Raw genomic sequence first — 56,211 nt, forward strand, 5'->3', positions numbered from 1 at the left:
GCAACAGAGAACGGACCCCAGCAATCCGCCGACCAACTGGTCGCAACTGCGGTGGCACGCGGTGCAGAAGACAACGTCACCGCCATGATCCTCGCCGCCTGACGGACACTCAGCCTCGACCGGGGCCTCCCCACTGGTGTGCAGCCTGCCCACCACCTAGGAACCTGCCCAGGTCAACAGTTTGTCCACCGGCCAGGTGTTGATGATTCGGTCGGCGGGGACGTTGTTGTCCACTGCGCGTTGGGCGCCGTAGCCGAGGAAGTCCAGTTGGCCGGGGGCGTGGGCGTCGGTGTCTATGGAGAAGTCGCAGCCGAGGTCCAGGGCCAGCTTCAATAGTCGAGTGGGTGGATCGCGGCGTTCCGGCCTGGAGTTGATTTCTACGGCGGTGCCGTAATCGCGGCACGCCGTGAACACCTGCTCCGCATCGAACTTCGACTCCGGCCGAGTCCCCCGATTCCCCTCGACCAGTCGGCCGGTGCAATGGCCAAGGATGTCGGCTTGACCACCCGAGACGGCCCGGACCATTCGGCGGGTCATTGCGGCGGGCTCCATTTTGAGCTTGGAGTGCACGCTTGCCACCACGATGTCCAGGCGCTCGAGCAGTTCGGGCTCCTGATCGAGGGAGCCATCATCGAGGATGTCGACCTCGATTCCGGTGAGAATCCGCATCGGGGCGAACTGCTCCCGAAGCTCGTCGATCACCTCGAGTTGCTCCCGCAGCCGGTCGGGCGACAGCCCATTGGCCACCGTCAACCGGGGCGAATGGTCGGTCAACGCACAGTATTCGTGCCCCAAGGCCTTCGCGGCGGCCATCATCTCCGCGATGGGCGCGGAGCCATCCGACCAGTTCGAGTGCACGTGCAGGTCACCCTTCAGGGCCGCCCGCAATTCCCCACCGCCCAAATCCTGTGCTGCGGCCCGCAATTCGACCAGCACATCGGGCTCGCGCCCAGCCCACGCCTGCGCGATCACCGCAGCGGTCTTCGGCCCGATCCCCGTCAGCGACTGCCACCCATTCGACTTCCCCAGCGCCTCCCGCTGAGCCTCATCCAGCCGCTCGATAATGTCGGCGGCATTCCGATAGGCCATCACCCGCCTGGACTCCTCACGGGCCCGGTCCTTGTAATACGCAATCTGACGCAGCGCAACCACAGGATCCATCCCTCCAGTGTCCCCTCTCTCCATGACGAAGGCCCCGAGTCGGAATCGACTCGGGGCCTTGCGCTTGGGTACGGGTTACTTCAGGCGGAGGTTGCCGAAGAGGCCGTCCTTCTCGTCTTCCGGACCGGCCGTGAAGTAGAGGGCGTCGGCGTCGCCGAGGGATTCGCCATTGCCGAACATCAGGCCCCAGAGGCCTTCGATTTCGATGGGTGCCCCGGTGGTGTTGCGCAGGTAGTCCACGAACTTGCCGGACTGGTCATCGAGGGCGAGGATGTGGCCCGCGCCGCTGAAGTTGCCGACGAGGATCTTGCCGCTCAGGGGGCCGAAGCCTTCGGGGGCGATGGTGACGCCCCAGGGGTTGTTGAAGCGGTTGTCGCCGTCGAAGGTGCGCACGAGCTTGCCGGTGGCGTCGAATTCGGCGAGTTTGCCCTTGGCGGCCTTGTTGTTGGCGGCCTTTTCGGCGTCCTTGTCGACGCCGTCCTCTTCACCGACGTCGATCTTGGTGGCGTCGACCTCGTCGGGCTTGGTGGCGGCGTAGGAGATGAAGACGCGCTTGCCGACGGTGGTCACGTTCCAGGGGGCCGGGTCGCCGGGCTTGACCTGCTTGCCCTTGGCGGCGTCGGCCGGGTCGACGGCGTCACCGGTGGCGAACGGGTTCGCGAAACCGGTGGTGGGGATCAGCTTCCAGTTCTTGTCGAAGGTGCGGATCTGTGGCTTCTCGCCGAAGTCCGCGGCCAGCAACTGATCCCCGGACGGGGCGAGCGCGAGTCCGAAGAACTGCATGCCCTGGGCCTTGCCGTCGAACATCTCATTGGCGGGGCCGTCGTGGCGGACGATTTCGCCGCCCGCGCCCTGCTCGGTCCAGGCGGCGATCTTGCCGGAGTCGGTGGCGAAGATGAATCGCGAGGAGCCGGTGAGCTTCTGTTCCTTGCCGTCGAAGGTGACCGGCTGGTCCTTCACCGCGAAGATGTCGGAGGTGATGGGGGCCGGGTTGAAGACGACGCCGGTGGTCTTACCGAGGCTCTTGTCCGAGGTGTCGGAGTCCGCGCCCGGAATGGTGACGAGCTTCAGCGGATCCTGGAAGAGCTGCTGGTACTTGGCATCCGGGGACTTGGTGACATCGCCGACGAACTGGAAGGAGAAGCCGCCGCCACCGACCCAGAAGTGGCCGCCGGCACCCTTGGGGCGATCGGCGATGCCCCAGGCATCGACCATGTCCGGGTAGGTGAACTGCGCCTTGTACTTGGCCTCATTGGCCGCCAGATTGGTCTGCGCGTACACATTGCCGTCGAGGGCCTTCACGTCGTCATCGTTCGACTTCGTGTTCGTGCAGGCCGCCGCGACCACCAGTGCCGCGCCCAGCGCCGACACGCGCAACAGAGTCTTGCGCACCGGCGGCATACCGCTCCAGCGTCCGATCATTACCAGGTCCTTCCAGCTAAACGCCCAGGCTGCGGCGTTAGGTGACGCTAACCATAGCTGGAAGGTTTTCCGGCGTCGTCAGGAGATCTGGAATTGGGCCCTGACCTGGTCTTCGGTCAGCCCGTAATCGGCCAGAGAGTACTGGTGAGTCGGTTTGCGATCACCGCTCTTGCTCTCCGCATCCAGCGCGAGCATGGCGTCCCGCGCGGGCTCGCCGAACTCCAGGCCGAACTTCGAGTAGATCTGCTCGACGGTGCCCATGGGATCGGCCCGCAGCTCCTCGAACTGGATGTCCAGGAACTGAGCCGGGTTGTATCGCACACGCGCGGAATTGAATTCGTGCAGCCCGCGTGACCACAGCTCGAGCTGCGTCTCGCCGATCCGTTCCCGCGTGAAGCTGTCCGACCAGCCGCGCGCGGCATGCTCGGACAGGCTGCACGACGAACCGACAATGGTCACCGGATCGCGATGCGTCTGAATGATCAGCGCATCCGGGTACACGCTCATGAGCGCATCCAGCGCGAACAGGTGGCTGGGGTTCTTCAGCACCCATCCACGCGTATCACCCATCCCGATGAGTTGCAGGTTCTTCTTATGCCGCGCATAGGCATCCGTCCAATCCTGCTTCCGCAGCCACTGCGAGTAGGTCGGCAGATAGGCCAGCGATTCGTACGAGATCGACTTGGCCGTCTGCCGCAGCAGCTGCCAGCACTCCTCCACGTCGGAGGCGCTCATGTAGTGCAGGCCCATGAATTCCGGGTTCTCCACCCGATGCTGCTGGAATCCGGCGTCGATGCCCTGATAGACGGGATTCTCGGCCCAGGTCTCGCGCGGCGGGCGCGGCTGCGGGAATTCCGCCAGCCACATTTCCAGGGCCTGATGTCCCGGGTCGGCGGCGAGCAATCGGTGCAGGGCGGTGGTGCCGGTGCGCGGCAGTCCGGTCACGAAAATCGGCCTGGCGACCGAGGTTTCGGCGTAGCCCGGATTCGCTTTCCAGGAGGATTCGCTCAAGGCTCGAGCCACGAGCGCGCCGCGCAGGAAGTACCGGCTCATCTTGCTGCCGAGCTCGGTGAGCCCGGCATCGCGCTGGTAGGACTCGAGCAGTACGCCGAGCCCCTCCAGATAATCGTCGGACCCGAAATCGTCGAGCCCGGTGAGTTTGGTGGCCGAGGCGTGCAGATCCTCGATGGTGCCGACATTGGTACGCCCGCTCATGTGGTGACTCCTAAACGTGGTACTCGCCGCAGTTGACGTCGATGGTCTGGCCGGTAATGGAATTGGCCCAGGGAGAGGCGAGGAAGACGACGGTCTGCGCGATCTCGTCCGGCAGCGGCAGTCGCTTGAGGTCGGACTTGGACGCGGTCTGCTGATAGACCTGTTCCTCGGTGATCCCGTACTTCTTGGCGATCTCGCCGAAGTACCACTTCAGCTGTTCGGTCCAGATATAGCCGGGTGCAACGGTATTGACGCGGATACCCTTGTCCCCCAGCTCGGTGGCCAGGGTCTGGGACATGGCCAGCAGGGCCGCCTTGGCGATCTTGTAGCTGCCGTACCGGGGCTCGGAATGCCGCAGCACCGCCGAGTTGATCATGACGACATTGCCCTGGGATTCGGTCAGCGCCTCGGTGAACGCCTGCGTCATGCGCAGCCCGCCCAGCACGGTGAGGTCGATGCTGTCCTTGATCTGCTGGAAGTCGGTGCGCGCCAAGGGCTTCATGGATGGGATCGAGAAGGCATTGTTCACCAGCACGTCGACCGTGCCGAAGGTCTCCAGGGTGCGCGCCAGTAGGTTCTGCACGGCGTCCTCGTCGGTGATGTCGCAGGACACGGAAAGCGTTGTGCCGCCCTCGGACTCGATCTCGGCGGCCACCTCCTTCAACCGCGATTCGGTGCGCGCGGCCAGCACGACCTTGGCCCCGGCCGCCGCGGCCTCCAGGCAGATGGACCGGCCCAGTCCGGGCCCGACGCCACTGACCACGACGACCTTGTCCGCCAGCAGTTCCGTCTTCAGGCGAGTCATCCGAGCATCCTCTCCGCGAAACCACGCTGACGAGCGGCGATCCGCTCACGCCAGGCGGCATCATCGATTCGATTGTGGGTGTAGTGCGGGAGCCGTTCAGCCACCTTGTCGAAGGGCACCAGTTCGATGCTCGGGCCGTCGGCCGCGGTGATCGGGCGGCCCACGCGCTGCCAGCGGAATTGGAGAATGCCCAGGGTGCGGCCGGTGGTCTCGATCCAGTTGGCAATTCCCGGATTTCGCGCCGACACCACCATGCGGATCATGCCGTCCGGATCCACCTGCGCCTGAACGTGATTCAGGCTGGTCTGATGGTTGACATAGTCGAGGGAGATGTACCAGCGACTACCTAGCTGGAATCCCTGATACGGCGCATCGGATTTGGGGACGGTGATGATGAGCGCCTGATCATCGGCCAGGTCGTAGTGACCGACCGAGGAGTACTGGGTGCTCAATCCGCCCGGCGTGAGCCGGGGTTCGGTCAGGGTGTTGACCGGCAGGTTCAGGTAGAACCACTTGGGGAAGTTGAACCAGGTGTGCACCCGGGTCAGCAGCATGCGACCGGCGGCACGGTAGCGCTTACGCAATTGCGCCACACCGGGTTCCGGGGCAGAAGTGCCGATGGTGTCCACCCGCTCAATGCGAATGCTGCCCTTGCGCTCGGCATTCCAGTCGCCGTACACCTCACGCACCGCCAGCATGGACGCGCCCTCGCCCAGCTGGAAGTAGTGGGGTTCCGGGTTCTCCTTGGGCGGGCCGAACCGCAGCTGGTAGCTGCCGTCCTCGGCGATCTCCAGGCGGCGATCGTCGAAGGCGTCCTCGCCGCCGGGCACATCGGTGGCGGTGTAATCGCCCTTGAGTACCTGGAAACTCAGGTCCACGGTGTCGCCGCGCACGCCGGTGAGCAGGTATTCCGCGCCCGGTTCGATATTCGCGTGGTAGTAGAGCGTGTCCGGGTTGTCCAGGCCCATCTTGGTGTACGGGCCGGTGGAGCTCACGAAGTACGGATGCGAGGTGCCGTGCGCCCGGGACAGTTGCAGCACCGCCGCGATGCTGCCCTGGAGGTAGTCGTACCCTTCGGCCAGATCGTGTTCGTCGCGGATGAAATCCGCTGCGGCAATGAGCTTCTCGGCCTCTGCCACCGCTGCCAGGAAGGGTTCGGTCAGCGGTAGTTCGGCCTGTTCGATATTCGGTTCGTCCATCAGTCTGCGATTCCTAGCTCTCTTCTGATGAGTCGGGCGATGTCGTGCGGGGTGCCGTCACCCGGTGTGATGGTGAGGTCGGCGTATTCGGGCCGCTCGTACGGCGAGGAGATGCCGGTGAATTCGGGCAGCTCACCCGAGCGGGCGCGCTTGTACAGACCCTTGGGATCGCGCAGTTCGCACTCCGCCAGCGGGGTGTCCACGAACACCTCACGGAAGGACAATCGCTTGTCGTCATGCAGCTTTCGCGCATCTCGGCGCTGTTCCCGGAACGGGCTGATGAGCGAAACGATGGCGACCATGCCCGCATCGGCCATCATGGCCGCCACCTCCGCGACGCGGCGAATGTTCTCCTTGCGGTCCTCGTCGGTGAAGCCGAGGTTCCGGTTCAGCCCGTGCCGCAGATTGTCGCCATCGAGCAGGTAGGCGGGTTGCCCGGAAGCGATCAACTGGCGCTCCAATTCGACTGCGATGGTGGATTTTCCGGAACCGGAGAGTCCGGTGAGCCAGACCGTTGCGCCCTGCGTCAGGCGCTGTGTGCGCTCGACGGCCGACTTGTGCCACACCACATCGGTCCGTGGTGCCAGGCCGGTGGTTCGCACGCCCTGCCCGGTGGCGAGCTCGGCCGGGCCGGCGCTGCGCGCGGTGATCATCCCCGCTGCCACAGTCTGATTCGTGGTCTCGTCGATCAGGATGAAACTGCCGGTGGAGCGATTGTCCCGGTAGGGATCGAACAGGATCGACTGCCGACCGTGCAGGGTGATGCGGCCGATGTCATTGAGCGCCAGCTCATCCGCATCCGTCTGCCGATGCAGGGTATTCACATCGAGCCGGTAATCGAGTTCGCTGACCCGCACCGTCGCCGTCTGGGTGGCGGTCCGAATGGAGTAGTCGTTCCCGGCCCGCAGCTGCGTGGTGTCGGAGAACCAGCACACCATGGCGTCCAGCTCGCGATCCAGATGCGGCTGATTCCCGGGCCGGGCGAGCATATCCCCACGGCCGATATCGATTTCGTCGTCGAGTGTGAGGGAGACCGCCATCCCGGCGAAGGCTTCCTCCACCTTGGTGCCGCCCGGACCCCAGATCTGGCTGACCTTGCTGGTGCGGCCCGAGGGCAGCACCACGACCTCATCGCCGGGCTTGAAGATGCCGCCCGCGATGGTGCCCGCATAACTGCGCTGGCTCTCGCCGTGCGGGCGGATCACGTACTGCACGGGCAGCCGGGTGTCGATGAGATTGCGGTCCGAGGCGATGTGCACCTCTTCCAGGTGCCGCAGCAGGGTGGGCCCCGGATACCAGGGCATATGCTCCGACGCGTCGACCACATTGTCGCCGAGCAGGGCGGAGACCGGGATGAAGCTGAGGTCGCCGACATCGAGCTTGGTGGCGAAATCCGCGAATTCCGAACGGATTTCCTCGAACCGCTGCTCGGACCAGTCGACCAGGTCCATCTTGTTCACGCACAGCACCAGGTGGCCGACACCCAGCAGCGAGGACAGGAAGGCGTGGCGGCGCGTCTGCTCCGAGACGCCCTTGCGCGCATCCACCAGGATCAGCGCGAGGTCGGCCGTGGACGCGCCCGTGACCATATTCCGGGTGTACTGCACGTGCCCCGGCGTATCCGCGATGATGAATTTCCTTCGCGGCGTGGTGAAGTAGCGGTAGGCGACATCGATGGTGATGCCCTGCTCGCGTTCGGCCCGCAGCCCGTCGGTGACCAGCGACAGATCCGTCTGCCCCGCACCGCGTGCGAGGCTGGCCCGCTCGATGGCGTCCAGCTGATCGGTGAACAGGCTCTTCGAATCGAACAGCAGCCGCCCGATGAGGGTCGACTTGCCGTCGTCCACGCTGCCGGCGGTGGCGAGACGTAAAAGGTTGCGGCGCATCAGAAGTAGCCCTCTCGCTTGCGATCTTCCATGCCGGATTCGGAGATTCGGTCGTCGGCGCGCGTCGCGCCGCGTTCGGTGAGGCGGGTGACGGCGGTTTCGGCGATCACCTCGGCCGGGGTGGCGGCGACGCTCTCGACGCAACCGGTGCAGTCGGCATCGCCCAGGGTGCGGAATCGCACGGTGGCCTCGAACGTCTTCTCACCGGGCTGATGCGGCAGGAATCGATTGTCCGCCAACAGCATTCCGTCGCGTTCCAGCACAGTGCGCCGGTGCGCATAGTACAGCGCGGGCAGCTCCACCTCCGCCTGCTCGATGTACTCCCAGATATCCAGTTCGGTCCAGTTGGAGAGTGGGAACACCCGGATGTGCTCGCCCTTGCGGTGCCGCCCGTTGTAGAGGTTCCACACCTCCGGCCGCTGCGACCGCGGTTCCCAGGCCCCGTAGTGGTCGCGGAAGCTGAACACCCGCTCCTTGGCGCGCGCCTTCTCCTCATCCCGCCGCGCCCCGCCGAAGACGGCGTCGAAGCGCCCTTCAGTGATGGACCGCAGCAAGGTGGTGGTCTGCAACCGATTTCGCGTCTCGCCCGCCCGCTCGATCGCGCGTCCCGCATCGATATCGTCCTGCACGCTTCCGACCAGCAAGGTCGCCCCGAGTCGCGCGACCGTCCGATCCCGGAACTCGATCACCTCGTCGAAATTTCGCCCGGTATCGATGTGCAGCAGCGAAAACGGCAGCGGGGCGGGCCAGAACGCCCGTCGCGCCAACTCCAGCATCACCGCCGAGTCCTTACCACCCGAGAACAGCAACACCGGCCGCTCGAAGGTGGCGGCAACCTCTCGAATGATGTGCACCGATTCCGCCTCCAGGGCGTTCAGGTGCGACAGCTCGTATCCCGCGCGCATCACTTCACTCACTCGCCGCGCCGCCCCGCACACCGCATCTCCCTCGAGAGTTGCACTGTCGAATATTCGACGCTATCGTTCGATAATGTGACACCGACGATAGGTCGGAAGCCGCATACCGGTCAATACCCCCGACCGAATTGCCTCCCCGCGCGCCCGCACCCGCCCAAACGGCTCCCGCCCGCACGCCGCCGAGCCCTCTCACCCACAGGGGCAACGCACGCCGCCGCCCGAGCCACCGAACCCATAACCCGCAGAGGCAACGCCGTGCTGCCGCCCGAACGCCACCGAGCCCTGCCACCCGCACGGGCAACGTATGCGGACCCCCGCCGCCCTGAGAGGTGGCGCGACCACTGACCGAATTCCCTACCGCCCGCACACCACAGCGACCCACCACCCGCGGGGCAACACATGCGGAACCACTCGCCGCCCTATGAGGTGGCGCAACCACTGACCGAACTCCCTGCCGTCCAACACATCCGAGGCCGCTTTGCCTGAATCAACGACTGCCACAGCGCCATCCGCGACCGGCTCGCACACTCTCGCCCCCGCATCCGATGCCGCGAACGCGGTCGCAGTGGAAGGCCCCACGTCGCCGCCAACGCGACGCGTGGTGCAGGCGATCGAGCTGCTCTCCCGGCATCCGGCCGAGCCGCTGTCGCTGGCGCGCATCGTGCGCGCCACCGATATGTCCCGCGCGACCGCCCACGCGGTGCTGACCCAGCTCACCGCGGATGGGTGGACGGTCCGGGACAGGGACGGCAATTACACCCTTGGCCTGGGGTTGATGACGGTCGCGCGCCGGGCGGAATCGGCCTTCCCGCTGCGCCGCCGCGCCCTGGACCCCATGCGCGCGCTGGCCGATGCGCATCATGTCCCGGTCTTCCTGGCCGAGCGCGAGCAGACCTCGATCATGATTACGGAGGTGATCGGCTCCCCCTCGGTCCCCTGGATCCGCCCCGGCCGCCACCTACCCCTGGCCCCGCCGGTCTGCCGCGAATTCATCGCCTGGGCACCGGAACCCGATCGCCAGGCCTGGCTGGCCGCCGCCGACCCGGCCCACCGCCCCCGCCTGGAAGCGGTCCTGGACGCCATCAAAACCCGCGGCTACACGGTCGAACGTCTGGCCGACGACTCCGCCCCCATGATGGAAGCCCTTGCGGCCCTCCGCCACTCCCCCGTCACCGACCCCCTCCGCCACCGCCTCAGCGCCATGATCGCCGACCTCATCACCATCGACTACCTCCCGGATGAGTTGACTGACCACAACGCCGTCGTCTCGGTCTCGGCCCCGGTCTTCGACTCCCACGGCACGGTCATCGCCTCGATCGTGGCCTGCCCCGACACCAACCTCCGAGCCCCGCAGCTCGAGGCCCTGGCCGCCGCGACCATCGCCGCCGCGGCATCCGTGGCGCACGCCCGCTGACACGTAGCCCCTATTGACGAAGCCGATCGAGGGCGAGCAAACCGAACATCACGCCGAACACGGTGATCAAGCTGAGCGCCACACTGTTCGACAGCCAGAGCACGAGGAACATCGCGGCGAAGGAGACAATCGACATGAGGTAATGCTTTGCCGGAACCATTCGAGATCCCGTCCTTCAACGCCACAGCCGGGCGTACTCCGCCGATCATAAGCCGGCGCGACCAGCATCGACCGATCGCTGAGGCAGGATCGGGGGTATGGATACCGTGTCTTCTCGCCAGATCTACTCGAATCAGTGGATTTCCGTCCGGGAGGACATTGTTCGACGGGCGGACGGCGAGGAAGCGCTGTACGCGGTGGTCGACAAGTCGGACTTCGCGATCATCATCCCGTGGGATGGGGAGCGGTTTCACCTGGTCGAACAGTTCCGGTATCCCTTGCGGCGACGGTCCTGGGAGTTTCCGGGTGGGTCGGTGCCGGGGCACGCGTTCGATCCGATCGAGGCCGCGAGCACGGAGTTGCGGGAGGAGACCGGGTTGCGGGCGGGGAGGTTCACCTATCTCGGACGGTTGGCTCCCGCACCCGCTACTTCCAGTCATTTCGGTCATGTCGTGGTGGCCACGGATTTGACCGAGGGCCCGCATGAGCGTGAACCCTCCGAGCAGGACATGGAATCGGCGTGGGTGACCCGGGCCGAATTCGAATCCATGATCGCCGACGGCCGGATCGTCGATTCGGACACCATCGCCGCGTACACCTTGCTGCTCCTGCACGAACGCAAGAGCTGATTCAGGCCGATTCACCCGCGTGCTTGATCAGGCCCGCGACGACCTCCGGGAAGTCGGCGGTGATCTGCGGGCCGATCTCCGGGCCTGCGGTATCGGCTGCGGGCCCGGTGATCTCGGTGCGGTAGACCACCCGCGTCGCACCCGAGGGGAGGGCGTCGAGGCGGTGCTCGGTGAGGATTTCGAAGCCCTCACCGGTGAAGACGTCGCTCCACAGTTCGCCGGGAATGATCTCCACGAACCGCATTTCGATGGTGTCACCCTCGGGAGAGGTCATGCGGAAGGTGGTGCCGGGCGCGAAAGGTCCATCCAGTTCGAAGGTTTCGATGCCGGGATTCCATTCGGGCCACCGGTTCGGGTCGGACCAGCTGCGCCACAACGCTTCCGGGTTCACGGTGGTCTCGGCGCTGTGTTCGTATTCCCACATGATGTGCACTCCCGGTCATGCCGATGGATACGGCGGGAGAGTAGCAGGGAGAAACGAACGCGGCCTGTGAATCACCAGGCCAGCTGACCGTATTCGTCCTCGCCCCACAGGTATCCCCACAGCTGGCCGGTCGGGCCGTCGGCGGGCAGGGTCGCGAGGTGCACGCTGGGCTCCGCGCCTTGTTCGGCGGTGCGAAAACCGCTGTTGCCGTTGAGATCCGTGGCGCAGTAGCCGGGGTTGGCGGCGTTCACCTTGATGGGGGTGTCCCAGAGTTCCTTCGCGTACATGCCGGTGACCATGTTCAGGGCGGATTTGGAGGCGGGATACGTGATGCCGGTCAACTGCCACAGCGCGTGGTCCGGGTCCATGATGTAGGTCAGGGCGCTCACTTCGCTGGAGACATTGACGATTCGGGCGGCCTCCGCGCGACGCAGCAGCGGGAGCATGGCATTGGTCACCGCCACCACGCCGAAGACATTGGTTTCGAACACCTCTCGCATCGCGGCGAGTGTGGTGGAGGAGGGTTTGCCATTACCGTCGAGTCCGCCGGTGATCGCGGCATTGTTGATGAGCACATCCAGGCTGCCGAATTCGGCGTCGATGCGGGCCACCGCCTGCGCGATGGATTCCTCGTCGGAGACGTCGATCTGGATGAAATGCGCGTCCGCGCCCTCGGTCTTCAGCTTCTCGACGGCGGCGCGGCCGAGATCGGCGTCGCGTGCGCCGACAAGAACGGTCATCCCGCGGGCGGCGAGCTGGCGGGCGGTTTCGTAGCCGATGCCCTTATTGGCTCCGGTAATGAGTGCTGTTGTCATGTGAATCAGAATCGCCCGCCACGGCCCGTCGTGGGGAGGACCAAGTTGTACCACCCAGGCGGGCCGCATCCGGCGGACACTTGACGCATGGCGGATCGGAACGAACTCGCGGCCTTCCTGCGCACCCGGCGGAATCGGCTGTGTCCCAGCGATGTCGGCCTGCCGGACGGAATCAACCGGCGCGCACCGGGATTGCGACGGCAGGAGGTGGCACAGCTGGCAGGCATCTCGGTCGACTATTACATCCGGATGGAGCAGGCGCGCGGCGCGAAACCGTCGCGGCAGGTGCTGTCCGCCCTGGCACGGGCGCTCATGCTCAGCGTGGACGAACGCGACTACCTGTTCCGCATGGGTGGCGAGAACCCGCCCATGGTGGCGGGCCCCGATCGCACTGTGCCGCAATCGATCCGAATCATGCTCGACAATCTCGCCAGCCCCGCCTACGTGGTCGACGCCACCTATGAGGTCCTGGCCTGGAACCGGGCGGCCCTCCCCTTCATCGGCGATCTCGCCACCATCCCCGACACCGAGCGCAATATGATCCGCTGGATGTTCCGCCAGCCCGCCGACCACGGGGCCTGGTCCAGGGACGACACCATCCGCTTCGCCCGCTCCACCGTCGCCGACCTGCGCGCCGCCTACGCCCGCTACCCCGGCAACCCGGCCATCGCCTCCCTGGTCACCGAACTCCTCGGCACCGCACCCCGTTTCGCCGAAATGTGGTCCTCCCACGACGTGGAAGTCCGCCGAGGCCACCGCAAAGAAATCCACCACCCAGACCTGGGCCCCCTCGAATTCGAATGCCAGGTCCTGCACATCTCCGACACCGACCAGCGCATGATCGTCTACTGCGCCACCCCCAACACTCCCACCGCCGCGGTCTTCCACTCCCTGGCGACCCAGATAGCCAGTCATTGAGGGGAGCTCAGCACTGAGGGAGCTCTCACGGCGGAAATTCGGACACTCCAGCACCACCACAGCTCCCTCACCACTTCGCCGGTACGCGTGGTCGCGCACCCGGATGATTGGGCGTTCGCTACGACGCGCCTTCTCCGCTGAGCAGAGGTCCACCCACTGCCCGGCCTGGGGCCCGAGCCGAACACGGATGGGCAGGATCGCGCCCCAGCGTGCGGCGGGATCGACTGCGGGGGAAGGGGTTCAGGCGGCGGGGGTGGAGGTCAGGTAGTGCTGGATGGTCGGGCCTACTTCGGCTATCAGCTGGGTGGGGGTGAGGGCTACGACCGGGGGGATTCGGAGTACGTAGCGGCACAGGGCTATTCCGAGCATTTGGGTGACGATGAGGGCGGCTCGACGGGGGGCGTCGGCGGGGTCGCCGATGGCGAGGACGGTGGGCATGACCTGTTCGGCGAAGACTTCCCGAACTCGTTCGGTCACGGCGTCATCGGTGACCGATGAGCGGAGCAGGGTCAGCAGGATTTCGGCGGTGGGTGGTTCCTCCCACAGCTCGAGGAAGCGCCGGACCAGCCGTTCCCCCTGCGAATCCGGTTGCCCCTCAGTAATATCCGCGAGGCCCAGACGGATATCGACGGCGGCGGCGAAGAGGCCGTCCTTGCTGCCGTAGTAGCGCATGACCATGGATGGGTCGATGCCCGCGTCGGCGGCGATGGCCCGGATGGTCGCCTTGCGGAATCCGTCCTCGGCGAAGCGGCGGCGCGCGGCCTCGAGGATGGCGGCGCGGGTGGCGTCCGATCGACGCGGTGTCGCAGTCATGCCAACAACTGTAGGCCAACAACTGTTGACATCCCAGCAAGGGGCTCTTATCTTTAAGTCAACAGCCGTTGGCCAACACGTGTTGGCAAAGCTCCAGGAGTTGCTATGAGCACCGTTCCCGCCACCGCATCGGTCGTCATCGTCGGCGCGGGGCCCGCTGGCCTCACCGCCGGAATCGCCCTCAGCGACGCAGGCGTGGACGTGGTTCTGCTCGACCGCCTGGCCGAGGGTGCGAACACCTCCCGTGCCGCCGTCGTGCACGCCCGAACCCTGGAGGTGCTCAACGACTTCGGCATCGCCGAGGAACTGCGCGACCGCGGCATCGTGGTGCCCCAGTTCGTCCTCTGGGACGGCAATCGCGCACTGGCCAACGTGTCCTTCGCCGACCTGCCCACCGAGTTCCCGTACACCTTGATGATCGGCCAGGAAACCACGGAAGCCATCCTGCTCGCCCGCCTCGAAAAGGCAGGCGGCCGAGTGCTCCGCCCTTACGAGGTCACCGGCGTAACCCAGGACGCCACCGGAGCCACCGTCGACTACACCGACGCCAACGGCAACGCAGGCTCGATTCGCGCCGACTACGTGATCGGCACCGACGGCATGCACAGCAAGGTCCGCGAAGCCGCGGGCATCGGCTTCACCGGTTCCACCTATGCCGAATCCTTCGTCCTCGCCGACGTCCACATGGCATGGCCCGACCCCCGCACCCAGGTCTCCCTCCACCTCTCCCCCGAGGGCGTCACCGTCGTAGCCCCGCTCCCCGATACCGAGGGCACCCGCTATCGCATCGTCGCCACCGTCGCCGAGGCCCCCGAACACCCGAATCAGGCTGACATCCAAGCAATCCTGGACGCCCGCCGCCCGGGCGCAGGCGCCCGCATCCAAGAAGTCCTGTGGAGCTCCCGCTTCCGCGTCCACCACCGCGTAGCCGACCACTACCGCGCCGACCGCATCTTCCTCGCAGGCGACGCCGCCCACGTCCACAGCCCGGCCGGTGGCCAAGGCATGAACACGGGCATCCAGGACGCCGCCCTACTCGGCACCCTCCTCGCCCGCGTCCTCACCGGCGACCCGGCTTCCCTCCTCGACACCTACGAAACCACCCGCCGCCCAGTAGCTCTCGGCGTCGTCTCCTTCACCGACCGCATCACCCGCATGGCCACCCTCCGCCCCCTCCCTGCCCGCATGGTCCGAAACCTGCTGATCAACACAGTGACCCGGATCCCCGCAGTCCGCCGAGGCCTCGCTTTCCGGCTCGCCGAGCTCGCGAATCGCTGAACTCTCGGACGGCTCGGCCTCCGGCCATCGCCGCTAATTACCGCACCGGTCAGAAACACGACTCGGATCGCTCGTGCCCTAAGCGCACGGCAGTACGGATATTGCGTGGTTGCGTCGCCGGACGTACCCGACGTTGGCTCCCCAGTTGAGACCCGCCCACTCTCGTCCCAGCCTGGCTGGATGGCTGTGGTCCCGTTCCGGGACCAACAACCAAAGACTAAAGACGAAAAGACAAGTGCGCCTGGACAAGAGGAGACCAAACAAGAGCAACAAGACAAGAACAACCACCAACGAGCAGCCGCGAAAGCCCACCGCTGCGCCCCTCAAGGTAGAACACGTTCAGTGGGACATAAGGCAGGGGTAAACGGACAAAACCCCGGCTCATGTCCCACTCGACGAATAGGCCAACCCGACACGCCGCGACACACCGACGCCCGCCCCGGCCCATGCGAGTTCATGCCCGATTCGCCGAATTCCGTTGCCGGGCACACCTTCGAGGGGCTTCCCCGCTGGCCTTCCCAGCGTGTCGCCAGCGGCGAGGCCCCTCCGATTGCGCATCCCGAGGGTGAAACACGTTCAGAGGGGACATCAGGCTGGTCGATCCGGACAAAACCCCGGCTCATGTCCCCTCTCGATGAACAGGCCACCCCGACATGCGCGTGGCGCGGCCCGACACGCCGGTCGGCGGAGGTGAGGGAGCTCTGGTGGTGGGAAAACGACCGAAATCCCACCACCAGAGCTCCCTCACCCACCCACCCGCCTACTCACGCAAGGCCCGGGACGCGCAGCGCAGCGAGGCACGGAAAGCGAAGTCCGGACGCGAAGCGAGGCACGGGACGCGAACCGAAGTCACGACACGAAGCGAGGCACGGCACGCGAAGCGAAGCGAGGCACGGCACGGCACGGCACGGCACGGCACGCGAAGCGAAGTCCAGGACACGAAGTGCGGCGAGCCAGGGGAGGCATCCACGGGGCGGGGCGTCTCGAGTCTTGTTCTTTGAGGTTTGTCTCTTCTTGTCCGGGCGTCTTTTGTCTTTGGGGTTTGGTCCCGGAACGGGACCACAACCTTCCAGCCAGGCTGGGACGAGAGGTGACGGCTCCGGGCTGGGGAGCCAAAGTCGGGTACGGCAGGCGAGGCGACCACGCTATATCCGTACTGCCGTGCGCTTGGGGCACGAGCGGCCGAGACGCTGGTTTTGACCGGTGCGGTTAATGAAAGCGATGGCCGAAGGCCGAGCCGTGCAAGGGGTTTGGAGGGTGTACGAATCTAGCGGGTGCTGGGGACCAGGGAGTTGCGGGCGTCCATGAGGGCGAAGCCGAGGAGGTTTTCGCCTTGCCATTGGGCGGGGTCCGAAGCTGCGGGGTTTTCCGCGCCGAGGCCGATGCCCCAGATGGTGTCTCGGGGGGCGGCTTCCACCAGGATCTTGTCTCCGGTGGAGAGGAGGAACTCTCGAAGGTCCTCGTGCTGGCCGAATTTGGCGATGCTGCCGCGCAGGACTATGTCGTAACGGTGGGCTTCCCAGGCGTCCTGGTCGAAGCCTCGGATGGCGCGGCCGATGCGTTTGGCGTCGGCTGGGGTTTCGCTGCTGAGGACTCGGGTGCGCATTTCTTCGTCGCCGAACAGCCGGGCTTTCTCGCCCATCATGAAATGTTCTGCGCTGCGGTAGGTTTGGCCGTCGACGGTGAATTCTATCGGCCACCATTGGCTGAGCACCCACTTGCCCACGGCGTGCCCCGGGGTGCGGGTGTGACCCCAGAAGTAGAGGAATTCCGGTCTAGCCCCGGCTGCCATGTCAGCTGTCAGCTGCGCCCTGTCCACGGCCCGACCCTAACCGACCTGTGTTACGGAGTCCCGCCAGTTATGCGGCACGCCGCCGCGACCCGCCGACCAGCTGAACCATGGCAGACAGACAGGCGGAATGCGGCCACCACGCCGAGTATTCGGCCACGTGACACCGGTCGGTCGAAACGCCGGAGACACGCCGTGCAGTAGCCGAGGGTTCGCCGGGCTGTCCGGCACAGTTCAGCTGATGTTGAGCTCGCTGATGAAAGGTCGGCGCATGGCCCTGCATGTCACTTCACAGCAGTCCTTTTCGCGCCGCACCCTGCTGCGCGCCTCCGCCACCGGTCTGGTCGTCGCACCCGCGCTGGTCGCCTGTTCGACCGATAAGGGTCCCGCCGTGGTGCGGGACCGGCCGAAGCTGACGCATGGTGTGGCGGTCGGTGATCCGCGCAGCGATGGCGCGCTGATCTGGGCGCGGTCGGACAAGCCCGCCAAGTTGATCGTGGAGACGGCGGCCACCGAATCGTTCAAGGACGCCAAGCGTTTCGAAGGCCCCCTGCTGACCCCCGACTCCGACGGCACCGGCCGCGTCCGCGTCAATGGCCTGCCCGCGAACAGCCAGGTCCACTACCGAGTGACCCTCGAGGGTGACGACGGCGCGACGTCCGAAGCGCTGACCGGCGTCTTCCGCACCATCCCGAACGCGCCCTCCGATATCAAGCTGCTCTGGTCCGGCGATGTCGTCGGCCAGGGCTACGGCATCAACCCCGATCTGGGCGGGATGAAGATCTTCTCCGCCATGGCCGCCCGCGACCCGCATTTCTTCATCCACTCCGGCGATTCCATCTACGCCGACGGCCCACTCAAGGAATCGGTGACGCTTCCCGATCAACGCATCTGGAAGAACGTCGTCTCCGAAGCGAAAAGCGCTGTGGCGCAAACCCTCGACCAGTTCCGCGGCAATTTCGCCTACAACCTGACCGACGACAACTACCGCAAATTCAATGCCTCGGTGGCCCAGATCGTGCAGTGGGACGACCACGAGACCGTCAACAACTGGTACCCGGGCGGCCTGGTCGGCGAGACCAAGGGCTACACCGAGCGCAGCATGGACACCCTCGCCACGCGTTCCTGGCAGGCCTTCCACGAGTGGATGCCGGTGGAGCCCAAGGAAGCGGTCGACGGCCGCCTCTACCGCAAGATCTCCTACGGCCCCCTCCTGGACGTGTTCATGCTCGACATGCGCACCTATAAGGACACCAACGACGAGAACCGCTCCCCCGCCGGTCACATCTTCGGCACGGCCCAAACCAAGTGGCTGATGGACGCTTTGAAGGACTCCAAGGCCACCTGGAAGATCGTCGCGAACGATCTGCCGCTCGGTTTGGTGGTCAAGGATGGCGAGCAGCCCACCAAGACCGCGTTCGAAGGCCCCGCCAATGGCGACAATGGCGCACCGTCCGGCCGCGAGACCGAGATCGCCCAGGTGCTGTCCTCGATCAAGGCCAACAAGGTATCCGGCGTCGTCTGGCTGACCGCCGACGTCCACTACACTGCCGCCCACCACTACTCCCCCGAGCGCGCCGCTTTCCAAGACTTCGACGAGTTCTGGGAATTCGTGTCAGGCCCCCTCAACGCGGGCGCGTTCGGCCCCAACCCCTTGGATGGAACGTTCGGTCCGGAGGCGGTTTTCGTGCACGCGCCGCCCACCCAGAACGCGTCTCCGCTGGATGGCGCGTATCAGCATTTCGGTGAGGTGCTCATCGACGGCAAGTCCCGCGAACTCACAGTGAACCTGTGTGATGCGAGCGGAAAGACGCTGTTCACACAGCGTCTCACCCCTGCTCACTGAGACGGCAGTCCAACTACGAGCACAACGGGCGTGGTTATGGTTAGCTGTAGCGCCATGAGCACGCCCGTCTCCACCCCGCAGGACGAATTCCTCCCTCGCGATACCGCGGATGTGGTTCGTACCGTGCGGGATTCGCGCAAGACCACGAAACAGCTGATCATCCGGGGTGGCGAGCGTCCGGACGAGGAGTTCGCGCTGCCGGATCAGGGCACCGTGCTCTCGATGCGGAAAATGAATCGCGTACAGGTTGTCGACGCGGATGCCCGGACTGTCCGGGTTCAGGCGGGCGCGCGACTGTCCGATATCGATCGCACCCTCGGCGCGCACGGTCTCGGATTGCCGATCGTCGGCGACCATCGGGATATCACGGCGGGCGGATTCGCGGCGGTGGGCGGGCTGTCCGCAGCCTCGCATCGCTTCGGAATGTTCAGCGACAATGTGGTGGAGCTCGAGTACGTCGATCAGGACGGGCGTTTCGGCACCTGCGGGCGTGATCACCATGTGGAGCGATTCCGCAAGATCCTGGGCGGCGGCGGACGCACCGGCATCATCACGGCGATGACCCTGGACGTGACCGATGTGGACAAGGACCGCACCTGGCTCACCACCGACGCGCATCGCTTCCTGGACTTCGACACCTGGGTGGAGCACTCCCACAAGGCGATCCAGTCCCCCGGCGACGCCATGCTCCAGGTGGGCCGCTGGGTCGACACCGCGCCCTTGAAGGTGGCCCGCCCGGTCGGCACCGGCCACGTGCAGCTCGGCACGGTCCGCTTCGGCCAGTGGTCCAGCCTGCACCCGACCGCGCCCAACCTGTCGCTGCGTGCCCGCCGCGAGGTCGGTGCCCGCGCCCGAAAGTCCCTGGGCGCCATTGCCGCCTCCGCGGGTGGCCGCGCCGGTATGCCCGTGCGCAATGCCGCCGCCGGTGCCCTCATGTTCGCTCCGAAGGTGCTGACACTGCGCGATGCGGAGTACCTGGCCGATACCGTCATCAGTTCTTCGGAGCGCGGTCCGGCCTACCGCATCTCGGTTTTCGCACCCCTGGCGAACTACGCGCGCGTCTTCCACGGCCTGCACGACCTGTTCGCCGGACATCGCGAACGCACCGGCTGCTTCACCGTCATCTCGGCCATGACCTATGGCGTCCGATCCCGCTACCTGCGCGAACTCGATGACGCCGACCACGGCTTCATTACCTTCACCTGCCGCCTGCGCCCGGCGGCGCTGCCCTCGGAACTGTTGCGGGACATCGTCTCCGCAATCGACGAGATCTGCGTCTCCGAACGCGCCCGGCGCTATGACCCGACCGATTAGAATGTGTTCCGCCGCACTCCCAGCAACCGGTTAGCAGCCGGGAGCGCGGCGGTATCGGCACTGTCGGCGGGGTGCCGGTACATGGTTCAGCCCATTCACTGTGAAGGTTGCCATGATCGAGTTCCGTGCTGCCCGCCGTCCCCGTCCCGCCGGATCCATTACCGGCAAACGCATTGTCATCACCGACGCCTGTTCCGAGATAGGCCGCGCCACCGCCCGATTACTCGCCTTCCACGGCGCAGAGGTGATCATGGTGGCGCGCAGTGGAAGTCAGCTCGTAGAGGATTGCGCCGCCATCATCGAGACCGGTGGCAGGGCGCACTGGTATCGCTGCGACATCTCCGCCCTCGGCGATGTGGATTCGCTGGTCGAATATCTGCTCACCGAATTCGACAGCATCGAGGTGCTGGTCAACAATGCCGCCCGCCCCACCCGCCGCCCGATCTTGCAGTCGCTGGACCGTTTCCGCGACTACCAGCGCATGATGGCCGCCAACTATTTCGGCCCCCTGCGCCTGACCCTCGGCCTCCTGCCCGCCATGCTCGCGGGCGGCTCCGGCCATGTCGTGAATGTCGGCCCCTGGAATCTCACCACCGGCGCATCCCCCCACTTCGCCTCGTACGCCGCCTCCCAGGCCGCCTGGACCACCTTCGGCCAATGCGCCGACGCCGAACTCGCTCCCCGCGGCATCCACGTGACCTCCGTGCACTACCCGGCGTTCCGCGTGGAAGCGGCGGAAGATCCCGATTCCGCCAGCTACATCGAGCAACCCGCCCTCGACGCCGAGGAGGCGGCAGGCTGGATCGAAACCGCCATCCGCACCCGCCCCACCCACATGCAGCCCCGCTTCCCCCGAGCCCTGCTCGGCCTCGCGGCCCCGCACACCACCCGCCTCAAACACGCGCTCGGAATCTGACCCCTAAGCCATTTCGGATGAGGGGAAGGCGGGACGCCCCAGCTCGGGGGCGTCCCGCCTTCCGTATGTCCTGAAATGCGCAATGTCCTGAATAACGAAGTGTCCTGAAACGCGAAGCGCCCCCTGGATTTCCAGGGGGCGCTTCGCTGTATCAGCTGAGTGTCAGTGCTTTTCCGGGCCGAGGTGGTACTCGAACACCAGACCACCGGCGGCGACCAGAATGCAGGCCACGCCGATGCCGATCAGCCAGTACTGGAAGAACGCGAGGCCCAGGGCGGTGATGGAGCCCGCGCCGGCCAGCAGGATGGGCCAGAACGAACCGGGCGAGAAGAAGCCCAGGTCGCCCGCGCCGTCCACGATCTCCGCCTCTTCGTAGTCTTCCGGACGCAGGTCCAGTCGACGGGCGACGAAGCGGAAGTAGGTGGCCACGATCAGCGCCAGGCCCGCCGACAGCACGATGGCGGTGGTGCCCGCCCATTCGACGCCGGTGCGCGACTGGCCGGTGAAGTAGCCATAGGTGATGGCGACGATCACGAAGAAGACCGTGATCAGTTCGAAGATGCGAGCTTCGACCTTCATGTCAGTTCATCCTCACTTGGCGTCGGCGAGTTCGTTACCGCGCGCGGTGCGGTCGGTGTTGAAAGGCTTGGTGGTGACGGCCACCGGCGACTGTCCGATGCTCGCCAGCGACTCGGCATTGGTCTTGCCGCTCTGACGCGCCGCCAGGTACTTCTCGAAGTCGGCCGGGGAAACCGCCCGGACCTCGAAGTTCATCATCGAGTGGAAGGTGCCGCACATCTCGGCGCAACGGCCGACGAACGCGCCTTCCTTCTCGATCTTGGTGATCTGGAAGACGTTGTCCGAGTTGTTCTGCTTCGGGTTCGGCATCACGTCGCGCTTGAACAGGAACTCCGGCACCCAGAACGAGTGGATGACGTCGGCCGCTGCCAGCTGGAACTCGATGTTCTTGCCGGTGGGCAGGACCAGGACCGGGATCTCGTTCGAGGTGCCGACGGTCTCGATCTTGTCGTAGTTCAGGTACGAGATGTCATTGGCGGGCAGGCCGTTGTTCGGGCCCGGCTGCGGATGACCTTCCTCGTTCTTGCGGTCCTTGTACCGCTCCTGAATGTCCTTGTTCATGTCCTGACGGGAATGGTCGACACCGTCATACAGCGCCTGGCCGTCCTTGAGGTCGACCTTCTGGTAACCGAACTTCCAGTTCCACTGGAATGCGGTCACGTCCACCACGACGTCCGGGTTGCCGACCTTCTCGTGCACGTAGTTCTGCACGACCACGGTGAAGTAGAACAGCACCGCGATGATCACGAACGGAATCGCCGTGTAGCTCAGCTCCAGCGGCACGTTGTAACCGGTCTGGCGGGGGAACTCCGGGGAGTTCGGCCGCTTGCGGTGGAAGGCGACGGTCCAGAAGGTGAGACCCCAGACCAGCACGCCCATCGCCAAAGCGGCGATGACGGACCAGGTCCACAGTTCACGCATCCGGGTGGCCTGCGGGGTCACGCCCGAGGGCCAACCGAACCGCAGCCAAACGTTGTCGATCGAGCAGCCGGAGACCAGCATCGCGGTCATCCCCAAGGACACCGCCAGCCCGGCCCGCCGAAGGATACGGCCCCGCCGACCCTGGGCGGGTCGTGCCCCTATCGCTTCGCTCGCCTTGTGCGCCACGCTCAACGCCTTCCTGGTCGTCTATCCGACTCGGCACCGCCCGGACTCCCTTCCGCCGGGCGGCACAACTACAGCACGTTTGGGACCTCCGGAGCAGCTCGCGCACAACGCACGATCGACCCCGGGAGTTCCCGAGTACTACGCAGCGTAGACCAAACCGGGCACCGCTTTGTGATCGGGTCGCATTCGACACTCCGGGAACCTCATAAGCCGTGCATAGCGGCCTCCAGCGGCGTTATCGGGGGGTGTGCGGCATACTCGGACAGGACCTTTCGCGTATAGATACCGCGAGTCCAACCCCCGATTCCGGAAAGAGGTTCCTGCCGCAGTGTGTGGACTGCTCGGATTTCTGACAGCTGACACGGCTACTCCGGAGGGGCGGACGGTCGAAGCCACCGCAGCACAGGTGTATGAAGCCCTGCACTGCCAGCGCCACCGCGGCCCCGATGAGAAGGGCACCTGGAACGACGATCGAATGATCTTCGGCTTCAATCGCCTGTCCATCATCGATATCGAGCACTCGCATCAGCCGCTGCGCTGGGGCCCGCCGGAGAACCCGGAGCGCTACGCGCTCACCTTCAATGGCGAGATCTACAACTACCTCGAACTGCGCGAAGAGCTCCAGGCCGAGCACGGCGCGGAGTTCGGTGATCAGCCCATGTTCCGCACCGAGGGCGACTCCGAGACCATCGTGGCCGCCTTCCACTACTGGGGTACCAAGGCCCCCAGCCGTTTGCGCGGCATGTTCGCCTTCGCGGTGTGGGACACCGAGCTGAACAAGCTCTTCATCGCGCGCGACCCGTTCGGCATCAAGCCGCTGTTCCTGGCCACCGGTTCCGGCGGCACCGCCTTCTCCAGCGAGAAGAAGAGCCTGCTGGAACTGCTTCCGGAGCTGGGCCTTTCGGATGCGCTGGACCCGCGCGCGCTCGAGCACTACACCGTGTTGCAGTACGTGCCCGAGGCCGAGACGCTGCACAAGGACATCCGCCGCCTCGAATCCGGTTGCTACGCCTGGATCGAGCCCGGCGACAGCCCGCGCGTGACCCGGTACTTCAATCCGCAGTTCCGGGTGGTCCCGTTCGGCAAGCCCGATACCGTCAGCGCCTACGCGCCCACCACCACGGTGCGCCCGCACGCGCAGCGACCGAACACTCCCGCCAACCGGTACAAGGAAATCGCCGAGGCGCTGGAGGATTCGGTCGCCAAGCACATGCGCGCGGATGTGACCGTCGGCGCGTTCCTGTCCGGCGGTATCGACTCCACCGCGATCGCGGCGCTGGCCATCCGGCACAACCCGAACCTGCTGACCTTCACCTCGGCGTTCGAGCGTGAGGGCTACTCCGAGGCCGATGTGGCCGCCGAAACCGCGGAAGCCATCGGCGCGAAGCACTACATCCGCATGGTCTCCCCCGAGGAGTACGCGGCCGCGATCCCCGAAATCGTCTGGTACCTGGACGAGCCGGTGGCCGATCCGGCGCTGGTGCCGCTGTACTTCGTGGCCAAGGAGGCCCGTAAGCACGTCAAGGTGGTGCTCTCCGGTGAGGGCTCCGACGAGCTGTTCGGCGGCTACACCATTTACCGGGAACCGCTCTCGCTCAAGCCGTTCGAATACCTGCCCAAGGGTGTGCGCAAGCTCGCGGGCAAGCTGTCCGAGCGCATTCCCGAGGGCACCCGCGGCAAGAGCCTGCTCCAGCGCGGCTCGCTCACCCTGGAGGACCGCTACTACGGCAATGCCCGCAGCTTCAGCGACGCCCAACTGCGTTCGGTGCTGCGCGATTTCCGCCCCGAGTGGACCCATCAGGACGTGACCGGCCCCATCTACGGCATGCAAGGCCGTGACTGGGATCCGGTGGCGCGCATGCAGCATCTGGACCTGTTCACCTGGCTGCGCGGCGACATCCTGGTCAAGGCCGACAAGATGACCATGGCCAATTCGCTGGAACTGCGCGTGCCGTTCCTCGATCCCGAGGTCTTCAAGGTCGCCGAGAAGATCCCGGTCGAGCAGAAGATCACCAAGGAGACCACCAAGTTCGCGCTGCGCCAGGCGCTGGAGGGCATCGTCCCCGCCCACGTCCTGCACCGGCCCAAGCTCGGTTTCCCGGTCCCGCTGCGGCATTGGCTGCGCGGCCCCGAACTTTATGACTGGGCGCGCACCCAGATCACCGAGTCCGGCACCGATCACCTGCTCGACAAGCAGGCCATCCTGGCCATGCTGGAAGCGCACCGCACCGGCCCGATCGACCACAGCCGCCGCCTGTGGACCCTGATCATCTTCATGGTCTGGCACGGCATCTTCGTCGAGCACCGGATCAAGCCGGAGATCCAGGAACCGGTCTACCCGGTCAACCTCTGACCTTCGAGCAGCACGCGACGGCCGCATCCGAAACGGGTGCGGCCGTTCGTGTGCACAGGGTCCGGAATCGGGAATATGGACGCGGACCGGGTGATTGGATGAGGACATGACAAGCGCCGAGTTACTACTCGATGGTTTCGGACGGGTTCGAGAGAACGTCCATGCGGCTTTGGCGGGGCTCACCCCCGAGGAGCTCGCGGTTCAGCTCGATCCGGAAGCCAATTCCATCGCCTGGCTGGTATGGCACCTGACCCGCGTCCAGGACGATCACATCGCCGATGTGGCCGGAATCGAACAGGTGTGGACGGCGGACGGATGGGCCAAGCGGTTCGAGCTGCCGTTCGATGATTCGGCCACCGGATACGGCGATACCGCCGCGGAGGTCGCGGCCTTGCGCGGGGTTTCGGCAGAGCTGCTGCTCGGGTACTTCGACGCCGTCCATTCGCAGACGGCCGACTATGTCGCCGAACTGGTCGACGCCGACCTGCCCAGGATCGTCGACACCCGCTGGGATCCCCCGGTGACCCTGGGCGTGCGGCTGATCAGCGTGATCGACGACGATATTCAGCACTCGGGGCAGGCGGCGTTCATCCGCGGCATCCTGCTGCGCAAGCGCACGACAATTTGACGACTACCGGGTGCGAGCTATTCTCGACCCCGGGTAAGGGGGCGGGTTCCGGGGGCCTACTCCGGCACCACCATTCGCGGTAGCCCCCGGCAGGAGTTACGGCGTGAAATGGCGATGGTCGCGGGGCGGCGAAGAACCTCAGGATCCCTCGCGCATCGACCCGCCGCCGAAAGCGGAACCACGGGGGCAAGCGGTGCGCGGTGACAGGGGACAGCAGCGGCGAGAGCTGGAGGCGCGGCTGGAACGGGCCGACGCCCATCCCGATCCCGGCACCCGAACGCAAGCCGCGCTGAACGCGATTCACGAGTTCGTGGACCAGGCCGAGACCAGTCAACTGCTCTTCGCGCGAATCCTGTTGCAGGAGCGGACGGCCCAGGCCGCCACCGTCGCGCCCGATTCGGCGGTGCGGTTGCTGGCCCGGCTCGGCGGCTGGTTCGATCTCGATCCCGAGCTCGCGCACGCCGTGCTCGGCGAATGGTTGCGCGCCCCGGACGCGGCCGCCTTCGCGGGCACCTGGGACGCGCTGAGCGAACTGCTCGCCGAACAACCCGCGCTCGGCGAATGGCTGGTCACGACGATCCGGGTCCGCGATGCCTCGGTGTCCGCCGAATTCCTGCGACTGGCCACCCGGTATCTCACCGAGTTCGTGGATCAGCGGTTCCGGCAATACGAACTCACCTCCGCCCCGGTGTGGCAGCTGCTGTACGCCCTGGGGCCGGGCGGGCGCGGCGACTGGTTCCTGCTGTTCGGCGACCGCGCGGCCGAGCGCGGTGAGCTCGCCGAGGCCACCCGGCGATACGAATTGGCCGAACGGTTCGGCGGCGGCACGGCCGCGATCGACCGCTTGCAGCGAATCCACGACTTCAGCGCGTATCACCTGCTGCTGCAAGGGATCACGGCCGGAGACAAGCTGCGCGGACCGGGCGCGCCCACCGCCTATCGGCAGTTGATGCTCGGGGCGGCGGCGGTCATGAATGGCAGGCCGGGCACCGGGCCGCTGGCCGCGGCGGTGCGCGGCGGCGAACGGCTGCGGCCTGCCGCCCGATTCCTCGCCGCCCTCGGGCGACTGCGCGAGGGCGAGCGCGGCCGGGCGCGCGGCGAGCTCCGCGAATTGCTCACTGACGCCGCCGATCCCGGTCTCACCGCCAATATCCAGCTCGTGCTGGGCGCTCTCGACGATGACGGCCCGCTCATCGCGGCGGGCGCGCGGGCGCTGCTGGCCCGGTACCGCGAGCATTGGCCCGCGCACTGCCTGGTGGATATCGCGACCGTGCTGACCGCGGTGTCGCGCAATGACGCCGAGCTGCTCCCCGGGCTGATCGGCAGCGCGGGCAGCGACGGCGGTGGGCAGCTCGATGCGCTGCGCATCTCCACGGTGCGGACATACCTCGCGAAAGCCGCACGCGCGGCGGTGTTCTCGCAGTTCGACGAGACGACCGACGCGCTGAACCAAGCCCGGGAACTGCTGGTCGGAGCCGATGGCGCGGAGGCGGACGAGCTACGAGCCACCGCGACGCACATTGCCGACACCGTGGCTCGGCTCCAGCGCACGACAGGCCCGGAACGCCCACTCGACCGGCTCGCCTTCGCCGACCTCCGCCAGGACGGCACGATCCAGCCGTGGACCCGGCACGCGCTGGAACTCTGGCTGGAGAATGATCGCAGGCAGGCCGCCTCGGCGGCCGACCCCGATTCACGGAGCCTGCACCATCTCGCCGTCGCCCAGCACGCGCGGGCGTATCAACTCGAAATCGACGGCGATAATGCCGCTTTCGAGCATTGGCGGCGTGCGATCGACTGCTGGGCCCGGCTACACGCCGACGATCCGTACTGGGAACGCATGCGCACCCATCTGAGCTCGGTCATGCCGGACACGACCGCCGACGAGGTCGACTATGCCGTCGAGCAGACCCGCGCCGAACTGCCCGCGCAGGTCCTCGAACCGCACGTGACTCTCGTGCAGCGGCTGCGCAGAGACCAGCTGCCCAGGGCGCGTGCGCATTTGGACCTCATTCGCGCCGCGCCCTTCGCCCCCGCCGACATCGCCCGGGCCCGCGGCAGGCTGGCCCGCGAGGCGGGTGGCCAGATCCGGCGGCTCACCCGGGAGGGCCAACTCGATCGCGCGCTCGAGGAGGTCCAGGCCTGGATCGAAATCGATTCCACCAATATCCCCCTGGCCGAACAGGCTCTGGACGTGGGCATCGAAACCGTCGAGACCGAGAACCGCAGGCATGACAAGGGCTGGGCCGAGCAGGCCCTGCCGACACTGGAACGCATTGCGGCCCTGGTGGAACCCATGTGCGAGGAACTCGGCCTCACCGCCAAGCAGCTCTCCACCGGTCACAAACCCACCGCCGACGAGCCGGATCGGGTGGCCTTCGCCGCCAAGCTGGCCCGGCACGAATTCTGGTTCGGCGCGTGCCTGCTGGTATCGACCGACCATCGGCTGCGCAACAACCCCCTCGAGGACCGCTCCGGTTTCCGCCGGTCCGCCGGACATTTGAACACCGCGCTGATGCTGGGCCTGCCCTCCATCGCACCGTACGACCAAGGGCGGCAGCTGCTGGTCGCGGCGTCGCGGTGGGAGCGCTACATGCAGGGCCCCGCACTCGGGTTCCTCTAGCGAGATCGGAGTCACAAGCATGAACCCCTGGGCCTGGCGGGATCGTAATCCCTACTACCAGACGGCATTTCAGGTGCTCGATATCGAGCCCACCGCCGACCGCGCGACGGTCCGCAGCCGCATAGCCGCGCGTCGCAAGCGGATCTCGTACGACGCCAAGCGATTCCCGCTCTTCGGCGAAATCCTCACCGTCGCGCAGATCAATGCGGCCGAGGAACAGCTGGCCACCCCGCGCACCCGGGCGGCCGCCGAACTGCTCACGCACCGGCCCGAACCGGCGGGCGACGACCTCGCCGATCTGACCGAACTGCTGGAACTGAGCCGAACCCTGTCCGCCGCAACGGAAACCGGTCCGGCCGAAACGCATACCGGCAGCGACCTCCGCATCGACTACCACGTACTACCGCGACTGCTGCCGAGCCCGAACGGGGATCCGCTCGGCACGACCTCCGCGGAGACCACCGCATGAGCGGTCAAGCCCGGAGGCATCGCTCCACCACTCTGCGCTTGCGAAGCGTCACCACGCTGGGCTCCGCTCATGCGAGATAAGGAAACAGTATGAGCATTATCGCCGGGATCGACCTGGGCACCACCAACTGCTGCGTCGCCGTCCCCGCCGACGCGGATATCCCGAATAAGCAGGCGCTCATCGATAGTCGCCGGTTGCGGCCGCTCGGCGGCGCGCTCATCGTGGCCAATCCCGATCTGTCGCTGACCACGCCGTCGGCGGTGTGGATCTCCCCCGACGGCTCCCCGCTGGTCGGCGCGCAGGCCAAACGCAAAGCGCGCCGGGCCGGTTCGCCGCCCGCCCTGTTCTTCAAACGCAATATGGGCACCGATCAGCTGGTTACCGCCGGACACTCGATCCTGACGCCCTTGGAGGCGTCGGTGCATTTGCTGCGCCACCTCAAGGACACCGCCGAGGAGACTCTTGGCGTGCCGATCGACCGCGCGGTCATCACCGTGCCCGCCTACTTCGAGACCAGCGCCAAGACCCAAACCACGCAGGCGGGCGCGGAAGCCGGGCTCGAAGTGGCCGAGACGCTCATGGAACCGGTCGCCGCCGCCCTGGCGCATATGCGCGAAACCGGCAGCTCCGAATCCGAGCGCCGCCGCTTCCTGGTCTACGACCTCGGCGGCGGCACCTTCGATACGTCCGTGGTGTCCTGGGATCCGGAGGACGGGTTCAACAGCCGATCCTTCGACGGCGACCGCTATCTCGGCGGTTACGACTTCGACCAGGCCATTGTCGACTGGATGATCGGGCAGCTGCCCTCCTACGATCTGCGCGTGCAGCCCGGCGACGCCCGCGATGCCGAACGGCAGGCCCGCCTGCTGGCGCTCGCCGAGACCGCCAAGCATGAACTGTCCCGGGAAACCGAGACCGAGATCATCGACCAGGATCTCGAGGACCGGTCCGGCCTGCCCATGAGCATCAATCTGCCGTTGGGGCGCAGCCAGTTCAACCGGTTGATCGACGGCCACGTGCAGGGCACTCTCGAACGCTGCGCCGAGGCCTTGAGCAAGGCCCGGCTCACCCACGCGGACCTCGATGAGATCGTGCTGGTGGGCGGATCATCCCGCGTTCCGCTCGTGGCCGAGCTGCTGCACGAGCGGTTCGGCGTCACCCCGCGACTGTTCCATCCGGAGCTGGTGGTGGCCGTGGGCGCGGCGCTCAAGGCCGGAAACCTGGCCACCCGCAGCAGCGTGCTGGAGCTGGAAAACCTGGTGCCCGAGGGAGATTCCGTCGATATCGCGGGCCGCGTGCTGCTGTCCCGCATCGAGGCCGAGGACATCGTGGTCGAGGTGCGTCCGGACGGTGGCGACCCGCTGCGCGAAAGCATCACCGACGAGGAAGGCACCTTCCTGTTCATCGAGGTGCCCCTCGGCGACGCCGCCGAATGCACCGTCCGGGTCCTGGCCGACGGCGTCGAGATCGCCGCCGAACGCATCAGCGTCCGCACCGAATCCGGGCCGGCCGTACCGGATCTCGCCGGTGACATCCTGGCCCACGACTTCTCCGTGGAGCTCCTGGACCGGCAGCTGGCGCGAGTGGTCAAGGCGGGCACCAAGATCCCGCACCGGGTCTATCAGCGCCTGGAAACCGCCACCCGCGGCACCTCCCTGGCCGTGCGCCTGTACGAGGGCTGGATTCCGATCGGCACCGTGAAGATCCCGGATCTGCCCGACGATCTCGAACCGGGCACCGCGGTCGAGCTGAACCTCGAATTCGCCGCGGGCTGGACCATTCACGCGTCCGTGCGCATCCCGCACCTGGACCGCTCGGCCGCCGCGGACATCGAGATTCCAGTACGGCAGGTGGCGTCCTGGGAGGAAATCCGCACCCGCGCCAATGCGGCCCGCACCGATTGGCAGCAGGCCCGCCGCGAGGCGCACCAGGCCGAGGCCGCCAAGGCCGAGCCGGAGATCGAACAGCGCTTGGCCGCCCTGGAACCCCTGGTGGCCCGCACCCAGGATCAGGCCAAGGCGCATCACCTGCTGCTGGAGGCCGAAACCATCCTGCACGGGCTGCTCGAGAGCCGCGGCCCCGAGGACTATCTGGAACCGCCGTTCGAGGAGTTCGAGCGCAATCTGGGCGCCATGAACACCCTCATCCTGCTGCTCCAGCGCGCCGAACCGGCCGAAGCGCCGATGTTCCGGCTGCGCCTGGACGAAATCGAGGCCCAGGGCCGGGCCGCCTTCGACGCCGGTGACTTCGTGGCCTGGCCGCGCGTCAACGAGCGGCTCGACGACCTGCACCGCGAGGCCATGCAGATCTCCTCGATCCGCGAAATCATCGTCATGCAGCAGACCCCCAGCGCGCTGCGCGAATGGCTGCGCGAACGCATCGACGCCACCGACGCCGCCATCCGCGCCAAATACGCGGAACTGCACTCGAATCCGCGCCTGGAACCGCAGGATCGAGCGAAACTGCCCGGCCAGCGCGACGATTTTCTCGCCGAACTGTCCGGCATCTCGCTGGCCGTCGACGAAGTGGACCCGAAGCGGCCCTCGGCCCCCGAACAGCTCCGCAATATCTACTACGACAAGCTGCGGCCCCTGGATTGGCGGATCGGCGGCTGGGGCCGGGAGGCCGGAATGCGGCAGGCCCAGTAGCGGATATTCGATCCTTTCAATTCCGCTCGACCGGATATCGGCGGCAAGCACCGACGTAATCGAGGCCGATTATGCCTGACCTGAGCCCCGCCAATTGATTGTTATCGCATATCGCCGACAAAGTCGGCAGCATGTATTGCGCGTCGTTTGTCTCAGCACTCTGCTGAGAGTTCCGAATGTCGAAATTCAAGGCCCCATGCGGGCATCACGGATCGAGACGGAGGATCGATGTCCAAGTTGAAGAACAAGATGGACCAGACTGCCGACAAGGCCAAGCAGACCCTGGACGCCGAGGCCCAGCGCGTCCGGAGCGGGGCCCAGAATGTGCAGGCAGGCATGCAACGAGCAGATGAGAACATGCGCCACGAAGCCGAGCGAATCAATGCCGGCATGCAGCGCGCAGGCAATGAGATGAAGGGGGCCGCCCACAAGATGAAGGGCAAGGGGGCGCGTTAGTTTTTCTCCTCAAGTCGGCTCGCGATCCCGGTGTGACGTCCCGGGATCGTGAGCCGATTCCATTGCGCCGTACCGTTATTCCGCGCCGCTATTCGATGCGCCGAATTCCGTAGACCTGGATCTTGCGATACAGCGAGGAGCGTGCGATACCGAGCGTGCGGGCCGCATCGCGGCGATTGCCACCGGTATCGACCAGAGCGCGAATAATGGCGTCACGTTCGGCATTCTCGATCGGGGTGAGCCGACGGCCCGAGCCGAAACAGATTTCCGGCAGATCGTTCTGCTGCAGATCACCCACCGGGCGACGACTCAGCGCGGTGCGCAGCGCCTCACGCAGTTCGGTGAGATTGCCCGGCCAGTCATAGCCGAGCAGCACCCGCATCACGCCGGGCGTGCAGGCCACCTTCCGGCGGGGAGCCAAGGCCCGCAGCAGATGCGGCACCAGCGGTTGCAGATCGTCGAGGCGGTGACGCAGGGCGGGCGCGGTGACCGAATGGTGAAAATGCCGCATGACCACGTCGGACCGCGTGGGCTCGCCCGTGGTCGGGGTGACGGTCGCCGCCAGCCAGCCCGCGGCCGGACGGGATTCGAGCCACCGGTCGAGTTCGGCGGCGAATCGTTCGGGCAGCTCGTCGAGATGAGTGAGCACGATCGCGGGCGGGCGCGCGGTGTCCTCGCCGTCGTGCAGGAGGGCCAGCGGGTCCGCCGCCCGGCAATCGACCACGAGGATCGGCCGCGCCGGGTACAGCCTGCGATGCGCGGCGGTGATCAAGCTCAGCTTGCCGGTGCCGGATTCACCCGTGACCACGAGCGGCGTCATGGTGCGCGCGGCCTCCAGCACCTGAGCGCACACCGTCCGCCACGCGGGCGAGGTGCCCGGCAGCTCCGGCATGCCCGCGGCTGTGGCGGATCCCCGGGGCGGCTTGTCCTCCGCCGCCGTGAGATCCACGCGCAGCACCACACCGGCCACCTCGGTCCCGGCGATCACCGTCTCCGGGTACACCTGCGCGGTGCGCCCGGTGGGCAGTTCGACCTCCAGCACCACGCTGTCGCGGACCCCGATCAGCCCGGCCGCGATCTCACGCAGATACGCCTTCTCCTGCGGGCTGAGCTGCTGAGTGGCGCGCATATCGCTCATGAACACCTCACCGCCCACCGACAGCACGGGCCCGCGGCTATTGCGGCTGATCTGCAGGAACCGGTCGAGCATGGCCTGCTGCCGCTGCGATCCGGCGACCCGCAATTCCGCCTCGATATGCTGCGCGGCCTGCTGGGCCAGCACCCGCATGAACGGGCTGGCGTCCTTGGCCAGGCAGCTCAGATCCAGCACGCCCTGCACCACACCGGTCAGCGGATCGCGCACGGGCGCTCCGGCGCAGGCGAAGACGGTGATGTTCTCGGCGAAATGCTCCGCGCCGCTGATGAATACCGCCCGACCCGAGGCCAGCGCGGTGCCGACACCATTGGTGCCGACCGATTCCTCGGAGTAGTTGAAGCCGGGGGCGAAGTACACGCCGTCGAAGCGACCGCCCAGCATTCGCTGATTGTCGCGGCGGATCAGCACCCGCGAACGCCGGTCGGTGAGCGCGATGCTCACCGCCAGATCGTTCAGTTCCAGTTCCAGGCGCTCGATCACGGGCAATGCCGCGCGCACGAACCGGGTCTCCAGGTCGAGCTCGCCGACATAGCCACGATCCAACACATTGGCCAGATCGCTCACGCCCGCGGCGCGGGACCGTAGCCAGGACGCGGACACCAGCCGCGACACCGCGTCCGCCGGGAAATCGCCTGAGCTGAGGAAACTCTCACGGGCCCGCTCGACGCGAATGGTATCGCGCCCAACCGACGGCTCGGTCTTTCCGACCTGGTACACGGGCGCGCTCCTCTCCGCCGCCGGGCGACCGGCAAACGGGCCGAACCCAGCTTGGTATCGAGATTGTCGGCATCGACCGGGGCCCCGGTCAAGATGCGAGTGTCCCAAAGTGGGACATCGAATTCGAGACGCACGCACCGAGACTGATAGCACCAACGCCTGTGACCGCAGCCGCTGACGGATACGTAACCTCAGGCTGTGGCGGCTGTTGGCGAAACCCGCCCGCTCCGGCCGGGGGTGACAATGTAGTCACCCTCGACTGCCGCCCAAGGTCGTTTCCGGCCGGGGTGGGCGTGGTAAGACTCCACTCCGAACCGAGAACTCACTCGTCGGAACTGTTCGTGCCCAGGGTGATTCGGTACGCGCCCGGGGCGCTGCCGGTCCAGCGGCGGAAGGCGCGATGGAAGGCGCTGGGCTCGGAGAAGCCGAGCCGATGCGCCAGATCGTTGATCGATTCGTCGCCGCGCACCAGGGCGGCGATGGCGGCATCGCGGCGAATGTCCTCCTTGATCTCTCTACAGGAGGTGCCCTCCTCTGCCAGTTTGCGGCGCAGGGTGGGGACGCTGGTGTTCAGGCGAGTCGCGATGTCCTCGGGCGTCGACCATGCGCCGCCCACACCGTGCGCGAGGATGGCGCGCACGCGATCGGTCTCGGACGCGCCGTAGTCGCGGCGGGTGAGCACATTCATCGGGGCCTCGCCGAGGAACACCTCCAGGGCGGCCGCGTCACGCACGACCGGGGCGTCCAGTTGTGCGCTGCCGATCACCAAGGTGGCGCAGGGGGCGTCGAAGCGCATGGGCCCGCCGAACATGGACTCGTACGCCTCCACCGATGCCGGGCGCGGATACGGCACCTCGACGCCATACAGCGGAATGCGCTGCCCGATGCCCCAGCCCAGGATCCGGTGCAGGAACATCAGAATGAAATCGATTGCCAGCGAGGGCGATCGGTCCCAGACCGAGAAGTCCATCTCGATCCGGGTGAGCTCAGGGCCGATGACGATCCGGCCAGGCGGCAGGGCGGGCAGCGCGCGAGCCAGATCCTGACCACGCAGCAGGGCGGTACGCAAATCGGGACAGGCGATCAGTGCGGCGGTCCACAGCCGGAAGCTGCCGCGCGGCAGGGGTTTCGGGGCCAGACCGAAGAACTCGTCACCGGTGCGGCGCCACAGTCCGAGCACCAGCAGGCCGAGCTGTTCCGGCGTGACCCGGGAGCGATCCTCGGTGAGCAGCTCGGGTGAGATTCCGGCCTCGCGTAGCCAGAGCTCGGTTCCGGCCTGATCCAGATCCACGCCCTGATGCCCGGCGGCCTGAACGAACATCCGCACGGTGTCGATCGGAACGGTATAGGCCGGCATCTCGACTTCCTGGCGGCGGGAGCGCGGGACGTGATCGCCTCGGATCATATCGAGGCGCTGGATCGGAGCCGCCGACCTGGGGTTTCGGCGCGTCCGCGACCGGCGTCACACCTCGTGGCCGATTCGGGCGCACGGCCGGTCGGCGCATGAATTTCGGTCGATCTGAGCGCATCGGTCAAGGAACTCGATCCGACCGGTCATTCTCGGGGACCTCGACCCGGCCGTACGTTCCTGTGGCCGGTTCTTCGCGGCCGGTTCACCGGAATCCCGTCCGATACGTTCCAAGAGAGGTTGTCGTCATGGTTGCTCCCCGGAAGTTCGCCGCGCTGGCCGCGGGACTGATCGTTGCCGGAACTCCGTTCGTCCTCGCGGGTCACGCTGCGGCAGAACCGATTACGGGATCCTGCGACGGCGGCGTCATCCACTTCAACAGTGATCCCATCGGCCTGGTCCCCTCCTCCGACAACGCGACCTTCACAGGCAACTTCGGCGGCTGCAATGGCACGCCCGCGTCCGGGGCCACCTTCAATGGCAACTTCATCGGCACCGCGAGCTGCTTCGACATCAACGGCCAGGTGGACGGCACCATGACCTGGTCGAACGGCGAGGTCAGCAAGGTTTCCGGCCCGTGGCACGTGCCCGGGGGCGTGGGCGCGGCCGCTACCAATACGGTCGACATCTCCGATGGCCCCGGCACGGGCGGAAAGCTGTACGTGGATCAGGGACCGGTCAATGGCGGCGCGATGGTCGGACCGTGTCTGATCGATCAGGCCCGCAATGGCGAGATTCCGATCAACGGCCTGCGGCTGTCCTGATAGCTCGACCTGTTGGAGCGGTGTGGCCGCAGCGTCTTTGCGTCGCGGCCACACCACTCCAATATCTCAGCGGCGCAATACTTTTCGCGCGAGCCAGTTGCCCAGGAACTGAATGCCCTGCACACCGGCAATAATGATGAGCGTCGCGACCAGCGTGACCTGCCAGTCGAAGCGCTGATAGCCGTAGACCAATGCGAAATCGCCCAGTCCGCCGCCTCCGACCGTGCCCGCCATGGCCGACATGTCGACAATCGCGATCACCACGAAGGTGTAGCCGAGTACCAACGGGCCCAAGGCTTCCGGGATCAGCAGCGTGAGAATGATGCGCAGCGGTCCGGCTCCCATCGAGCGGGCCGCTTCGATCACGCCCGGGTCCACCGTCACCAGGTTCTGCTCCACAATGCGGGCAATGCCGAACGAGGCCGCCACGATCATGACGAAAGCGGCGGCATCGGTGCCGATGGTGGTGCCGACGACATTGAGGGTGATCGGGCCGAGTGCGGCCAGCAGGATGATGAACGGGATCGGGCGCACCACGTTGACCAGCACGTTCAACACCAGGTTGAGGGGTGCGTTGGCCAGCAGCCCGCCCTTACGGCTGGTGTAGAGCGCGGTGCCCAGCGCCAATCCGATGGTGCCGCCGACCAGGAAGGTCAGCAGGACCAGGTAGATGGTGGTGCCGACGGCCTCACTGAGCACGGGACGCAGCTTGTCCCAATCAGTCTGAACGGCAGCGTAATTCATGCGATGCTCCGTTCCGGCTCGTCCTGGATGCCGACGGCGCGCCGGGCGAGCGCGTCGGCGGCCTGTTCTACGGCCTGCTCCGGGCCGTCGAGGGCGAGGGTGATGCTGCCGAAGGTCTTGTCCTGCAACGTGCTGACGCCGCCGTACACGATTTCGAAGCCGACTCCGGCCCGCGCCGCGATGGCCAGGGCCTCGCCGATGCGGTGCTCGTCATCGATATCCACCGTCACCAGACGGCCGGTGTGCCGCTCCCCCAGCCTTTTCAACTCCTCGGCATCGGGTCGATTGTGCAGCACCGTTTCGACGAAGGATCGGGTCGAGGCGGCCTGCGGGGCGGCGAACACGTCGAAGGTGTTCGCCAGCTCCACGATTCGACCCTCGGCCAGCACGGCCACGCGGTCGGCAATGGCCCGGATCACATCCATCTCGTGCGTGATCACCACGATGGTGACGCCGAGTTCGCGATTGATCTTCTTCAGCAGGCGCAACACCTCACCGGTCGTTTCCGGGTCGAGCGCCGAGGTGGACTCGTCGGCCAGCAGCAGCTTCGGTGAGGTGGCGAGCGCGCGGGCAATGCCCACACGCTGCTTCTGGCCGCCGGAGAGCTGATCCGGATAGCTGCGGGCCTTGCCCGAAAGTCCCACGAACTCCAGGAGTTCCGCGACTCGCGCCTTTCGCTCGGCACGGGGCCAGCCCGCGACCTTCAGCGGGTATTCGATATTCCCGGCTGCCGTGCGCGAGCGGAACAGGTTGAACTGCTGGAACACCATGCCGATCTCGCGGCGCAGGTGCCGCACCCGCGATTCCGGGACGCCCGTAATCGGGTCGCCGGAAATCAGCACGGTGCCGCTGGTCGGCTTTTCCAGGGCATTGATGAGCCGCACCAGCGTGCTCTTGCCCGCCCCGGAATAGCCGATCACACCGAAGATCTCACCCTGTTCGATGCGCAGGTCGATGTCCGACAGTGCGGTATGCCGCTGTTTGCCGGACTCGAAGACCTTGCTGACCGAACGGAATTCGACCGCCGCGACCTCAGTGGGCTTGTCGCTCACTTCTTCTCGCGGATGGTCTGCTGCACCCGCGCCAGAATGGTCTCCAGTTCGGGGCCGCCGCGCTTGACCTCGACGGAAGTGCCCTTGGAGTTCTCGGACACGGCCTTCTGCACTTCGGCGTCGTGCCAGATATCCACGAGCTTCAGGTAGGTGGGGTTGTTCTTGTCCTCGGCACGGGTCACGACCGCATTGATGTACGGCTCGGCGCTCGGGCTCTTCGGATCATCCTTGTACAGCGCCGTGCTCGGGTCGATACCGGACTTGAGCAGGAAGGTGTTGTTGATGATCGACCCGTCCACCGACTCCAGCGACAGCGCGGTCTGGGTGGCGTCGACCGGGGTGACCTTGACCTTGGACGCGCCCTTGTCGATATCGGCGGGTGAAGGCTGACGGACGTCACCGGACAGCTTCAGCAGCCCCGCGGACTGGAGGACGAACAGCGCCCGCGCCTGATTGGTCGGATCGTTCGGGATGGCGATCTCGCCGCCCTGCGGAATCTCGGCGAGGGTCTTGTGCTTCTTGGAGTAAAGGCCCAGCGGCACCACGTAGGTGGCCCCGATCGGCGTCAGGTCCGCATTATTGGCGACGTTGTACTGGCCCAGGAACTGCAAGTGCTGGAACAGATTCAGATCGATCTGCTTCTGCGCCAGCGCCGCGTTCGGCTGGTTGTAGTCGGAGTAGTGGACGACCTTCAGGTTGATGCCCTGAGCCTTCGCCTTCTCCTGGAAAACGTCCCACTGCGGGTCGGTGTCGGTGGTGCCGATCCGCACCTCTCCGGCCTTGTCGTCGCTGCTGCACGCCGTGGCCGTGAGGGTGAGGCCGGCGAGGGCCGCTACCAGGACCGGGATCGCCAGTACCCGATGGATTTTCACTCGTGCTCCCGCATGATCGTCGAAACTGAACTCGGTCATGCAACCGTGACGGCAACCGTCCGGCAATGATTGCGATCCGGGCGATCCAAACACTGCCGCGAGGCCACTGAGCTCGGCTAGCTTGCGTGAAATGCGAAAATTGCGCCGTTTTCTGGTGATTCCGCTCCTCATCGCCCTCGCCAGCACGGCCGCCTGTGGCAAGGAACACCAGGCTGACGTGGTGCGCATCGGTGTGAACGACCTCCCACTCCCGCACTGGGACGTGTACAAGCGCAAGGCCGCCGAGGCGGGCATCACCATCGAGTTCACCAACTTCAGCGACTACAACCAGCCGAATCCGGCGCTCTCCCAGGGCCGGATCGACCTCAATAAATTCCAGCACGTCCGCTACCTGGCCAACTACAACGCGAGCAATCACGACAATCTGGTCCCACTCGGCGCGACCGAGATCTACGCGCTGACCCTCTACTCCAAGAAGCACAAGTCGGTCGCCGAGATCCCGCAGGGCGGCGAGATCACCCTGAGCAACAACCCCGCGAATCAGGTTCGCCCGCTGCTGCTGCTCGCCGCGGCGGGGCTGGTCACCCTGAAGAACGGTCCGACCTGGGACTCGAAACTCGAAGACGTCGACAAGAGCGCGTCCAAGGTGCGCCTGACCACCATCGACCCGACGCTCACCGCGCCCTCCCTCGAAAGCGTCGACGCCGCCTTCGTGGACGACACGTTCGCCATCCCCGCCGGGCTCACTCAGAAAGACGTCATCTACACCGACGACCCCAACCGGCCCGACCTCACCCAATACATCAATATCTTCGCCGCCCGAGCCGTCGACAAGGACAACCCGAAGCTGCTGCAACTCACGAAGCTCTACCACGACCCCGAGGTCGAAGCCGCCATCAGAGCCGAATCCGGCTACGACGGCATCTTCAAGAACAATGACCCCGCCGAACTCCAGAAGACCCTCACCGAACTGGAAGCCAAGTTCCGCAAATAGCCGGTTAGCTGACGGCGTGCTCAGCCGCGGCGACTGCGGCTGAGCCTCGCGCGGGCGGCGGCCAGGATGGTGATGATCATGACCGTCATCATCTGCATGGTGTTCCAGTCGAGGGGTTCGGGGACCGGCAGGGCCATGGCCGGGGAGATGTGCACCGGCAGCAGCGGCGGCGGAATGACCGGGACGGGCGGAATCGACTCGGGCACAGGCGGAATCACGGGTGCGGCAACGGGCGCCACCGGCGGCACGGACGGGGGCAGCATGAGCGGTATGCCGGGCACGTCCGGCGCGACGGGAAGTAGCAACAGGCAGGTGAACAGGGCGCTGCCACTGACCGCACTGCCCAGGACCACGCTGCCCGCCCCGGCGGATCCGGGTCCGACCAGCCCGCTCGAGCCGGGCACGAAGCCGGGACCGAGCATTCCGGAACCCAGGCCGCTGCCGGTCAGCAGGCCCAATCCGATTGCCGCACTGCCGACTACGGCGCTGCCCGCGCAGGCGGTCAGAATGCTGCCCGATTCCAGACCCATCGACTCGCCCAAGGTGTTGCCTGCGGCGGGTTGTCGATTCGCACCGGGTAGCGCGATATCGGCCGCGGCATTCGTGCCGCCGCCCGTTCCCGCGCTGCCCGTTCCGGCGCTCCCGGTGAGGGCGCTGCCGGTGGTGACGTACACATCGGCGGTCTCCTTGGGCTCTACGCCCAGTGAGCTGCCGGAGGACGCCCCGCCATTGCCGACGCCCTCCACACTGCCACTGTAGGCACTTCCGGTCCCCAGTCCCAGCGAACTACCCGAGGGCGCGCCCACGTCCTCAGCGACCGCTACCTCGGGATTCGTACTGCCGGTAGCGATTTCGCCGAGGAATGACAGGTCCCCGAAGCCCGGATCTGCCGCCGCGGGCTGGGTGGTGAGCAGGGCCGCGGTGATCGGGATCGCCGTCACCACGGCGAATCCCTTTGCGGCCCTGCGGGTTCTGGTCACTGCGTCGTCCGACGCCATAAGCGGTTACCTCGTCCGTCGGTGCTGCCGGGTGCCGTCAGCGCGGGGACGCGCTCGTCGCGACACCGGTGGAGGTGATGTGCTGGAAGCGGGACATGGCCAGCTCGTAGGCATCCTTGGCGACCTGGTTGCCGCCCGAGAAGGGCTGGTCCAGTTGATACACCGCCATGATTACCGCGCCGACCACGATGCCGAACAGGCCGGTCATGATCACGCTGCGCTTGGTGAGCACGACGCCGGAGAGCAGGGTGCCGAACAGCAGCATGATGGTGCCGCCCCAGAGCGCGATATAGAGGAAAACGGGCAGCTCATATCCGGCGTCCAGGCCGCGGTCGTAGCGCGCCTCGGCCACCGCGTCGATCCCGCTTCCGGCCTTGTCCTGCAAGTCCTTCACAGCCGGATCGGTGGTCGGCACCGCGCCCACCGCCGAGCGCAGATCGTCGAGGGTGTCCTGGGTGGACTGGTCCAGCTTGCCGGTCCTGTCCATCGACGACCATTCGTCGGTGACGACCTGACTGGTGTACTGGCGCACCAGGCTCTGGATCTGAGTGCGATCCGGCTCGGGCATGTCATTCGACGCCTCATACACGCTGACCAGCGCCTTGGCCTCGGACACGGTGTGTGCGTGGGTGTTGTCGTACTGCTGCCACAGAATCACGACCACGAAGGCGACGATCGCCGCGAAGAACATATTGACCAGGTCGAGCACCATATGCCCCGCCGCCTCGTCATCGGTCTGCCGCCAGGTATCCGGACGCAGCCGATCACCGACAACAAACACGACTACCGCCACGACCGCGAAAAGCACGGGCACGACAAGGTTCAAGGTCATCTCGCGACTCCATCCCAGACCGCAGGCACTTTCGATCACGGTGTATTCGCGGCCACGAGCCGGTCGGATTGCGCCGGGCAACGATTCCGTTAACGAATTTCCTGGATTTCGAGAATGACCGCAGGTCATCGCGCCCGGCTGCGCCGACTCGACATCGAATCGACGCAGCCGCACGAAGTTACGGCATGCCCAGCGCCTCGTACAGTGCGATCCATTGATCCGGGTGGACGTAGGCGACCACCGTGTCAGGTGCGATACCCGCCGCCGCCAATGCGGCATCCACGCCGGAATAGCGAGTGCGCAGCGAGGCGCGCACCGTCCCGCCTACACCGGAGAAACCCAGCTCCACCAATTCGGTAAAGGCTTTCCTATCCCGCACCAGCGGCTCGGTGCGGCGCTGGATTCGCAGAATGCCCGAATCCACCTGCGGCACAGGGCGGAAGCTCTCACGATCGATGCGACCACACAGTTCCCAGCTGAACCACGGCCAAGTCGACACCGTCACCAGACTCCACCGCCCGTAATCGCCGGAGCGTTTGCGGGCATACTCGAGCTGGGTAAGCAGCGTCGCCGAAGTCAGCGCGGGTGCGGTCAAACACCAATCCACAATGCGCGCGGTAATCGAGAACGGAATATTCCCCACCACCGCGAACGGCTCCCGAGGCGCCTTCACCTTGGTGAAATCCCCTCGCACCACCCGTATCCCGGGATTCTCCCGTGTCCTCGCCGTCAGCCTCCCCGCCAGCAGCGGATCGATCTCGTACGCGATCACCCGCGCCCCACATTTAGCCAGCGCCCAGGTAAGCGCGCCCTCCCCCGCACCGGGTTCGAGCACGGCCCCCACCGGATCAGCCGCCTTCACGATCAATCCGATCGCATACGGATCCACAAGAAAGTTCTGCGACAACTCCCGCCGAGCTCGATCACGCGGAGTCCGACCTCCGCCCGTCCCCACCTTCCCCTGCGTATGGGAATGGTTCTGATACCCAGCTTTACGTGAGGAAAAGTTCTTCTGCGCCACAGCAATTGCCCTTCCGGGTCTTCGAGTCGAATAGGTCTCGAAGGGCCCTGGGCACGCCTGCGAACGCAGGTCAGTGAATGCCTGCGTCCACTAGCGGGCCAGAGCCCGGCCGGAGCGCACGCGCATGAAGACAGTGAATGACATGAAGTTGCATGACATGATCCCACCCTAGAAACCCTCCGCAACCCCCGCAATCGAATTACCGGCGATGCCCCGCGATCGCCCAGGCCGCCCCCGCCAGCCTCACCCACTTCACCTCATGCAATTACGTCGGTGAAAAGCCAGAATTCTGGCCAAGACCGGCGTCAACCTGCGGTGTCTGCTTGAGACCCGTCCGTCTGCGAATCCTGGTTCAACAGGTCCCCGAGCGTGCGCAGATCGATGTTCCGCTGCAGGAACAGCTGATCATCGAGTTCCACTGCAGCAGGGCGAGACTGACCGCGGGGCAAGGGTTGGAACCGCAGCCGCAGAAGTCACGGGGTGAGGGTCAGGACCGCAGCCGCGATGGTCACGGAGATTTCCAGGGCGGCGCCCAACACGTCACCGTTCAGCCCGGCGAACCGCCGCACACAATGCCGAACCAGCAAGGCCGACACCGCCAGCGCCCCCACCACCGCGACCGACCCCAGCCACCACCGCTCGGCCGCGAATCCCGCTGCCACCAGCGCGATCCCACTCCACCCCACAGCGGCGACAACCCCTTGCGTCCCGGCGACCAGCGCCCCGAACCCGGCCCCGGGTGCCGCCTCGATCCCCCGCCGACACGCGAGCACCACCGAGACCCGCCCTACCGCAATCGCGAGTACCACGGCTCCCCACCGCCCGGCTTCCCCCAACGCCGCGAACGAAATCGCCTGAATCCCAATCACGAACACCAATGCGGCCACCCCGAATGGTCCCGCCCCACCACTCTTCATGACCTCGCGGGCTCGCTCGGGCGGCCCGTAACTCCCGAGCCCATCCACAGTGTCGGCAAGCCCGTCGATATGCATGCCGCGAGTGATCAGCGCCAGAAATCCCACCGCGATGAACCCAGCCAGCAACCAGGAGCCCCCCAAGGCCCCTATCCCCCAAAGCAATCCAGCCGCACCCACCCCGAGGAGCACTCCCACCACGGGAGCCCACGCAATGGCCCGCCCGGCAGCCCGCCGATCCACCTCATCCGGCCCGCGCACCGGCAGCACGCTCAACCAGGAAACCGCCAACCGCAGCCCGTTCACGATCGCACCCCGGATACGCGGCGATGCGACCCTGCCGAACTCCGCCCGGCCATCGAACTGCCAGGACCAACTCCAGCGGACACGTCAGGCACCCACGTTTCGAGCACACCAGCAGCACGCGGCCGAATACCGTGAGCGGCAGTTTTGACAGCTCCGAGGCAATCAGTGCGCTGCATGGCCGGACGCCGCCAGTCCGCCGGGCGCGGAGGCCGGGCGGGATCGGGGATGAGGTTGTCAGGCAACAGGTCCTTCGGAACCCGCGTCGGAGGTGCTGACTCCGGCCTGGGCGAAGGTCGACATCTCCGAGAGGGTGGCGACGGCGGCGCGCAGGATGGGGAGGGCGGTGAGGGCGCCGGAGCCTTCGCCGAGGCGCATGCCCATGTCCAGGAGGGGTTCCAGGTTGAGGCGGTCGAGGGCGATGGTGTGGGCGGGTTCGCTGGAGCGGTGTCCGGCCACCCACCAGGCGCGGGCGCCGGGGGACAGTTGGTCGGCGACCAGCGCGGCGGCGGTGACCACGACGCCGTCGATGATCACCGGGGTGCGGCGGGCGGCGGCGCGAGCCAGGAAGCCCGCCATGGCCGCGAGGTCCGCGCCGGAAGCGGTGCGCAGCAAGGCAACCGGGTCCTTGACCACCGGGCGCGCCCGCCACATGGCGTCGCGAATGGCGGCGGTCTTGCGAATCCAGCCCGCATCGTCGACACCGGTGCCGCGGCCGACGGCGACGACCGGTTCGGTATCGGTGATGGTGGCGATCAGCACCGTGGCCGGGGTGGTGTTCCCGATCCCCATCTCCCCGACAATGAGAAGGTCTGCGCCGGAATCGATTTCCTCATCGGCGATCTGCGCACCGGCCGTCAGCGCGGCCTGCACCTCGGCCTCGGTGAGCGCGTCCTCGCGATCGATGGACCCACTGGACCGCCGCACCTTGTGCCGGGAGATCTCCGGAGCCGTATCCCCCTGCACCGCAATGTCTTCCACCCGCACGGTCGCATCCGCCAGCCGCGCCAGCACATTCACCGCCGCCCCACCGGCCAGGAAGTTGGCGACCATCTGCCCGGTCACCTCACTCGGATAAGCCGACACCCCATGCCGAGCCACCCCATGATCCCCCGCGAAAACCACCACCCGAGCGCGCTCGAACTGCCGAGGCGGGCAAACCCCCTGGCAAGCCGCCACCCAATTCCCCAACTCCTCCATCCGCCCCAAAGCCCCCGCAGGCTTGGTCAACTCCAACTGCCGCCCCTCAGCAGCCTCCCGCACCCCCGCATCCGGCCCGGCCACCGGCCCGAACGAAATCCGCACCGGCTTCGTAAGATTCGCGGCCCCGCTGTCCATAGCGGAACCGCCAGCCGCGGCCGAGACTGCGGCTGCCGTTGTCGCCGCATCGGCTACCGTCGAATCGCCTGCGGACGTAGCGGTTCCATCCGCCGCAACCGCCGTGGTCTTCTCCGCTGCTTCAGCCGGTACCAAACCACCTGCGGCCGTGGATGTTCCATCCGCCGCGGCAACCTCTGCCGCCGCTTCCCCGATTGCGGCATCCACGCCACCGGCAGGCGCGCCGGAAGCCACTCCGGCCACAGCCGCCGATGCGGCGAGGCCTGTCACGGCATCGGCCGAAACCGCTTGCACGGCAGCCTTGTCCGCGGCGGTCTCCCCCGCAGTGGACGACGCGACGGCAGGCTGGCCCGCCGCTACGTCACCCGCAGTGGACGACGCGCTCGGATCCGCTGCCGAATCGGCGGTTTCGACACCCACTGCCGCAACGGTCGCGGCCGCATCGGACAGGGCGGTGGCGTAGGCGGTGGCCCGGTCGGGCTTGACCCGCATGGCCTGCCCGGCGACGACGAGATACACCTCGTCGCACACCTCCGCGAGGCGCTGATTGAGGATGCCGATCTCATCACGGAACAGTCGCCCGGAGTGGGTGGCGGGTATGACGCCCATCCCGACCTCGGGACTGACAATGATCAGCCGCTGCGGATATCCGGTGACCGCATCCACCAGCGCGTCCAGGTCCAGCGCCACGGTCCCGCGCGGCGACTCCCACGCTCCCCGAGCGTCGATACGGGTGGTCAGCCAGGTCCCCAGGTCATCGATCAGCGTGACGGGCGCGTCCTGCGCGAGAGCCGCGACCGGGTCGCCTTCGATAATGGTCCAGTCGTCGGGCCGCCGGGCCCGGTGCGCCGCGACTCGCTCCGCGAAGTCGGTATCGGCCGGATCCACGATCGCCGTGGCGATATACCGCACCGCCTCCGACGCGACCAACTGTTCCGCGAAAGCCGACTTCCCGGACCGGGCTCCACCGAGCACCAGCGTCCGTAGCGGTCGATCGGTTGTCTGAGCAGTGTGCGACACGTCAGCACGGTATCAATCTCCCCCACCAACCGCGCGCACCGGACATCACGTCGCCCCATCCCACACACCGGACCTACCCTCCGCCACCCCCGAGGGCCGCCGGACAACCAACGAGAAAGCTCCAGCGGTAGGAATCCACCGCCCTACCGCCCACCAACTCGACGTTGGAGCACTCGTGACACGAAGCCATCCACCTCCACCCGAATGCGCAGCACTCACGGCCCGAGTCCATCCGCCTGCTATCCGGATGAGGAAGCCTCGTGGCGTGAGTCCACCCGCCCGCCAACAGGGGTGAGGGAGCACTGGTGGTGCGGATTCATTCGAATTCCCGCCACCAGTGCTCCCTGATCTTGATCAGCGGGGGCTAGGAGGCGCGGGCTCCGAAGCGGCGGCGGTATTCGGCGGGGGCGATGCCGACCAGGCGCTGGAAGTGGTGGCGTAGCAACGCCCCTGAACCGAATCCGCAGCGGTTGGCGAGGGTTTCCAGGTCCATGTCGGTGTCTTCCAGCAATTGCTTGGCGAGCAGGATTCGCTGGCCGGTCAGCCATTTCACCGGTGTGGTGCCGGTTTCCGCGGCGAAGCGGCGGGCGAACGTGCGGGTGGACATGGCGGTGCGGGCGGCGAGGGATTCGACGGTGTGCGGAAGCTCGAGCTGCTCGCCCATCCAGTTCAGCGTTTCGCTGAGGCTGTCGGAGCTGCAGTCCACCACCGGCCGCTCGATGAATTGCCGCTGCCCGCCGTCCCGCTGCGGCGGCACCACCATGCGCCGGGCGACAGCATTGGCGACGGTGCTGCCCAGCTCCCGCCGCACCAGATGCAGGCAGGCGTCGATCCCGGCGGCCGTCCCGGCACTGGTGATCAGATTCCCCTCATCCACGTACAGCACATCCGGATCGACGGTGGCCAGCGGAAACCGTTGCGCCAGCTGATCGACATAGCGCCAGTGCGTGGTGCATTTGCGGTTGTCCAGCAGCCCGGCCTCGCCCGCGAGGAAGGCCCCGGAGCACACGGTGAGCACGGTGGCTCCCCGCTGCGCCGCATCCCGCACGGCATCGACGATGCTCTGGTCCAGCGCCATGCCCGCCGAGAACGGGAACGCGGGTATGGCAACCAGATCCGAATCGAGCAATTCCTCCAGACCATATTGCGGTGTCACCGAAATACCGGGTGAACTGGAGTTGAGCGGCTTCCCGGGCTCGGCCCCGCAGACCCGGAAGTCGAAGCCGGGCAAGCCATCCGCGGTCCGGTCGAGTCCGAAGACCTCACAGACGACACCGAATTCGAACATGGCGAGGCGGTCATTCAGGACGACCGAAACCTTCGACAGCATCATCTCACCATACATGGCCGGATCTTTGCGAACAATGACAGAACCGCCACTGTTGGCAGGAACTTATCTAGAGAAAACTTACTGCCATGCAAGCACTCTCCGCAATCACCGCAGCCGGGACCGCCATGAGCGCCCTCGGCTACCTGACCTACGCCGCCATGGCCTGGGGCACAACCGATTCCACCAATGAAGGAGAGGCAGTCGCATGACCACCATCACCTCCGCCCGCGGCCCCATCGTCCGCACCGCGACCACCGAACGCAAAGCAAAAGCAATGTTCGCCCGAATCTTCACCCTCCTGGCCGCAGCCGGGCGGGCAGTCCCCTTCCACCGCGAATCCAACTGGCAGCTAGCGGGATCCACCAATTTCCTCGACCGCGATCACGACCGCATGGCATTGGAACTCCGCGCCATCAGCGGCCACCGCGAGCACTGCTGACCACCCCGCATGACCCGCGGCCGTACCTGCCCGAAACCAGTCGAGCATGCAACTGCGCAGGTGCCCACTCGGGAAATGCCTGCACAGTTGCATGCTCGTGGGCATGCCGGGTGTTAGACGGCGTCGCCAGCCTTGACTCGGGGCTTGGGGGCGCGCATGCGGCGGATTTGGGAGGCGCGGACGAAGGCGTACCAGCCGAGGGAGAAGCTGGATTCGGTGGCGTCGGGGAAGCGCTCGCGGACGCGGTTGCTCACGATGCGGCCGAGGACGATGCCCTCGATGATCATGAACAGCATCATGACCAGCATGCCGAGGGTGACGATCGCCTGGAGGGCGGGCGTCAGGATCATGCTCAGGATCAGAACCAAGGCCAGCGGCATGAACAGGCCGAGCAGATTGCGGCGCGCATCCACGATGTCGCGCACGTAGCCCTTCACCGGACCCTTGTCGCGCGGCAGCAGGAACTGCTCCTCACCGGCGAGCATGCGCGCGCGGCGGTCCTGCGTTTCGGCGCGGCGCTCGGCCGAGGTGGTCTTGCGCTCCGCCTTGGTCCCGCGCAGCGCCTTGCGCCGGGCACGGGCCTCTTTGGAGGTCTTGGGGGCGGGCGCGACCGGGCCGCGACGGCGGGCTTCGGCCTCTCGGCGCTTCGGGGTCGGCTTGCCCTTGCCAAGGGTTACGGTCTTGTCCTCGACCGTCGCCGCACCACCGGCGTCGACAGCAGAGGCATCGGAGGTGGGGGTGGACTCGCCACGGCGGAGGAACTTCACGCCGACCAGGCTATTCGATGGCACGTCTGCCGGAAAAACCTGGTCCGCCCGTTTGTCGTATCGCCCACCCCCGCAGCTACCCGGCCGCGACTGCAATCCCCCACCCCGTCGGCGCTATCGTGCCCGCGTAGGATTGGGAATAGTCGCCCCTGAAGCGGCGTTGACAGCCGACGAGCCGTGCGCCTTTCACGGGTTGAAAACAGTCCAATAGGAGAGTCCATGACTGAGCAGACCGAGACCACCACTCACGGTGCGACTCTGACCGACGCCGCCGCCCTCAAGGCCAAGGCGCTCCTGGATCAGGAAGGTCGCGAGGACCTGGCGCTGCGGATCGCCGTACAGCCGGGTGGCTGTGCCGGCCTGCGCTACCAGCTCTTCTTCGACGACCGCTCCCTCGATGGCGACCTCATCGCCGAGTTCGGCGGCGTCAAGCTGGCCGTCGATCGCATGAGCGCCCCCTACGTCGAAGGCGCCTCGATCGACTTCGTCGACACCATCGAGAAGCAGGGTTTCACCATCGACAACCCGAACGCCACCGGCTCCTGCGCCTGCGGCGACAGCTTCAACTGAGATAAGCCCGGACAGCGCGGAACATCCCTGAGGGAGGTTCCGCGCTGCTGTGTGTCCAGGTCGAACCCTGGAATCAGTTGTCTCGGACAGTGTATTTTCTAAGTGCGGACCTTTCGGTCCGTCTCCCCACTACCGGCCCCGCGTCTGTCGTCCCGAATCTTGGGTGTGCACAGCGCAAGTCACCGAAGGATTGACGCTCGTGACCATCGCCGTGTCCGCCTCCATCGCGACCGACCACCTCATGCGATTCCCGGGGAAATTCTCCGATTCTCTGCTGGCCGACCAGCTTCAGCACGTGTCGGTCAGCTTCCTGGTCGACGATCTGGTGATCCGCCGCGGCGGCGTCGCCGGCAATATCGCCTACGCCATGGGCCTGCTCGGCCGCACCCCGCTGCTGGTGGGCGCGGTCGGCGCGGACTTCGGCGAATACCGGAAGTGGCTGGAGGACAACGGCGTCGACTGCTCCGCCGTGCACATCTCCGCCGAGGCGCACACCGCCCGTTTCGTCTGCACCACCGATGAGACGATGGCGCAGATCGCCTCCTTCTACCCCGGCGCCATGAGCGAAGCCCGCGACATCTCCGTCGAGCAGCTGGCGCAGGGCCGCAATCTCGAGCTGGTGCTGGTCGGCGCGAACGATCCGGACGCCATGGTCCGCCACACCGAGCAGTGCCGCGCCGCGGGAATCCCGTTCGCCGCGGACCCCTCTCAGCAGCTGGCGCGCCTGGACGGCGAGCAGGCCCTGTCCCTCATCGACGGCGCGGCCTACCTGTTCACCAATGAGTACGAGTGGGGCCTGCTGCTGCAGAAGACCGGCCTGTCCGAGGCGGAAGTCGCTGAGCGCGTGGGCATCCGGGTCACGACCCTGGGTTCCAAGGGCGCGAAGATCGTCGACCGCGACGGCACCGAACTGCACGTCGACGTGGTCCCCGACAATGCGAAGGTCGACCCGACCGGCGTCGGCGACGGCTTCCGCGCGGGCTTCCTCACCGGCCACAGCGCGGGCCTGTCGCTGGAGCGCTCCGCCCAGCTCGGCTCGCTCATCGCGGTCCTCATCCTGGAAACCATCGGCACCCAGGAGTGGACCCTCGACCACGACGTCGCCCTCAAGCGTCTGCGCGCGGCCTACGGCGCCGAGGCCGCCGCCGAAATCGAGGCGATCCTCCGCTAGCCGGTTCGCACCCGAGTCGACTCTCCGCTGAGCGTCTCGTCCGAGAACTGATCCCGGACGAGATCGAGGCAATTCTCCGCCGAGCCACTCGGCCGAGATCGACTCGATTCCCGGCGGAAACCTGCCGGACTCTTTCATGCCGCACGCTGATCCCAGTGATCAGCGTGCGGTTCTTCTTGCGCTATGACCGCACCTGATCACCACGGTCTCCCGGCCGTGCTTGCATGACAGCTAGTTTCGAAGGACCTGATGATGGTGGTACGGGTCGGCATAGTCGATCTGATCTCGACCCGGCCGGACAGCATGACGCGACGGGTATTCCTGGAGGCGATCGCGGGTGCGGCCGCGCACGTTGGCACAGCGGGCAGCGCACACTCCGGCACTGCGCGCAGCGCGCATTTCGGCACGGCGGGCAGCGCGCACCTCAGCACAGCGGGCAGCGCGCACCTCAGCACGGTTGGCGGGGAGTTCCAATCTCCGGTTGTGTTGACCGAATTCCCTATGGAGAACCCGGTTCTCGTGGAGTCCACCGTCTTCGGCATCGATCCGATGGGGCCCACCGATGCCGTCGACTGGCCGTCACTCGCCAGCATGGACGCGCTCATCATCAGCGGCAGCGAACCCAAGGCCGCCGAGATCGCCCTCGAGCCGAGCCTGATCATCATCGACCGCATTCTGCGCGAATGCGCGGCCGCCACCTCGCTGCTGTTCTCCTGCCAGTCCGCCCACGCCGCCCTGCACCTCCTGCACGGCCTCCCCCGCCACCGCCGCCCCCGCCGCCAGCACGGCGTCTTCACCCACGAGGCCCACGCGAACGAACTGACAGCGGGCATCACCGGTCCGGCGTTGGTCCCCCACTCCCGCTGGAACGCAATGCTTTCCGCGGACCTCCGAGCCGCAGACGTCCCCATCCTCCTCGATTCCTCCGAGGCCGAATGGCACCTCGCCACCTCCCCCGACGGCCTCCGCCACGTCTACCTGCAGGGCCACCCCGAATACCTCCCCGACACCATGGCCCGCGAATACCGCCGCGACCTCCGCCGCTGGATAGCCGACCCCACCCTCCCCTTCCCCGACATCCCCCTCGGCTACTTCCCCACCCCCACCTACCAACGCCTCCTCGCCCACGCCGAACTCGTGCGCACCCACCGAAACCCCGCCCTCCTCGACGACCTCGTGCTGCCTGCGACACACACGGACGTCGCGCTGGACTGGTCTCAGCACTCCCAGCTCTTCTTCGCGAATTGGCTTCGCGCCGTTCACGACCGCTGCCAGGCCAAGACCCTGCTGCCCGCCTGACACGACGGGTCCTAGGGGCTTTCGCCATCCAGCCCCACCACCGTGCGCGCCGATCGGCGAGGGCTATTCAGCGCGAGCGCACCCCCGCGCACCGGCGGGTTACCGAAGCCATCCAGCAGCGGACATGAGTTCACACCACCATCCGGCGGTGGGCGGGTACTGGCCGGACTGTTCGCCGAGGTGCTCGTCCGGACGTGGGTCGGTATCGACGACAACTTCTTCGACCTGGGCGGGCATGCGCTGCCGGCGCCCCGGCTGGTCAGCTGGGCCCGGGCGGAACTCGGCTCATCGCCACCATCCTGCGGTGGGCAGCGCGCGGCCATACGGCGGTCGGCAGGCAGCGCACGGCAAGTGAGTGGGCGGCACAGCGCAAGCGTGGGGCACTGCCGGGAGTTGTGGGCATTCGCGCGGTCCCGGTGGGATTGCATCGCGGGCGAGCAATAAGCTGTGCGGTATGGGCTCCGACCGTTTGTATTTTCGTCAGCTGCTCGCCGGCCGGGATTGGGCCGTGGGCGATCCCATCGCCACCCAAATGCGGAACTTCGCGTATCTGATCGGCGACCGCGAGAGCGGCGAATGCGTGGTCGTGGACCCGGCCTATGAGGCGAGCCAGCTGGTCGATGTCGCCGCGGCGGACGGCATGCGGGTGAGCGGCGTGCTGGCCACCCACCACCATCCGGATCACGTCGGCGGCAGCATGCTCGGCTTCACGCTGCGCGGGGTGAAGGAACTCCTGGAGAACGTCGACGTCCCGGTACACGTGAATTCCGAAGAGCTCCCGTGGGTCGCGAACGTCACCGGCATCGCACCCAGCGAACTGACCGGCCACGCCCACGGCGACAAGGTAGTCGTAGGCACCTTCGAAATCGAACTCCTCCACACCCCCGGCCACACCCCCGGCAGCCAATGCTTCCTCTTCGAGGACCGCCTCATCGCGGGTGACACCCTCTTCGTAGACGGCTGCGGCCGCACCGACTTCCCCGGCGGCGACTCCGAAGCCATGTTCCGCAGCCTCCGCTACCTCGCTGAGCTGCAAGGCAATCCAGTCGTCTACCCCGGCCACTGGTACTCCGAAGAACCCAGCGCCACCCTCTCCCACATCCGCGAAAAGAACTACGTGATGCGCCCGCAGACTCTCGACCAGTGGCAGATGTTCATGCCCCACTGATTTCCCCGCGCCCCGAGCGCGGTTACCAGCACCTCGATGGCCACTCCGCAGGCGACGCCGAGCCACAGCACATGCCACCCGAGCTCCGGCAGTACGAACCGGGCGCACATCGGGTGCCGCACCACCGAGAAATTGCCCGACCGAGTCAGTCGCGCACCAATTTTCGGATGAGCATGCGGTGGCGCAGGCGAAACGCCTGGAAGTCCCTCCACCATTGCATGCTCGCCGCAGGCTGCGCCCGGTTGGGAGGCACCGCGTCGGCTGCAGTCCGACTCGGCGTGCCGGAGTTCGTGGGTAGCGCCGGGTAGGCCACCGCGGCTAGCCGACGATCCGCCGAGTCGAGAACGAAATGCGCCCGCTCCGAACAGCTTCGGCGCGAGCACATTCGGTATTCGGGGCGCTCAGGCCAGGGTGCGCATCCAGCCGTGGGAGTCGGCGAAGGTGCCGCGCTGGATGCCGGTGAGGGTGTCGCGCAGGGCCATGGTGACCTCGCCCGGTTCGCCGCCGCCGATGGTGAATTCGCCGTCGTCGCCCGCGACCGTGCCGACCGGGGTGATGACCGCGGCGGTGCCGCACGCGAAAACCTCGGAGATCTCACCGGATTCGGCGCCCTTACGCCATTCGGTCACCGAGACCTTGCGCTCCTCCACCGGGTAGCCGGAGTCGGCGGCGAGGGTGAGCAGCGAGTCGCGGGTGATGCCCGGCAGCAGCGATCCGGACAATTCCGGCGTCACCAGGCGCGCATCCGAGCCCTTGCCGAAGACGAAGAACAGATTATTGGTGCCCATCTCCTCGACATACTTGCGATCGCAGGCGTCCAGCCACACCACCTGGTCGCAGCCCTTCTCGGAGGCCTGCTTCTGCGCGAGCAGCGATGCCGCATAGTTGCCCGCAACCTTGGCCTCACCGGTACCGCCCGGGGCAGCGCGCACATATTCGGTGGACAGCCACACCCGCACCGGCTTCACACCACGCGGGAAGTAAGCGCCCGCCGGGGAGCCGAGCAACAGGTACTTGTAGGCGTTGGCAGGCTTCACACCCAGCCCCGACTCGGTGGAGAACATGAACGGGCGCAGGTACAGCGACTCTTCGCCACCGGCCGGCGGCACCCAGTCGGAATCCACCTCGAGCAGCTGCCGGACCGACTCGATGAAGAGCTCCTCCGGTAGCTCAGCCATAGCCATCCGGGCGGCGGACCGCTGGAACCGCGCCGCATTGGCATCCACCCGGAAGGTGGCAATGCTCCCGTCGGCCTGCCGGTACGCCTTCAACCCCTCGAAAATGGCCTGACCGTAGTGGAACACCATGGTCGCCGGATCCATGGCCAGCGGCCCATACGGCTCGACAGTGCCGTTGACCCACTCCCCGTCGATGTAATCCAGCGACACCATGTGATCGGTGAAGAACCGCCCGAACCCGGGCTCCGCGAGAATCTCCTGCCGCCGCTGCGCCGACACAGGCGCGGGATGCGTGACACGGGTGAACTGCGCGGCAACTGTCATGACCGGGAGTCTAATTCGCCCGGCTTCCGCCGTGGACGAGGACCCCGGAGGCCGCCTGCGGATAAGCGGATCGGCCGAGCCATTCACAGTGGGCCACGGCGAGCGAATGGAACCGTCCGAAGCAGCCTGAACCGGTTCTCCGCGCGCAAGTCCCGGCTACGGCAGCGGCACGGGCCTTCGCGACCGCGTTTGCTGTCGAGCGGAGTCGACGGGTTGCGGCCATGCGCTGACTTGGATGCTGTCGGTCATTCGGCGAACACCAGTTGCTGCCGCACGACGGGCATCCAGGACGCCGCCCTCCTCGGCACCCTCCTCGCCCGCGTCCTCACCGGCGACCCGGCTTCCCTCCTCGATACCACGGCCGCTCGCAGCCCGTTCCGGCCCTGGCTGTCCGCACGGGCCCTTATTCGCTCTGCGAGCGGTATCCGGTCTGAGCCTTCACTACGCCCCGGAATTCGTCAGGAATCTGATCGATTCGGGCCACTAGTGCATGCTCAGACCGGTATTCGTCTGATGCCCACAGGCCGTACGCATCAGGCCACTCTTCCGGGACCGTATCCGTCAGTGGTGCGCGTCAGTGGTGCGCGTCAGTGGTGCGCGTCAGCGCGCGTCGGTCAGGCGGTGTGCGGCTCGACGAACGGCGGACGCACGACCTCGCAGCGCACCCGACGGCCACGCACATCGAGCTCGAGCACGTCGCCCTCCTTGACGTCGGCGGCGGTATCGAGCAATGCCAGCGCGATGCCGACCTTCAGGCTCGGTGAGAAGGTGCCCGAGGTGGTCTCACCGACCAGCTCGTCGCCGCGCATGACATTCTGTCCCTGACGGGGGACGCCACGGTCGAGCGCCTTGAGCCCCAACAGGATTCGGCGCGGACCGGCGGCCTTCTCCTGCTCCAGCGCCGACTTGCCCCAGAACTCGGGCTTCTTCCAGCCGACAGCCCAGCCGGTACGCGCCTGCAATGGCGAAATGTCCACGGACAGTTCATGTCCGTGCAGCGGATACCCCATCTCGGTGCGCAGCGTGTCCCGAGCGCCGAGCCCCGCGGCCTGCCCACCGGCGGCCTCGACCTGCGCCACCAGCGCCCGGAACACCGCCTCGGCGTCATCCCAGCGCGGCAGCAGCTCATACCCGTGCTCGCCGGTGTACCCGGTCCGGCACACCCGCACCGGCCGCCCATCCCACTCGGCGTCGGCGTAGGCCATGTACTCCATATCGGTGGGCAGCCCCAACGCCTTCAGCACCTCGGCCGACTTCGGCCCCTGCACCGCGAACACCGCATACCCGCGATGCTCATCGGTAACCGTGATCCCCTCCGGCGCGGTCTTCTGCATCTCAGCCACCACCGAAGCCGTATTGGCGGCATTGGGCACCAGGAAGATCTCGTCATCGCTCACGTAATAGGCGATGAGATCATCGATCACGCCGCCCTCCGGCGTGCAGCACAGCGTGTACTGCGCCTTCCCCGGCCGGATCCGCCCCAGATCATTGGTCAGCGCCGAGTTCACGAAGGCAGCGGCCCCCGCCCCCTTGACCGTCGCCTTCCCCAGATGACTCACATCGAACAGCCCCACCGCGGACCGCACCGCGGTGTGCTCCCCCACCGTGCCCGCATACGAAACGGGCATCTCCCACCCGCCGAACGGAGCAAAGGTAGCGCCCAACTCAACGTGGACGGCATGGATAGGGCCTTGCAGCAGCTTCTCGTCGGTCACCCGGATCAGCTTATCGGCCCGCCCGCGAACCGGTGATCACCGGAACCAAACCCATCCCACCAGCGTCAATAGTGATGTCAGACCGCTATCAGCCAAAGATCCTGCGCTAAAGTCTGCGAAAAGTTTGCTCGAGGGGAGGGAGACCCGCGATGTACGTCGACATCGACCTACTGCACACCCTGCAAAAGGCATGGCAGGAAACCTCCCGAGACATCAAAACCGTCCCCCGCGAAGGCATAGCCGACCTCGAAGGTCAAATGCCCGGCTCCCTGGCCGAGGCCGCCCTCCACGACATGGGCACCGACGTCTACGAGGCATACCTCGAAGTCGCCTA

General features: G+C 66.5%; 51 protein-coding genes and 2 pseudogenes (2 of these 53 cut by a window edge). 24 read left to right on the forward strand and 29 right to left on the reverse strand.

The genetic code is table 11. The features are described from left to right. Nucleotides 1–102, forward strand: the 3' end of a protein-coding gene (locus AB0N05_RS31950; protein ID WP_364700757.1) for a protein phosphatase 2C domain-containing protein. The gene continues 969 nt to the left of window position 1, outside the view; only the last 102 of its 1,071 coding nucleotides appear in the window; its start codon lies beyond the left edge, outside the window; it ends in the stop codon at nt 100–102. Nucleotides 103–156: 54 nt separating this feature from the next. Here AB0N05_RS31950 and AB0N05_RS31955 read toward each other — a convergent pair whose 3' ends face one another. From AB0N05_RS31955 to cysD, 7 genes are all read right to left on the reverse strand, one after another. Next, nucleotides 157–1,161 carry a PHP domain-containing protein gene (locus tag AB0N05_RS31955; RefSeq protein ID WP_364700759.1) on the reverse strand — a complete coding sequence of 335 codons (1,005 nt, stop codon included), beginning with the start codon at nt 1,159–1,161 and terminating at the stop codon, nt 157–159. 75 nt (nt 1,162–1,236) lie between these two features. Then, nucleotides 1,237–2,583, reverse strand: coding sequence for a TIGR03118 family protein (locus AB0N05_RS31960; protein WP_364700761.1), 1,347 nt, complete (start codon nt 2,581–2,583; stop codon nt 1,237–1,239). A gap of 78 nt (nt 2,584–2,661) precedes the next feature. After that, nucleotides 2,662–3,798, reverse strand: coding sequence for a sulfotransferase (locus AB0N05_RS31965; RefSeq protein WP_364700763.1), 1,137 nt, complete (start codon nt 3,796–3,798; stop codon nt 2,662–2,664). A gap of 10 nt (nt 3,799–3,808) precedes the next feature. Then, nucleotides 3,809–4,603, reverse strand: coding sequence for an SDR family oxidoreductase (locus tag AB0N05_RS31970; protein WP_364700765.1), 795 nt, complete (start codon nt 4,601–4,603; stop codon nt 3,809–3,811). Continuing rightward, nucleotides 4,600–5,802, reverse strand: a complete 1,203-nt coding sequence (locus AB0N05_RS31975; protein WP_364700767.1) for a hypothetical protein — start codon at nt 5,800–5,802, stop codon at nt 4,600–4,602. Before AB0N05_RS31975 ends, AB0N05_RS31970 begins: the two co-directional genes overlap by 4 nt. Next, a complete protein-coding gene (gene cysC / locus AB0N05_RS31980) occupies nt 5,802–7,688 on the reverse strand; it encodes an adenylyl-sulfate kinase (RefSeq protein WP_364700769.1) in 1,887 nt (628 codons plus the stop codon). Before cysC ends, AB0N05_RS31975 begins: the two co-directional genes overlap by 1 nt. Then, nucleotides 7,688–8,593, reverse strand: coding sequence for a sulfate adenylyltransferase subunit CysD (gene cysD / locus AB0N05_RS31985; protein WP_364700913.1), 906 nt, complete (start codon nt 8,591–8,593; stop codon nt 7,688–7,690). Before cysD ends, cysC begins: the two co-directional genes overlap by 1 nt. A gap of 610 nt (nt 8,594–9,203) precedes the next feature. On the opposite strand from cysD, the gene AB0N05_RS31990 reads away from it, so the two are divergent. Then, on the forward strand, nt 9,204–10,019 hold the full coding sequence (locus tag AB0N05_RS31990; RefSeq protein WP_364700771.1) for a helix-turn-helix domain-containing protein: 816 nt from the start codon (nt 9,204–9,206) through the stop codon (nt 10,017–10,019). A gap of 10 nt (nt 10,020–10,029) precedes the next feature. On the opposite strand, the gene AB0N05_RS31995 is transcribed toward AB0N05_RS31990, so the two are convergent. Next, nucleotides 10,030–10,155, reverse strand: a complete 126-nt coding sequence (locus AB0N05_RS31995; RefSeq protein ID WP_364700773.1) for a hypothetical protein — start codon at nt 10,153–10,155, stop codon at nt 10,030–10,032. A gap of 121 nt (nt 10,156–10,276) precedes the next feature. Here AB0N05_RS31995 and AB0N05_RS32000 point away from each other — a divergent pair, with 121 nt between their 5' ends. Further along, nucleotides 10,277–10,807: an NUDIX hydrolase gene (locus AB0N05_RS32000; protein WP_364700775.1), complete on the forward strand. Its 531-nt coding sequence runs from the start codon at nt 10,277–10,279 to the stop codon at nt 10,805–10,807. A 1-nt stretch (nt 10,808) separates the two neighbouring features. Here AB0N05_RS32000 and AB0N05_RS32005 read toward each other — a convergent pair whose 3' ends face one another. Together AB0N05_RS32005 and AB0N05_RS32010 are read right to left on the reverse strand one after the other, a co-directional pair. Further along, nucleotides 10,809–11,231: an SRPBCC family protein gene (locus AB0N05_RS32005; protein ID WP_364700777.1), complete on the reverse strand. Its 423-nt coding sequence runs from the start codon at nt 11,229–11,231 to the stop codon at nt 10,809–10,811. Between the two features lie 71 nt (nt 11,232–11,302). Continuing rightward, complete coding sequence (locus tag AB0N05_RS32010; RefSeq protein WP_364700779.1) at nt 11,303–12,046, reverse strand: SDR family oxidoreductase; 744 nt, start codon at nt 12,044–12,046, stop codon at nt 11,303–11,305. 87 nt (nt 12,047–12,133) lie between these two features. On the opposite strand from AB0N05_RS32010, the gene AB0N05_RS32015 reads away from it, so the two are divergent. Continuing rightward, nucleotides 12,134–12,964: a helix-turn-helix transcriptional regulator gene (locus AB0N05_RS32015; protein WP_364700781.1), complete on the forward strand. Its 831-nt coding sequence runs from the start codon at nt 12,134–12,136 to the stop codon at nt 12,962–12,964. Nucleotides 12,965–13,204: 240 nt separating this feature from the next. Here the strand turns inward: AB0N05_RS32015 and AB0N05_RS32020 are convergent, their stop codons facing one another. Next, on the reverse strand, nt 13,205–13,777 hold the full coding sequence (locus tag AB0N05_RS32020; RefSeq protein ID WP_364700783.1) for a TetR family transcriptional regulator: 573 nt from the start codon (nt 13,775–13,777) through the stop codon (nt 13,205–13,207). 105 nt (nt 13,778–13,882) lie between these two features. Between AB0N05_RS32020 and AB0N05_RS32025 the strand changes: the two genes are divergently transcribed. After that, complete coding sequence (locus AB0N05_RS32025; protein ID WP_364700785.1) at nt 13,883–15,055, forward strand: FAD-dependent monooxygenase; 1,173 nt, start codon at nt 13,883–13,885, stop codon at nt 15,053–15,055. 1,267 nt (nt 15,056–16,322) lie between these two features. Here the strand turns inward: AB0N05_RS32025 and AB0N05_RS32030 are convergent. Beyond that, entirely contained in the window at nt 16,323–16,874 is a 552-nt protein-coding gene (locus tag AB0N05_RS32030; RefSeq protein WP_364700787.1) for an NADAR family protein, read from the reverse strand. Nucleotides 16,875–17,115: 241 nt separating this feature from the next. Here AB0N05_RS32030 and AB0N05_RS32035 point away from each other — a divergent pair, with 241 nt between their 5' ends. The 3 genes from AB0N05_RS32035 (at nt 17,116) to AB0N05_RS32045 (ending at nt 20,920) form a co-directional block, all read left to right on the forward strand. Beyond that, nucleotides 17,116–18,690, forward strand: coding sequence for an alkaline phosphatase D family protein (locus AB0N05_RS32035; RefSeq protein ID WP_364700915.1), 1,575 nt, complete (start codon nt 17,116–17,118; stop codon nt 18,688–18,690). A gap of 54 nt (nt 18,691–18,744) precedes the next feature. Beyond that, nucleotides 18,745–20,004: an FAD-dependent oxidoreductase gene (locus AB0N05_RS32040; RefSeq protein WP_364700789.1), complete on the forward strand. Its 1,260-nt coding sequence runs from the start codon at nt 18,745–18,747 to the stop codon at nt 20,002–20,004. 112 nt (nt 20,005–20,116) lie between these two features. Then, complete coding sequence (locus AB0N05_RS32045; protein WP_364700791.1) at nt 20,117–20,920, forward strand: SDR family NAD(P)-dependent oxidoreductase; 804 nt, start codon at nt 20,117–20,119, stop codon at nt 20,918–20,920. Nucleotides 20,921–21,082: 162 nt separating this feature from the next. Here the strand turns inward: AB0N05_RS32045 and AB0N05_RS32050 are convergent, their stop codons facing one another. Further along, on the reverse strand, nt 21,083–21,499 hold the full coding sequence (locus AB0N05_RS32050; protein WP_364700793.1) for a cytochrome c oxidase subunit 4: 417 nt from the start codon (nt 21,497–21,499) through the stop codon (nt 21,083–21,085). A 12-nt stretch (nt 21,500–21,511) separates the two neighbouring features. Then, on the reverse strand, nt 21,512–22,510 hold the full coding sequence (locus AB0N05_RS32055) for a cytochrome c oxidase subunit II (RefSeq protein WP_364700795.1): 999 nt from the start codon (nt 22,508–22,510) through the stop codon (nt 21,512–21,514). A 424-nt stretch (nt 22,511–22,934) separates the two neighbouring features. Between AB0N05_RS32055 and asnB the strand changes: the two genes are divergently transcribed. The 6 genes from asnB to AB0N05_RS32085 all read left to right on the forward strand — a co-directional run bounded on the left by asnB (nt 22,935) and on the right by AB0N05_RS32085 (nt 31,783). Continuing rightward, a complete protein-coding gene (gene asnB / locus AB0N05_RS32060) occupies nt 22,935–24,959 on the forward strand; it encodes an asparagine synthase (glutamine-hydrolyzing) (protein WP_364700797.1) in 2,025 nt (674 codons plus the stop codon). 106 nt (nt 24,960–25,065) lie between these two features. Continuing rightward, a complete protein-coding gene (locus AB0N05_RS32065) occupies nt 25,066–25,587 on the forward strand; it encodes a DUF664 domain-containing protein (RefSeq protein WP_364700799.1) in 522 nt (173 codons plus the stop codon). Between the two features lie 193 nt (nt 25,588–25,780). Beyond that, nucleotides 25,781–28,210: a hypothetical protein gene (locus tag AB0N05_RS32070; protein WP_364700801.1), complete on the forward strand. Its 2,430-nt coding sequence runs from the start codon at nt 25,781–25,783 to the stop codon at nt 28,208–28,210. Between the two features lie 19 nt (nt 28,211–28,229). Beyond that, nucleotides 28,230–28,679, forward strand: coding sequence for a hypothetical protein (locus AB0N05_RS32075; protein WP_364700803.1), 450 nt, complete (start codon nt 28,230–28,232; stop codon nt 28,677–28,679). Between the two features lie 89 nt (nt 28,680–28,768). After that, nucleotides 28,769–31,327 carry an Hsp70 family protein gene (locus tag AB0N05_RS32080; protein WP_364700805.1) on the forward strand — a complete coding sequence of 853 codons (2,559 nt, stop codon included), beginning with the start codon at nt 28,769–28,771 and terminating at the stop codon, nt 31,325–31,327. A 228-nt stretch (nt 31,328–31,555) separates the two neighbouring features. Beyond that, nucleotides 31,556–31,783 (forward strand): hypothetical protein, encoded by a 228-nt coding sequence (locus AB0N05_RS32085; RefSeq protein WP_364700807.1) that lies wholly within the window; start codon nt 31,556–31,558, stop codon nt 31,781–31,783. Between the two features lie 88 nt (nt 31,784–31,871). Here the strand turns inward: AB0N05_RS32085 and AB0N05_RS32090 are convergent, their stop codons facing one another. Together AB0N05_RS32090 and AB0N05_RS32095 are read right to left on the reverse strand one after the other, a co-directional pair. Continuing rightward, nucleotides 31,872–33,656 carry a helix-turn-helix domain-containing protein gene (locus tag AB0N05_RS32090; RefSeq protein ID WP_364700809.1) on the reverse strand — a complete coding sequence of 595 codons (1,785 nt, stop codon included), beginning with the start codon at nt 33,654–33,656 and terminating at the stop codon, nt 31,872–31,874. A 322-nt stretch (nt 33,657–33,978) separates the two neighbouring features. Next, entirely contained in the window at nt 33,979–35,013 is a 1,035-nt protein-coding gene (locus AB0N05_RS32095; RefSeq protein ID WP_364700811.1) for an AraC family transcriptional regulator, read from the reverse strand. Nucleotides 35,014–35,312: 299 nt separating this feature from the next. Here AB0N05_RS32095 and AB0N05_RS32100 point away from each other — a divergent pair, with 299 nt between their 5' ends. Then, nucleotides 35,313–35,828, forward strand: a complete 516-nt coding sequence (locus AB0N05_RS32100) for a hypothetical protein (RefSeq protein WP_364700813.1) — start codon at nt 35,313–35,315, stop codon at nt 35,826–35,828. A gap of 66 nt (nt 35,829–35,894) precedes the next feature. On the opposite strand, the gene AB0N05_RS32105 is transcribed toward AB0N05_RS32100, so the two are convergent. Genes AB0N05_RS32105 through AB0N05_RS32115 form a run of 3 tightly spaced genes read right to left on the reverse strand, consistent with a single transcriptional unit; the run spans nt 35,895 to nt 38,535 of the window. Next, nucleotides 35,895–36,572 carry a methionine ABC transporter permease gene (locus tag AB0N05_RS32105; RefSeq protein WP_364700815.1) on the reverse strand — a complete coding sequence of 226 codons (678 nt, stop codon included), beginning with the start codon at nt 36,570–36,572 and terminating at the stop codon, nt 35,895–35,897. Then, on the reverse strand, nt 36,569–37,624 hold the full coding sequence (locus AB0N05_RS32110; RefSeq protein ID WP_364700817.1) for a methionine ABC transporter ATP-binding protein: 1,056 nt from the start codon (nt 37,622–37,624) through the stop codon (nt 36,569–36,571). The genes AB0N05_RS32105 and AB0N05_RS32110 overlap by 4 nt, the downstream gene beginning before the upstream one ends. Further along, a complete protein-coding gene (locus AB0N05_RS32115; protein WP_364700820.1) occupies nt 37,621–38,535 on the reverse strand; it encodes a MetQ/NlpA family ABC transporter substrate-binding protein in 915 nt (304 codons plus the stop codon). Before AB0N05_RS32115 ends, AB0N05_RS32110 begins: the two co-directional genes overlap by 4 nt. A gap of 91 nt (nt 38,536–38,626) precedes the next feature. On the opposite strand from AB0N05_RS32115, the gene AB0N05_RS32120 reads away from it, so the two are divergent. Beyond that, nucleotides 38,627–39,490 carry a MetQ/NlpA family ABC transporter substrate-binding protein gene (locus AB0N05_RS32120; protein ID WP_364700822.1) on the forward strand — a complete coding sequence of 288 codons (864 nt, stop codon included), beginning with the start codon at nt 38,627–38,629 and terminating at the stop codon, nt 39,488–39,490. 20 nt (nt 39,491–39,510) lie between these two features. Here AB0N05_RS32120 and AB0N05_RS32125 read toward each other — a convergent pair whose 3' ends face one another. The 3 genes from AB0N05_RS32125 to erm all read right to left on the reverse strand — a co-directional run bounded on the left by AB0N05_RS32125 (nt 39,511) and on the right by erm (nt 42,341). Beyond that, nucleotides 39,511–40,434 (reverse strand): hypothetical protein, encoded by a 924-nt coding sequence (locus AB0N05_RS32125; RefSeq protein WP_364700824.1) that lies wholly within the window; start codon nt 40,432–40,434, stop codon nt 39,511–39,513. A 91-nt stretch (nt 40,435–40,525) separates the two neighbouring features. Next, nucleotides 40,526–41,320 (reverse strand): DUF4239 domain-containing protein, encoded by a 795-nt coding sequence (locus AB0N05_RS32130; protein WP_364700826.1) that lies wholly within the window; start codon nt 41,318–41,320, stop codon nt 40,526–40,528. 178 nt (nt 41,321–41,498) lie between these two features. Next, nucleotides 41,499–42,341, reverse strand: coding sequence for an ErmE/ErmH/ErmO/ErmR family 23S rRNA (adenine(2058)-N(6))-methyltransferase (gene erm / locus AB0N05_RS32135; protein WP_364700828.1), 843 nt, complete (start codon nt 42,339–42,341; stop codon nt 41,499–41,501). 338 nt (nt 42,342–42,679) lie between these two features. Between erm and AB0N05_RS32140 the strand changes: the two are divergent. Continuing rightward, a pseudogene (locus AB0N05_RS32140) lies at nt 42,680–42,760 on the forward strand (30S ribosomal protein S4); the annotation flags it as partial. Between the two features lie 54 nt (nt 42,761–42,814). On the opposite strand, the gene AB0N05_RS32145 reads toward AB0N05_RS32140, so the two are convergent. The 4 genes and pseudogenes from AB0N05_RS32145 to AB0N05_RS32160 form a co-directional block, all read right to left on the reverse strand. Further along, a complete protein-coding gene (locus AB0N05_RS32145) occupies nt 42,815–43,561 on the reverse strand; it encodes an adenosylcobinamide-GDP ribazoletransferase (protein ID WP_364700830.1) in 747 nt (248 codons plus the stop codon). 234 nt (nt 43,562–43,795) lie between these two features. After that, nucleotides 43,796–44,896 (reverse strand): nicotinate-nucleotide--dimethylbenzimidazole phosphoribosyltransferase, encoded by a 1,101-nt coding sequence (cobT, locus tag AB0N05_RS32150; protein WP_364700917.1) that lies wholly within the window; start codon nt 44,894–44,896, stop codon nt 43,796–43,798. Between the two features lie 498 nt (nt 44,897–45,394). Further along, nucleotides 45,395–45,916: pseudogene (locus tag AB0N05_RS32155) on the reverse strand (bifunctional adenosylcobinamide kinase/adenosylcobinamide-phosphate guanylyltransferase); the annotation flags it as partial. Between the two features lie 364 nt (nt 45,917–46,280). Then, nucleotides 46,281–47,246 carry a helix-turn-helix domain-containing protein gene (locus tag AB0N05_RS32160; protein ID WP_364700919.1) on the reverse strand — a complete coding sequence of 322 codons (966 nt, stop codon included), beginning with the start codon at nt 47,244–47,246 and terminating at the stop codon, nt 46,281–46,283. Between the two features lie 86 nt (nt 47,247–47,332). Here AB0N05_RS32160 and AB0N05_RS32165 point away from each other — a divergent pair, with 86 nt between their 5' ends. Both AB0N05_RS32165 and AB0N05_RS32170 read left to right on the forward strand, forming a co-directional pair. Then, the gene (locus tag AB0N05_RS32165; protein ID WP_364700832.1) at nt 47,333–47,455 is read left to right on the forward strand and encodes a hypothetical protein; all 123 of its coding nucleotides are present in this window, start codon (nt 47,333–47,335) and stop codon (nt 47,453–47,455) included. Next, the gene (locus tag AB0N05_RS32170; RefSeq protein ID WP_364700834.1) at nt 47,452–47,685 is read left to right on the forward strand and encodes a hypothetical protein; all 234 of its coding nucleotides are present in this window, start codon (nt 47,452–47,454) and stop codon (nt 47,683–47,685) included. The genes AB0N05_RS32165 and AB0N05_RS32170 overlap by 4 nt, the downstream gene beginning before the upstream one ends. A 113-nt stretch (nt 47,686–47,798) precedes the next feature. On the opposite strand, the gene AB0N05_RS32175 is transcribed toward AB0N05_RS32170, so the two are convergent. Then, nucleotides 47,799–48,452 (reverse strand): DUF3043 domain-containing protein, encoded by a 654-nt coding sequence (locus AB0N05_RS32175; protein WP_364700836.1) that lies wholly within the window; start codon nt 48,450–48,452, stop codon nt 47,799–47,801. 219 nt (nt 48,453–48,671) lie between these two features. Here AB0N05_RS32175 and AB0N05_RS32180 point away from each other — a divergent pair, with 219 nt between their 5' ends. The 4 genes from AB0N05_RS32180 (at nt 48,672) to AB0N05_RS32195 (ending at nt 52,660) form a co-directional block, all read left to right on the forward strand. Further along, a complete protein-coding gene (locus tag AB0N05_RS32180; RefSeq protein ID WP_364700838.1) occupies nt 48,672–49,022 on the forward strand; it encodes an iron-sulfur cluster assembly accessory protein in 351 nt (116 codons plus the stop codon). Nucleotides 49,023–49,221: 199 nt separating this feature from the next. After that, on the forward strand, nt 49,222–50,193 hold the full coding sequence (locus AB0N05_RS32185; RefSeq protein WP_364700840.1) for a carbohydrate kinase family protein: 972 nt from the start codon (nt 49,222–49,224) through the stop codon (nt 50,191–50,193). A 249-nt stretch (nt 50,194–50,442) separates the two neighbouring features. Further along, nucleotides 50,443–51,492 (forward strand): homoserine O-succinyltransferase, encoded by a 1,050-nt coding sequence (locus AB0N05_RS32190; RefSeq protein WP_364700842.1) that lies wholly within the window; start codon nt 50,443–50,445, stop codon nt 51,490–51,492. A 454-nt stretch (nt 51,493–51,946) separates the two neighbouring features. Further along, the gene (locus tag AB0N05_RS32195; RefSeq protein ID WP_364700844.1) at nt 51,947–52,660 is read left to right on the forward strand and encodes an MBL fold metallo-hydrolase; all 714 of its coding nucleotides are present in this window, start codon (nt 51,947–51,949) and stop codon (nt 52,658–52,660) included. Between the two features lie 401 nt (nt 52,661–53,061). Here AB0N05_RS32195 and AB0N05_RS32200 read toward each other — a convergent pair whose 3' ends face one another. Together AB0N05_RS32200 and gcvT are read right to left on the reverse strand one after the other, a co-directional pair. Then, complete coding sequence (locus AB0N05_RS32200) at nt 53,062–54,162, reverse strand: branched-chain amino acid aminotransferase (protein WP_364700846.1); 1,101 nt, start codon at nt 54,160–54,162, stop codon at nt 53,062–53,064. Between the two features lie 614 nt (nt 54,163–54,776). Continuing rightward, on the reverse strand, nt 54,777–55,877 hold the full coding sequence (gene gcvT / locus AB0N05_RS32205; protein ID WP_364700848.1) for a glycine cleavage system aminomethyltransferase GcvT: 1,101 nt from the start codon (nt 55,875–55,877) through the stop codon (nt 54,777–54,779). A gap of 149 nt (nt 55,878–56,026) precedes the next feature. On the opposite strand from gcvT, the gene AB0N05_RS32210 reads away from it, so the two are divergent. Then, nucleotides 56,027–56,211: the 5' portion of a hypothetical protein gene (locus AB0N05_RS32210; protein ID WP_364700850.1), read on the forward strand. 103 nt of this gene lie beyond the right edge of the window; only the first 185 of its 288 coding nucleotides appear in the window; the start codon lies at nt 56,027–56,029; the stop codon falls past the right edge of the window.

The sequence above is a fragment of the Nocardia sp. NPDC051030 genome (assembly GCF_040683015.1).
GTDB lineage: Bacteria > Actinomycetota > Actinomycetes > Mycobacteriales > Mycobacteriaceae > Nocardia.

What these genes read in the sequence shown, in the direction of transcription:
- AB0N05_RS32190 (WP_364700842.1), top strand. Translation starts at nt 50,443, where the DNA reads ATGATGGTGGTACGGGTCGGCATAGTCGATCTGATCTCGACCCGGCCG.
- AB0N05_RS31955 (WP_364700759.1), bottom strand. Translation starts at nt 1,161, where the DNA reads ATGGATCCTGTGGTTGCGCTGCGTCAGATTGCGTATTACAAGGACCGG.
- AB0N05_RS32195 (WP_364700844.1), top strand. Translation starts at nt 51,947, where the DNA reads ATGGGCTCCGACCGTTTGTATTTTCGTCAGCTGCTCGCCGGCCGGGAT.
- AB0N05_RS32170 (WP_364700834.1), top strand. Translation starts at nt 47,452, where the DNA reads ATGACCACCATCACCTCCGCCCGCGGCCCCATCGTCCGCACCGCGACC.
- AB0N05_RS32055 (WP_364700795.1), bottom strand. Translation starts at nt 22,510, where the DNA reads ATGACCGCGATGCTGGTCTCCGGCTGCTCGATCGACAACGTTTGGCTG.
- AB0N05_RS32045 (WP_364700791.1), top strand. Translation starts at nt 20,117, where the DNA reads ATGATCGAGTTCCGTGCTGCCCGCCGTCCCCGTCCCGCCGGATCCATT.
- AB0N05_RS32200 (WP_364700846.1), bottom strand. Translation starts at nt 54,162, where the DNA reads ATGACAGTTGCCGCGCAGTTCACCCGTGTCACGCATCCCGCGCCTGTG.
- AB0N05_RS32105 (WP_364700815.1), bottom strand. Translation starts at nt 36,572, where the DNA reads ATGAATTACGCTGCCGTTCAGACTGATTGGGACAAGCTGCGTCCCGTG.
- AB0N05_RS32075 (WP_364700803.1), top strand. Translation starts at nt 28,230, where the DNA reads ATGAACCCCTGGGCCTGGCGGGATCGTAATCCCTACTACCAGACGGCA.
- AB0N05_RS32000 (WP_364700775.1), top strand. Translation starts at nt 10,277, where the DNA reads ATGGATACCGTGTCTTCTCGCCAGATCTACTCGAATCAGTGGATTTCC.
- AB0N05_RS32005 (WP_364700777.1), bottom strand. Translation starts at nt 11,231, where the DNA reads ATGTGGGAATACGAACACAGCGCCGAGACCACCGTGAACCCGGAAGCG.
- AB0N05_RS31965 (WP_364700763.1), bottom strand. Translation starts at nt 3,798, where the DNA reads ATGAGCGGGCGTACCAATGTCGGCACCATCGAGGATCTGCACGCCTCG.
- cysD (WP_364700913.1), bottom strand. Translation starts at nt 8,593, where the DNA reads ATGCGCGCGGGATACGAGCTGTCGCACCTGAACGCCCTGGAGGCGGAA.
- AB0N05_RS31960 (WP_364700761.1), bottom strand. Translation starts at nt 2,583, where the DNA reads ATGATCGGACGCTGGAGCGGTATGCCGCCGGTGCGCAAGACTCTGTTG.
- AB0N05_RS31970 (WP_364700765.1), bottom strand. Translation starts at nt 4,603, where the DNA reads ATGACTCGCCTGAAGACGGAACTGCTGGCGGACAAGGTCGTCGTGGTC.
- AB0N05_RS32115 (WP_364700820.1), bottom strand. Translation starts at nt 38,535, where the DNA reads ATGACCGAGTTCAGTTTCGACGATCATGCGGGAGCACGAGTGAAAATC.
- AB0N05_RS32010 (WP_364700779.1), bottom strand. Translation starts at nt 12,046, where the DNA reads ATGACAACAGCACTCATTACCGGAGCCAATAAGGGCATCGGCTACGAA.
- AB0N05_RS32160 (WP_364700919.1), bottom strand. Translation starts at nt 47,246, where the DNA reads ATGCTGTCGAAGGTTTCGGTCGTCCTGAATGACCGCCTCGCCATGTTC.
- AB0N05_RS32120 (WP_364700822.1), top strand. Translation starts at nt 38,627, where the DNA reads ATGCGAAAATTGCGCCGTTTTCTGGTGATTCCGCTCCTCATCGCCCTC.
- AB0N05_RS32065 (WP_364700799.1), top strand. Translation starts at nt 25,066, where the DNA reads ATGACAAGCGCCGAGTTACTACTCGATGGTTTCGGACGGGTTCGAGAG.
- cobT (WP_364700917.1), bottom strand. Translation starts at nt 44,896, where the DNA reads ATGGACAGCGGGGCCGCGAATCTTACGAAGCCGGTGCGGATTTCGTTC.
- AB0N05_RS32040 (WP_364700789.1), top strand. Translation starts at nt 18,745, where the DNA reads ATGAGCACGCCCGTCTCCACCCCGCAGGACGAATTCCTCCCTCGCGAT.
- cysC (WP_364700769.1), bottom strand. Translation starts at nt 7,688, where the DNA reads ATGCGCCGCAACCTTTTACGTCTCGCCACCGCCGGCAGCGTGGACGAC.
- AB0N05_RS32080 (WP_364700805.1), top strand. Translation starts at nt 28,769, where the DNA reads ATGAGCATTATCGCCGGGATCGACCTGGGCACCACCAACTGCTGCGTC.
- AB0N05_RS32050 (WP_364700793.1), bottom strand. Translation starts at nt 21,499, where the DNA reads ATGAAGGTCGAAGCTCGCATCTTCGAACTGATCACGGTCTTCTTCGTG.
- AB0N05_RS32035 (WP_364700915.1), top strand. Translation starts at nt 17,116, where the DNA reads ATGGCCCTGCATGTCACTTCACAGCAGTCCTTTTCGCGCCGCACCCTG.
- AB0N05_RS32015 (WP_364700781.1), top strand. Translation starts at nt 12,134, where the DNA reads ATGGCGGATCGGAACGAACTCGCGGCCTTCCTGCGCACCCGGCGGAAT.
- AB0N05_RS32100 (WP_364700813.1), top strand. Translation starts at nt 35,313, where the DNA reads ATGGTTGCTCCCCGGAAGTTCGCCGCGCTGGCCGCGGGACTGATCGTT.
- AB0N05_RS32025 (WP_364700785.1), top strand. Translation starts at nt 13,883, where the DNA reads ATGAGCACCGTTCCCGCCACCGCATCGGTCGTCATCGTCGGCGCGGGG.
- AB0N05_RS32095 (WP_364700811.1), bottom strand. Translation starts at nt 35,013, where the DNA reads ATGCCGGCCTATACCGTTCCGATCGACACCGTGCGGATGTTCGTTCAG.
- AB0N05_RS32130 (WP_364700826.1), bottom strand. Translation starts at nt 41,320, where the DNA reads ATGACCTTGAACCTTGTCGTGCCCGTGCTTTTCGCGGTCGTGGCGGTA.
- AB0N05_RS31995 (WP_364700773.1), bottom strand. Translation starts at nt 10,155, where the DNA reads ATGTCGATTGTCTCCTTCGCCGCGATGTTCCTCGTGCTCTGGCTGTCG.
- AB0N05_RS32020 (WP_364700783.1), bottom strand. Translation starts at nt 13,777, where the DNA reads ATGACTGCGACACCGCGTCGATCGGACGCCACCCGCGCCGCCATCCTC.
- AB0N05_RS32180 (WP_364700838.1), top strand. Translation starts at nt 48,672, where the DNA reads ATGACTGAGCAGACCGAGACCACCACTCACGGTGCGACTCTGACCGAC.
- AB0N05_RS31975 (WP_364700767.1), bottom strand. Translation starts at nt 5,802, where the DNA reads ATGGACGAACCGAATATCGAACAGGCCGAACTACCGCTGACCGAACCC.
- AB0N05_RS32085 (WP_364700807.1), top strand. Translation starts at nt 31,556, where the DNA reads ATGTCCAAGTTGAAGAACAAGATGGACCAGACTGCCGACAAGGCCAAG.
- AB0N05_RS32165 (WP_364700832.1), top strand. Translation starts at nt 47,333, where the DNA reads ATGCAAGCACTCTCCGCAATCACCGCAGCCGGGACCGCCATGAGCGCC.